Annotated in this window: 35 protein-coding genes; 23 read left to right on the forward strand and 12 right to left on the reverse strand. The window is 67.8% G+C overall.

Going from position 1 to position 50,347, the window contains the following annotated elements:
• The 4 genes from NBV68_RS01715 to NBV68_RS01730 all read left to right on the forward strand — a co-directional run.
• Positions 1-2,088: insulinase family protein (locus NBV68_RS01715; RefSeq protein WP_296306689.1), on the forward strand; the 2,088-nt coding region annotated here is incomplete at its 5' end.
• A gap of 136 nt (positions 2,089-2,224) precedes the next feature.
• Entirely contained in the window at positions 2,225-2,524 is a 300-nt protein-coding gene (locus NBV68_RS01720) for a hypothetical protein (RefSeq protein WP_296306690.1), read from the forward strand.
• Between the two features lie 206 nt (positions 2,525-2,730).
• Complete coding sequence (locus NBV68_RS01725; protein WP_296306691.1) at positions 2,731-4,401, forward strand: MFS transporter; 1,671 nt, start codon at positions 2,731-2,733, stop codon at positions 4,399-4,401.
• Between the two features lie 107 nt (positions 4,402-4,508).
• On the forward strand, positions 4,509-7,883 hold the full coding sequence (locus tag NBV68_RS01730; RefSeq protein ID WP_296306692.1) for a PAS-domain containing protein: 3,375 nt from the start codon (positions 4,509-4,511) through the stop codon (positions 7,881-7,883).
• Here NBV68_RS01730 and NBV68_RS01735 read toward each other — a convergent pair.
• Entirely contained in the window at positions 7,853-8,491 is a 639-nt protein-coding gene (locus NBV68_RS01735; protein WP_296306693.1) for a response regulator transcription factor, read from the reverse strand. The two genes, NBV68_RS01730 and NBV68_RS01735, sit on opposite strands and share 31 nt — an antisense overlap.
• 4 nt (positions 8,492-8,495) lie before the next feature.
• Positions 8,496-10,427: an acetate--CoA ligase gene (gene acs / locus NBV68_RS01740; protein ID WP_296306694.1), complete on the reverse strand. Its 1,932-nt coding sequence runs from the start codon at positions 10,425-10,427 to the stop codon at positions 8,496-8,498.
• 146 nt (positions 10,428-10,573) lie between these two features.
• Here acs and NBV68_RS01745 point away from each other — a divergent pair, with 146 nt between their 5' ends.
• Entirely contained in the window at positions 10,574-12,013 is a 1,440-nt protein-coding gene (locus NBV68_RS01745) for a DcaP family trimeric outer membrane transporter (RefSeq protein ID WP_296306695.1), read from the forward strand.
• A gap of 194 nt (positions 12,014-12,207) precedes the next feature.
• Here the strand turns inward: NBV68_RS01745 and NBV68_RS01750 are convergent, their stop codons facing one another.
• Positions 12,208-12,891: an OmpW family outer membrane protein gene (locus NBV68_RS01750; protein ID WP_296306696.1), complete on the reverse strand. Its 684-nt coding sequence runs from the start codon at positions 12,889-12,891 to the stop codon at positions 12,208-12,210.
• 147 nt (positions 12,892-13,038) lie between these two features.
• On the opposite strand from NBV68_RS01750, the gene NBV68_RS01755 reads away from it, so the two are divergent.
• The 12 genes from NBV68_RS01755 (at position 13,039) to gdhA (ending at position 24,792) form a co-directional block, all read left to right on the forward strand.
• On the forward strand, positions 13,039-13,776 hold the full coding sequence (locus tag NBV68_RS01755; RefSeq protein WP_296306697.1) for a helix-turn-helix domain-containing protein: 738 nt from the start codon (positions 13,039-13,041) through the stop codon (positions 13,774-13,776).
• 77 nt (positions 13,777-13,853) lie between these two features.
• The gene (ccoN, locus tag NBV68_RS01760) at positions 13,854-15,521 is read left to right on the forward strand and encodes a cytochrome-c oxidase, cbb3-type subunit I (RefSeq protein WP_296306698.1); all 1,668 of its coding nucleotides are present in this window, start codon (positions 13,854-13,856) and stop codon (positions 15,519-15,521) included.
• A 25-nt stretch (positions 15,522-15,546) separates the two neighbouring features.
• On the forward strand, positions 15,547-16,314 hold the full coding sequence (gene ccoO / locus NBV68_RS01765) for a cytochrome-c oxidase, cbb3-type subunit II (protein WP_296306699.1): 768 nt from the start codon (positions 15,547-15,549) through the stop codon (positions 16,312-16,314).
• Positions 16,311-16,478 (forward strand): cbb3-type cytochrome c oxidase subunit 3, encoded by a 168-nt coding sequence (locus tag NBV68_RS01770; RefSeq protein WP_296306700.1) that lies wholly within the window; start codon positions 16,311-16,313, stop codon positions 16,476-16,478. Before ccoO ends, NBV68_RS01770 begins: the two co-directional genes overlap by 4 nt.
• Entirely contained in the window at positions 16,465-17,373 is a 909-nt protein-coding gene (ccoP, locus tag NBV68_RS01775) for a cytochrome-c oxidase, cbb3-type subunit III (RefSeq protein WP_296306701.1), read from the forward strand. The genes NBV68_RS01770 and ccoP overlap by 14 nt, the downstream gene beginning before the upstream one ends.
• Positions 17,374-17,537: 164 nt before the next feature.
• Positions 17,538-18,965, forward strand: a complete 1,428-nt coding sequence (gene ccoG / locus NBV68_RS01780) for a cytochrome c oxidase accessory protein CcoG (protein WP_296306703.1) — start codon at positions 17,538-17,540, stop codon at positions 18,963-18,965.
• On the forward strand, positions 18,962-19,420 hold the full coding sequence (locus NBV68_RS01785; protein WP_366067298.1) for a FixH family protein: 459 nt from the start codon (positions 18,962-18,964) through the stop codon (positions 19,418-19,420). Before ccoG ends, NBV68_RS01785 begins: the two co-directional genes overlap by 4 nt.
• Positions 19,417-21,549 (forward strand): heavy metal translocating P-type ATPase, encoded by a 2,133-nt coding sequence (locus NBV68_RS01790; RefSeq protein ID WP_296306705.1) that lies wholly within the window; start codon positions 19,417-19,419, stop codon positions 21,547-21,549. The genes NBV68_RS01785 and NBV68_RS01790 overlap by 4 nt, the downstream gene beginning before the upstream one ends.
• The gene (gene ccoS, locus NBV68_RS01795; RefSeq protein WP_296306707.1) at positions 21,546-21,707 is read left to right on the forward strand and encodes a cbb3-type cytochrome oxidase assembly protein CcoS; all 162 of its coding nucleotides are present in this window, start codon (positions 21,546-21,548) and stop codon (positions 21,705-21,707) included. The genes NBV68_RS01790 and ccoS overlap by 4 nt, the downstream gene beginning before the upstream one ends.
• Complete coding sequence (locus NBV68_RS01800) at positions 21,704-21,934, forward strand: hypothetical protein (protein WP_296306709.1); 231 nt, start codon at positions 21,704-21,706, stop codon at positions 21,932-21,934. Before ccoS ends, NBV68_RS01800 begins: the two co-directional genes overlap by 4 nt.
• A gap of 44 nt (positions 21,935-21,978) precedes the next feature.
• Positions 21,979-23,289 (forward strand): radical SAM protein, encoded by a 1,311-nt coding sequence (locus NBV68_RS01805; RefSeq protein WP_296306711.1) that lies wholly within the window; start codon positions 21,979-21,981, stop codon positions 23,287-23,289.
• Positions 23,290-23,436: 147 nt separating this feature from the next.
• Positions 23,437-24,792 (forward strand): NADP-specific glutamate dehydrogenase, encoded by a 1,356-nt coding sequence (gene gdhA, locus NBV68_RS01810; RefSeq protein ID WP_296306713.1) that lies wholly within the window; start codon positions 23,437-23,439, stop codon positions 24,790-24,792.
• Between the two features lie 52 nt (positions 24,793-24,844).
• Here the strand turns inward: gdhA and NBV68_RS01815 are convergent, their stop codons facing one another.
• The gene (locus NBV68_RS01815) at positions 24,845-26,071 is read right to left on the reverse strand and encodes a TetR family transcriptional regulator (RefSeq protein WP_296306715.1); all 1,227 of its coding nucleotides are present in this window, start codon (positions 26,069-26,071) and stop codon (positions 24,845-24,847) included.
• A 119-nt stretch (positions 26,072-26,190) separates the two neighbouring features.
• On the opposite strand from NBV68_RS01815, the gene NBV68_RS01820 reads away from it, so the two are divergent.
• Together NBV68_RS01820 and NBV68_RS01825 are read left to right on the forward strand one after the other, a co-directional pair.
• On the forward strand, positions 26,191-28,779 hold the full coding sequence (locus NBV68_RS01820) for a TonB-dependent receptor (RefSeq protein WP_296306717.1): 2,589 nt from the start codon (positions 26,191-26,193) through the stop codon (positions 28,777-28,779).
• A gap of 20 nt (positions 28,780-28,799) precedes the next feature.
• Positions 28,800-29,828: a 5'/3'-nucleotidase SurE gene (locus tag NBV68_RS01825; RefSeq protein WP_296306719.1), complete on the forward strand. Its 1,029-nt coding sequence runs from the start codon at positions 28,800-28,802 to the stop codon at positions 29,826-29,828.
• Positions 29,829-29,891: 63 nt separating this feature from the next.
• Here the strand turns inward: NBV68_RS01825 and NBV68_RS01830 are convergent, their stop codons facing one another.
• Positions 29,892-30,467, reverse strand: a complete 576-nt coding sequence (locus tag NBV68_RS01830; protein WP_296306721.1) for a hypothetical protein — start codon at positions 30,465-30,467, stop codon at positions 29,892-29,894.
• Between the two features lie 99 nt (positions 30,468-30,566).
• The gene (locus NBV68_RS01835) at positions 30,567-31,514 is read right to left on the reverse strand and encodes a tetratricopeptide repeat protein (RefSeq protein ID WP_296306723.1); all 948 of its coding nucleotides are present in this window, start codon (positions 31,512-31,514) and stop codon (positions 30,567-30,569) included.
• Positions 31,515-31,623: 109 nt separating this feature from the next.
• Between NBV68_RS01835 and NBV68_RS01840 the strand changes: the two genes are divergently transcribed.
• From NBV68_RS01840 to NBV68_RS01855, 4 genes are read left to right on the forward strand one after another with little or no spacing between them, the layout of a single operon-like run.
• Positions 31,624-34,161 (forward strand): cyclic nucleotide-binding domain-containing protein, encoded by a 2,538-nt coding sequence (locus tag NBV68_RS01840; RefSeq protein WP_296306725.1) that lies wholly within the window; start codon positions 31,624-31,626, stop codon positions 34,159-34,161.
• Entirely contained in the window at positions 34,161-35,051 is an 891-nt protein-coding gene (locus tag NBV68_RS01845; protein ID WP_296306727.1) for a hypothetical protein, read from the forward strand. Before NBV68_RS01840 ends, NBV68_RS01845 begins: the two co-directional genes overlap by 1 nt.
• Before the next feature lie 13 nt (positions 35,052-35,064).
• The gene (locus NBV68_RS01850) at positions 35,065-36,858 is read left to right on the forward strand and encodes a cytochrome c3 family protein (protein ID WP_296306728.1); all 1,794 of its coding nucleotides are present in this window, start codon (positions 35,065-35,067) and stop codon (positions 36,856-36,858) included.
• A 2-nt stretch (positions 36,859-36,860) separates the two neighbouring features.
• Positions 36,861-37,748 carry a phosphodiesterase gene (locus tag NBV68_RS01855; RefSeq protein ID WP_296306730.1) on the forward strand — a complete coding sequence of 296 codons (888 nt, stop codon included), beginning with the start codon at positions 36,861-36,863 and terminating at the stop codon, positions 37,746-37,748.
• 159 nt (positions 37,749-37,907) lie between these two features.
• Here the strand turns inward: NBV68_RS01855 and NBV68_RS01860 are convergent, their stop codons facing one another.
• From NBV68_RS01860 to NBV68_RS01885, 6 genes are all read right to left on the reverse strand, one after another.
• Positions 37,908-42,017, reverse strand: a complete 4,110-nt coding sequence (locus tag NBV68_RS01860) for a hypothetical protein (RefSeq protein ID WP_296306732.1) — start codon at positions 42,015-42,017, stop codon at positions 37,908-37,910.
• Complete coding sequence (locus tag NBV68_RS01865; protein WP_296306735.1) at positions 42,017-43,870, reverse strand: hypothetical protein; 1,854 nt, start codon at positions 43,868-43,870, stop codon at positions 42,017-42,019. The genes NBV68_RS01860 and NBV68_RS01865 overlap by 1 nt, the downstream gene beginning before the upstream one ends.
• Positions 43,871-45,826: a heme-binding protein gene (locus NBV68_RS01870; protein ID WP_296306737.1), complete on the reverse strand. Its 1,956-nt coding sequence runs from the start codon at positions 45,824-45,826 to the stop codon at positions 43,871-43,873. It abuts the gene before it with no gap.
• A 2-nt stretch (positions 45,827-45,828) separates the two neighbouring features.
• Entirely contained in the window at positions 45,829-47,226 is a 1,398-nt protein-coding gene (locus NBV68_RS01875) for a multiheme c-type cytochrome (RefSeq protein ID WP_296306738.1), read from the reverse strand.
• Between the two features lie 203 nt (positions 47,227-47,429).
• Positions 47,430-48,176: a hypothetical protein gene (locus NBV68_RS01880; protein ID WP_296306739.1), complete on the reverse strand. Its 747-nt coding sequence runs from the start codon at positions 48,174-48,176 to the stop codon at positions 47,430-47,432.
• Entirely contained in the window at positions 48,163-50,220 is a 2,058-nt protein-coding gene (locus tag NBV68_RS01885) for a CHASE2 domain-containing protein (protein ID WP_296306742.1), read from the reverse strand. Before NBV68_RS01885 ends, NBV68_RS01880 begins: the two co-directional genes overlap by 14 nt.
• Positions 50,221-50,347: the final 127 nt, after the last annotated feature.

A 50,347-nucleotide genomic window follows, 5' to 3' on the forward strand; every position in this document is an offset into this window, starting at 1 on the left:
ATCCCGCGCGGGCCCGAGGTGGTCAGCACCAAGGCCGAGCCGGTGACGCTGGCGACGGACAAGCGCGACACCATCACCGATCAGGTGCCGGTCACCCGCATCATGCGCAGCTGGACGGGGCCCGCGATCAACCACCCTGACGCGGTGCCGCTTGCGGCCGGGCTGTCGGTGCTGGGCGGGCTCGCTTCCTCGCGGCTCGACAATGCGCTGGTGCGCGGCGATCAAGTCGCGGTCTCGGTCAGCGCCAATGCCCAGCAGCACGAACAATTGAGCTTCCTCCAGGCGCAGATGGACGTGAAGCCGGGGGTCGACCCGGCGGTGGCCGAGGCCAAGTTCAATGCGATCATCGACGAACTGGTCGCGCGCGGGCCGACGCAGGACGAGCTTGCCCGCGCCGCGACCCAGATCGTTTCCGGGCAGATCGACGCACTGGAACAGGTCGGCGGCTTCGGCGGCAAGGGCATCACTCTCGCCGAGGGGCTGCTCTACACCGGCGATCCGGCGTACTACAAGAAGGCGCTGGAAGGCTTCGCCCGGCTCACCCCCGAACAGGTGCAGGGCGCCATGCAGCGCTGGCTCGGCCGGCCGTCCTACACGCTCACCATCCAGCCGGGCGAGCGCACGCTCGACGGCGGCAAGATGGGCGGCTGGGGTGACGAGGACACCGCCGCGGCGATCACTCCCGATCCCAAGACCCCGCTCACCGTCTCCCGCACCGCGCCCCCGCGCGAAGCCCCTGCGGTCGCGCCGGTCGGGGCGCTGACCTTCCCCGCGGTCGAAACCGCGCGGCTGACGAATGGCATGGAGGTTTCGCTGGCGCGGCGCACCGCGATCCCCAAGGTCAGCGTCGCGATCACCTTCGATGCCGGCAACGCCGCCGACGGCCCGGCGCGCGCGGGCACGCAGTCGCTGATGATGGGCTTGCTCGAAGAGGGCACGCTGACCCTCACCGCAGAGCAGATCGCGATCGAGAAAGAACGCCTCGGCGCCTCGATCTCGGCCGGGGCGGGCACTGATACGAGCATCGTGCAGATGAACGCGCTGACCGTGAACCTCGCCCCCTCGCTGGCGCTGATGTCCGAGATCGTCCGCAATCCGGCCTTCAACGAGGCGGATGTCGCGCGGGTGAAGGCCCAGCGGCTGGCGGCAATCGCGCAGGAGCGCGCCAATCCCATCGGCCTTGCGCAGCGCGCCATCGGCCCGATCCTCTACGGCCCCGACCACCCCTATGGCAGCGTCGGCGCACGCGGCCTGCCCGAGGTCATCACCGCGCTCGATCCGGCGGCATTGCGCGCCGAACACGGCCGCTGGCTGCGTCCTGACAATGCCCGCATCACCGTGGTTGGCGACATCACCATGCCCGAACTGGTCGCTGCGCTCGAGAAGTCCTTCGGCGACTGGAAGGCGCCGGCCGGATCGAAGCCGCTCAAGAACCTCGACGCCGCGGTGCCGCCTGCGGTCTCGCGGCTGGTGGTGATCGACCGCCCCAACAGCCCGCAGAGCGTGCTGCTGCTCGGCCGGGTGCTGCCGCTGCGCGGGACTGACGGCGGGCGCGAGGCGCTCGACCTTGCCAACGAGGTGATCGGCGACGGCTTCCTGTCGCGCCTCAACATGGATCTGCGCGAGGAGAAGAGCTGGACCTATGGCATCCGCAGCGGCATCAGCGCCGGGGCGGGGCCGCGCGCCTTCAGCGTCTTCACCCCGGTGCAGTCCGACCGCACGGCGGATTCGATCCGCGCGATCCTCGGCAACCTCGAAGCCTTCCCGGCCAGCAAGGGGGTCGACCAGACCGAGCTCCAGCGGGTGACCGAGGGCAATATCCGCGGCCTGCCCAACCGCTTCGAGACGAATGGCCAGGTGCTCTCGGCGGTGCTCGGCAACCAGTTGCTCGGGCGGCCGGCCGATTACCAGACGCAGCTGCCGGACATCTACCGCGCCATCGACGCCGCCAAGATCAACGCGGCGGCCGACCAGTATCTCGGCAAGGACGATCTGGTGATCGTGGTGGTCGGCGATCGCAAGCAGATCGACAGCCAGCTCGAGACGCTCGGCATGCCGGTCGAATATCTGGAAGCCGACAAGCTCTGAGGAGCGCGGCGGAAAAAGGGAATGCGGTCAGCGCGCGACAGCCGGAAACCGGTTGAAGCGCGCTGACATCAGTGTAAATAACGCGAGCAACCGAGCCGGGTCACCCATGGTCCGGACCACAAGGAGGAGATGGATCATGTCCGTTGCAGGTACCTACAAGACCACCGTCAAGAGCCCGATGGGCGACCAGTCCGGCACCCTCACCGTGGTGCCCGATGGCGACACCTTCTCGGGCTCGCTGATCGGCAGCCTCGGCTCGATGGACATTGCCGGCGGCACGGTCGAGGGCAACACCATCAAGTGGAAGATGAACATGGTCGTGCCGATGCCGATGACGCTCGATTGCGAAGCGACCATCGACGGCGACACCCTGACCGGCTCGGTCAACGCCGGCGCCTTCGGCGCGATGCCGCTGTCGGGCACCCGCGAGGGCTGATTGCCCGCACCGTGACGGCTTCAAGAGGCCGCCGGGGTTCGCGCCCCGGCGGCCTTTTCGTGTCGGGGGCGTGGCCCTGCGCAATCCCGCCCCCATCCGACCAAGGTCTAGCTATCCCCGCAGGCCCGAACGCGCGAGTTTGCAAGGCCTCGGCAGGTGCGGCAGGATCGCCGCGCAGGACCGGGCGCACAAGCGGGAGAGCGATTATGGCAACGGCATATGACGGCGCGCTGCCCAAGCACCACGAGGCCACGGGGACCGAAAAGCGCGTCATCCTCGCCTCGTCGCTGGGGACGGTGTTCGAGTGGTACGACTTCTACCTCTATGGCCTCCTGGCCACGATCATCTCGGCACAATTCTTTTCGGGGGTGAACGAGACCACCGGCTTCATCTTCGCCCTCGCGGCCTTTGCCGCCGGCTTTGCGGTCCGGCCCTTCGGCGCACTGGTGTTCGGGCGGCTGGGCGATCTGGTCGGGCGCAAATACACCTTCCTCGTGACCATGGGCCTGATGGGCGCATCGACCTTCACGGTCGGCGTGCTGCCTTCCTATGTCAGCATCGGAGTCGCGGCACCGATCATGCTGGTGCTGCTGCGGCTGCTGCAGGGCCTCGCGCTGGGCGGCGAATACGGCGGCGCTGCCACCTATGTCGCCGAGCACGCGCCCAACAACAAGCGCGGGCTCTATACCAGCTTCATCCAGACCACCGCGACGCTCGGCCTGTTCGCCGCGCTGCTGGTGGTGATCGGCACCCGCACTCTCATCGGCGAGGAGGCCTTCAAGGACTGGGGCTGGCGCGTGCCGTTCCTCGTTTCGGCGGTGCTGCTCGGCGTGTCACTGTGGATCCGCATGCAGCTGCAGGAAAGCCCGGTCTTCCAGAAGATGAAGGACGAAGGCACCAATTCCAAGGCGCCGATCTCGGAGGCCTTCGGCAACTGGAAGAACGGCCGCTGGGCGCTCATCGCGCTGCTTGGCGCGGTCGCGGGGCAGGCGGTGGTGTGGTACACTGGCCAGTTCTACGCCTTGTTCTTCCTCGAGAAGATGCTGCTGGTTGACGGTGCTACCACCAACATCCTGATCGCGGTGGCGCTGGCCATCGGCACACCGTTTTTCGTCTTCTTCGGCTGGCTGTCGGACAAGATCGGGCGCAAAAAGATCATCCTGACCGGCTGCGCGCTGGCCGCGGTCACCTACTTCCCCGCCTTCCACATGCTGGCCGAGGCCGCCAACCCGGCGCTCGCCCAGGCGCAGGCAGCGGCGCCGGTCAGCGTGATCGTCAACAATAACGAGTGCTCAGTGCAGTTCGACCCGATTGGCAAGAACAAGTTCGATGCCAAGAGCTGCGACATCGCCAAGTCGTTCCTCGCCAAGAGCGCGGTAAGCTACAGCAACACGCAAGCGGCTGCAGGTGCCATCGCGCAGGTCAAGGTGGGGGCCCAGACCTTCACCGCGCCCGATCCGGCCAAGGTGACGGGCGAGGAGCGCAAGGCGGCCATCGATGCCTTCCAGAAGGAGGTGAAGGCGGCGCTCGCCCAGGCGGGATACCCCGCCAAGGCGGACCCGGACGCGATGAACACCGTCATGGTGGTCGCGGTGCTGACCTACCTCGTGCTGCTGGTGACGATGGTCTATGGGCCGATCGCCGCGCTGCTGGTGGAGCTGTTCCCCACCCGCATCCGTTACACCGCGATGAGCCTGCCCTACCACATCGGCAACGGCTGGTTCGGCGGCTTCCTGCCCACCACCGCCTTCGCGATGGTCGCGGCGACGGGGGATATCTACTACGGGCTGTGGTATCCGATCATCATCTGCGCGCTCACCGTGGTGGCGGGGCTGCTGTTCCTCCCCGAAACCTTCAAGCGCAACATCGACGACTGAGCCAGCCCGCAAGGGTCGCAAGGGAGGGGCGGCGTCCGCGAGGGCGCCGCCCCTTTGCTTGTGGGCGCGGTTGCGGTAGCTTCCTGCATGAGGGAGAGGATGGGGTCATGATGCTGGGCGCGGCTCTCGCGGCCGCCACACTTTATCTGGGCGCGCTGTTCTGGCTGGCCGCGTGGCGCGACCGGCAGGGCGCAGCCACTGGCTGGCTCCAGAGGCGCTCGGGCACGATCTACGGCCTCAGCCTTGCGGTCTATTGTTCGAGCTGGACCTTTTTCGGCGGGGTGGGAACCGCCGCCACCGCGGGGCTCGACTATCTGGCGATCTACCTCGGCCCGATCCTCGTCTTCACCCTGGGCTTCGGGCTCGTCAAAAAGATCCTCGCGCAGGCCAAGGCGCAGCATTCGACCTCGATCGCCGACTTCCTGTCCGCCCGCTACGGCAAGAGCGCCAGCCTCGCCGCGCTGGTCACGGTCATCGCCAGCGCGGGGACGCTGCCCTACATGGCTCTCCAGCTGCAATCGGTCGGCACGACCCTGCTGCTGATGGCCCCCGACCTGCGCGCGCAGGTGGCGGCGGACGAGCTGGTGCTGATCGTGGCCGCGCTGATGGGGCTGTTCGCGATCCTGTTCGGCTCGCGCCGCGCCGACCGGCCGGGGAACAATGCAGGGCTGGTGCTGACCATCGCGCTGGAGGCGGTGGTCAAGCTCGCCGCGCTACTTGCGGTGGCTGCGCTGGCGCTGTGGTGGCTGGTCAGCAGCGGCGGCGCGCCGCTTCCGGCCAGCCCGGTGCTGCTTGCCCCCGGCCAGCTCGACGCGCGCTTTGCGGTCCTCACGCTTATCGCCGGCACCGCGATCCTGTGCCTGCCGCGCCAGTTCCATATGAGCTTCATCGAGGCCCCGGGCGAACGTGCTTCGCCCGCGATGCGCTGGGTGCTGCCGGCCTATCTCGCCGTGACCGCCGCGGTGATCGTGCCGATCGTGCTGGCGGGCCTCGCGCTGCTCCCGGCGGGGACCGATCCCGACACCATCGTGCTCGCCCTCCCCCTCGCCCGCGACGCTCCGTGGCTGGCAGTGCTGGTGTTCCTCGGCGGCTTTTCGGCGGCGACCGGCATGATCGTGGTCGCCTGCGTGGCGCTGTCGATCATGATCACCAACGACCTTGTCGCCCCGCTGCTGCTGCGCCGCGCGCTGGCCGGGCGCGGCGACCGCAGCCGCATCGCGGGCCGCCTGTTGCTGATCCGCCGCGTGGTAATCGCCGCGCTGCTCGCCGCGGCCTATGCCTTCTACCGCGGCTTTGCCGGGGTGACCGACCTTGCCGGCATGGGCACCCTCGCCTTTGCCGCCGCCGCGCAGTTCGCGCCGGGGCTGGTGCTGGGCATGGTGAGCCAGCACGGCAACCGCGCAGGCATGCTGACGGGCCTCGCGACCGGCTTTGCGCTGTGGCTCGCGCTGCTTATCTGGCCCGCAGCGAGCGACACCGTGCCGCTGGTCAGTATCCACCCCGATCCGCTGGTTTCGGGCGTGGTCCTGAGCCTCGGGATCAACATCGCGCTCTACTGGCTGGTCTCGGCGCTGGTGCGCCCTTCGCTGCTCGACCAGGCGCAGGCCGCCGCGTTCGTGGGCACGCCGATGCCCGGAGAGCTCCCCCGCCACGCCACCGCCAAGCGGCTGGGCGACGTGCGCGCGCTGCTCGCCCAGTTCGTCGGGCGCGAGCGGGCCGATGCCGCACTCGCCCCCTTGCAGATGCGCAACGGCGATCCGGCGGGCGCGGCGGTGCTGGAGCTGGCGGAGCGGGTTATCTCGGGCGTGATCGGCACGTCCTCGGCGCGGATGCTGGTGGGTTCATGGGCAGGAGGCGATCCGATCCCGCTGCCCGAGGTCGTCGCGATGTTCGACGAGACCCAGCGCCGCCTGTCCTTTTCCGCCGAGCTGCTCCAGACCGCGATCGAATCGATCGACCAGGGCGTAGCGCTGGTCGACGGCGAGATGCGGCTGGTGGCATGGAACAGCCGCTACCAGCAGCTGTTCGACCTGCCCGACAAGCTCGTCACCGTCGGCACCCCGATTGCCGACCTCATCCGCTTCAACCTTGCGCGCGGGGCGCTCAGCGAGGCCGAGATCGGCGCGCAGGTCGAGCGCCGGCTCGCCTATATGCGCGCCGGGACCGAGCACCGGATCGAGCGGGTGCAGCATGACGGACGTGTGCTCCGGATCGTCGGCGCGCCCACGCCCGGCGGCGGCTACACCACCTCCTACACCGACATCACGCTGGACCGCCGGGCCGAGCAGGCGCTGGAGGACAAGGTCGCCGAGCGTACCCGCCAGCTCAGCGAAGCCAATGCGCTGCTGGCGCAGGCGACCCAGTCCAAGACCCGCTTCCTTGCCGCAGCGAGCCACGATCTGATCCAGCCGCTCAACGCCGCGCGCCTGTTCGCCTCCGCGCTCGGCGAGGAGGTGAACGGGAAAGCGGCCTTGGAGCGGCTGGTCGCCGATCTCGATGGCTCGATTGTTGCGGCCGACCGGCTGATCCGCGTGCTGCTGGAGATTTCCAAGCTCGACAGCGGCGGGGTGGTGCCTGCGCCTGAGCCCATCGCGCTCGACCAGCTATTCGAGGACGTCGCGCGCGAGTTCACCCTGCAAGCGCAGGCCAAGGGGCTCAAGCTAAGGCGCGTGCGGACAAGCGTATGGGTGATGGCCGACCGCGCGCTGCTGACCGCCGTGCTGCGCAACCTCATCGGCAATGCGGTGCGCTACACCTCCAAGGGCGGCGTGCTGATCGGGGTGCGGCGGCGCGGCGCGGCGGCGGTGATCTGCGTTCACGACACCGGAAGGGGGATCGCGCCCGAGGACATCGAGCGCATCTTCGGCGAGTTCGAGCGCGGTGCCTCGACCGACCGCGAGGGGTTGGGCCTTGGCCTCGCCATCGTCCGGCGCGCGGCGCGGCTGCTTGCGGTGGAGGTGGAAACGACCTCGCGCCCCGGCCGCGGCAGCCGCTTTGCGCTGGCCATGCCGGTGCTGCGGCGCGAGGCGGCTCCGGCAGTCAGGCTTGTGCCCGCGCGCAGCACGGCAGGGTTGGGCGCGGCGCGGGTGCTGGTGGTCGACAACGACCCCGCCGCCCTCGCCGCGACTGCCGCGCTGCTGACCCGCTGGGGGCTGCAGGTGACGACCGCCGCCAGCCTTGCCGAGGCGCGAGCAGCGGCACCGCTCGCTCCCGAGCTTGCGATCATGGATTACCGGCTCGACGATGAGGAACGCGGCGATGCGGCCTTCGCGGCGCTGTGCGAGGATTGGGGCAGCCGCTGCCCCGCGATCCTGCTCACCGCGGAGGGCTCCGAGGAGACCGAGTGGGCCGCCGCGCGCATGCTTGCCAACCGCCTGCTCAAGCCCGCCCCGCCCGCCGCGCTGCGCGCGCTGATCGCTACCGCGCTGGCGCAGGGCCGCGATAACGCGGCTCAGGCCCTCGCCGGATCTGCCACCGGCTGATCGACATCGAGCTTTGCGGCGAGCAGCACCGCCTGCGTCCGGCTGCCGACCCCGAGCTTGCGCAGGATCGCGGTGATATGCGCCTTCACCGTCGCCTCGGAGATCGCGAGTTCATAGGCGATCTGCTTGTTGAGCAGGCCTTGTCTGATGCCCGCCAGAATGCGCCGCTGGGCGGGCGTCAGGCTTGCGATCCGGGCGAGATCATCGTCCGTGCCCGCGGCGGTTTCGGGGAACCACGCATCGCCATCGCGCACCGCGGCGAGGCCCTCGCGCATCGCCTCGAGGCTCGCCGACTTGGGGATGAACCCCGCCGCGCCCAGTTGCGCCGCCGCCGCCGCGACCCGCGGCTCCTCGGAGGCCGATACGATGACGACGGGCAGCGCGGGGTAATCCTGACGCAGGTCCATCAGCACCGACAACCCTGAGGAATCCGCCATATGCAGGTCGAGCAGCAGCGCCTCCGCGCCGCCATCGGCCAGCGCGGTGCGCGCCTCGGCTGCGCTCGAGGCCTCGATGATCGCGCCTCCCTCCCACACCTTGCCGACCGCATGGGCCAGCGCGCTGCGGAACAGCGGATGATCATCGGCAATGATGATGCGCCCCCCCATCGAACTAGCGGTTCTGCCGACCTTCGATCAGCCGCTCGACCAGCGAGGGGTCGGCGAGGGTCGAGGTGTCGCCGAGCGCGCCGAACTCGTTCTCGGCGATCTTGCGCAGGATGCGGCGCATGATCTTGCCCGAGCGGGTCTTGGGCAGGCCGTCGGTGAAGTGGATGATATCGGGCGTGGCGATCGGGCCGATTTCCTTGCGGACGTGCGCCTTGAGTTCCGCCAGCAGCGCGTCCGACCCTTCCTCGCCCACGTTGAGGGTGACGTAGCAATAGATGCCCTGCCCCTTGATGTCGTGCGGGTAGCCGACCACTGCGGCCTCGGCGACCTTGGGGTGGAGCACCAGCGCGCTCTCGACTTCCGCCGTGCCCATGCGGTGACCCGAGACGTTGATGACATCGTCGACCCGGCCGGTGATCCAGTAGTATCCGTCCGCGTCGCGCTTGCAGCCGTCGCCGGTGAAATACTTGGCCTTGTAGGTGCTGAAATAGGTCTGCCCGAAGCGCTCGTGATCGCCATAGATGCTGCGCGCCTGCCCCGGCCATGAGTGCGTGATGCACAGGTTCCCCTCGGCCGCGCCGTCCATCACCCCGCCCTCGCTGTCGACCAATTGCGGACGGATGCCGAAGAACGGCAGGCCCGCGCTCCCCGGCTTCATGTCATGCGCGCCGGGGAGCGTGGTGATCATGCAGCCGCCGGTTTCGGTCTGCCACCAGGTGTCGATCACCGGGCAGCGGCCCTCGCCCACCACGTCGAAATACCAGCGCCAGGCTTCCGGGTTGATCGGCTCGCCGACGCTGCCGAGCAGGCGCAAGGACGCGCGGCTGCGGCTGGTCACGTGGGCATCGCCCTCGCGCATCAGCGCGCGGATGGCGGTGGGGGCGGTGTAGATGATGTTGACCTGGTGCTTGTCGACCACGTCCCAGAACCGACCGTGATCGGGGTAGTTGGGCACGCCCTCGAACACGACGGCCGTCGCTCCGTTGAACAACGGGCCGTAGACGACATAGCTATGACCAGTCACCCAGCCGATATCGGCGGTGCACCAGAACACTTCGCCGGGCTGGTAGTCGAAGATGTAGTGGAAGGTCGTCGCGGTCCACACGCCGTAGCCGCCGGTGGTGTGGAGAACGCCCTTGGGCTTGCCGGTCGAGCCGCTTGTGTAGAGGATGAACAACGGGTCTTCCGCGCCCATGACCTCGCAGGGGCAATCCTCGTCGCTGACGAGGTCGGCAAGCCAGTGATCGCGGCCCTCCACCATCGCAATCGCGCCGCCGGTGTGCGGGATCACCAGCACGCCCGCGACATGGGTCGCATGGGCGGCCAGCGCCAGCGCGGCGTCGACATTGGCCTTCAAGGGAATGTGCTTGCCGCCGCGCAGGCCCTCGTCCGCAGTGATGACGAAGCGACTGCCGCAATCCTCGATCCTTCCGGCGAGCGCCTCGGGCGAGAAGCCGCCGAACACCACCGAATGGACCGCGCCCAGCCTTGCGCAGGCGAGCATCGCGACCACCCCTTCAAGGATCATCGGCATGTAGATCGTCACCCGCTCCCCGCGCGTGACTCCCAGCTTCTTCAAGGCATTGGCCATCCGCACCACCTCGGCATGGAGTTCGCCATAGGTGAGCTTGCGCGAGGGCGTGGCCGGATCGTCGGGCTCGAAGATCAGCGCGGTCCGGTCGGCATGTTCGGGCAGGTGCCGGTCGACCGCGTTGTGGCACAGGTTGAGCGCGCCATCCTCGAACCACGCGATGCGAACCGGATCATAGGCCCAGTCCCCGCCCACCGTCGGCGCCTTGGCCCAATCGAGCCGCTGCGCCTGCTCAAGCCAGAAGGCGTCGGGCGTCTCCACCGAGGCGCGGTACATCGCGTCATACTGCGCAGGCGTGCAATGCGTGGGCGTGTGGGCTTGGGGCCGCTCGACAGCGTGGATCATCTCGACTCTCCCTAATTCTCGGCCTTCTTTTACATCAGGCTACACGCCCCGCCCCATCAGACAAAGGTCTTACGACTATCCGCTAGCTGTCCGGCCCTCCCGGTTCGTCCCATTCTGCCAGTCATAAGAGAGGATGGGAGGAACGCATGATGAATTCGGGAGTGGCCCGGGCCTTCCGGGCGGCGCTGCTGGGGGCGAGCATGCTGTCCGCGGCGCCCGCGCTGGCGCAGGAGCAGAGCGTCGAGGCGCGGCTCGACCGGCTCGAGCGGATGGTCGAGGGGCTGATCACGCGGCTCGATGCAGAAGCAAGTGCAAAGGCCGAGCAGGCCGCGGCACTGGCAGCGGTCCGCGCCGAAACCGGGGCGATCCGGGCCGAGCAGCAGGCGATGCGCAGCGAGGTCGAAGAGACCGAAGCGACCACCCGCACCCTCGCCACGAAGCAGGCCGAGATGTCGGACAAGCTCATCGAGTTCGCGATCGCGCCAGGCGAGGGGTTCCGGATGGGCAAGACCCGCGTCACCTATGGCGGCTATGTCAAGCTCGACGCGGTCAGCCAGCGCACCAGCGGCGGGCAGATCGCGGGCAACTCGATCCTGCGCGACTTCCTTTTCCCCTCCTCGATCCCCGTTGGCGGTCGGGCGAGCGGGTTCGACACCGATTTCTCCGCCCGCCAGACCCGCTTCCTGTTCAAGACCGAGACCGATGTCGGCACCGATCACAAGCTCTCCAGCCTGATCGAGCTCGATTTCAACGTCACTGACGGCGGCAATGAACGGGTCACCAACAGCTTCACCCCGCGCATCCGCCATGCGCTGATCAATTACGACAACTGGACCTTCGGGCAGGGCTGGTCGACCTTCCAGAATGTGACCGCGCTGCCGGATTCGCTCGATTTCATCGGGGTGACGCCGGGCACGGTGTTCGATCGCCAGCCGCTGATCCGCTACACCAAGGGGGGCCTGCAGATCGCGGTCGAGCAGCCCGAGACCGTGGTCACCGCGCAGAACGGATCGATGGTCACGCCGGGCGACGACCAGATCCCCGACATCGTCGGCCGCTACAACTGGAGCGGCGACTGGGGCACCTTTACCGCTGCCGGGATCCTGCGCCAGCTGCACGTTTCCACCGACGATCTGATGGGCGTGGACGATGCCGCGTGGGGCTATGGCCTCAGCCTCTCGGGCAAGCTCAAGGTCGGCGCGAAGGACGATTTGCGGTTCATGGCGACCGCGGGCGATGGCCTCGGGCGCTATATCGGCCTCAACATCGTCAACGATGCCGCGATCAAGACGGATGGGACGCTCGACCCGATCTTCACCTGGTCAGGCTTCGCCGCCTATCGCCACGTCTGGGGGGACAGGCTGCGTTCGAACCTCGGGGGCTCGTACTTCAAGGCCGACAATCCGGTCCGCCTCACCACCAACCAGGTCACCGACGAGAGCTGGAACGCCTTTGCCAACCTGATCTGGAACCCGGTCGGGCCGCTCAATGTCGGGGTGGAAGTGATGTATGCGACCCGCACGCTCGAGGACGGGCGCAGCGGCAATCTGCAACGGGTGCAGCTTTCGACGCAGTACAATTTCTGAGCGGAATGCGGGCTAACCAGAATGGCAATGTTTCACGTGAAGCATTGCCATTCTGGCATTACCGCGTCTGCACCACCCGCGCATGACATGCACACGACCGGGCAACGGCCGCGCGCCGCCCGGCATCGGCACACAGCAAAAGCCCCGCCAGCCGCATTCCGGCCGGCGGGGCTTTTGCCGCGCCTTTTCCCGGATCAGAAGCGGTAAGCAACGCCCGCACTGATCAGCCACGGATCGAGCTTGTGCTCGGTCTCGATCGCGAGGGTATTGCCGACGAACCAGCGCGCGGTGGTGTCGATGAAGTAGCGCTTCACATCGAGGCTGAGGCCGAAGCCCTTGTCGCCGATCGGCACGTCGATCCCGGCTTGCAGCGCAAGGCCCAGCTCGTTCGAGAGGTTGGTCTCGGTCACGCCCAGCGGCAGGGTCGCCGCGCCCGGATCATCGCCGACCCACAGGAACAGCGCGGGCCCTGCGCCCACGTAGGGCTTCGCGCCGCCGAGGTCGAAGTGATACTTCGCCGTCACGGTTGCGGGGATCAGCTTGGCGTCCGAGACCAGCTCGGCCCCGGCCGGGAGCCCGGCGACGGTGTCGACATCGTGCTGGGTCATCCCGGCGATGGTCTCGATCGAGATGTTGTTGGTCACGAACCATTCGATCGCGACCGTCGGCGTGACATTGTCATTCGCCTCGGTCTGCAAACTCGCGGGGAGGCCGGGCAGATTGACGTTGATGTCGGTGATCGCCCCGTCGGGCGCAACATAGGTGCCGAGCACCTTGAACTGGATATCGCCGGCACGGTCGGCCTCGTCACCCTGTGCCACGGCAGGCGTCGCGGCGAGCGCCAGCACGGCGACGCCAAGCATCGGAAATAACTTCATTTCTTCGTCCTTAACGGCAGCAGCGGCCGCCCTCCGCGGCCCAGGATGGTTGCTGCCTGTGGGGGCCGAATAACCCGCCACGCGGCTGCGCCTCATTGATCGGAATCAAAGACCATTGCGCTTTGAGGCGCCATTGCGAAATCCATCATGGCGACACTCAGCCCCCAGCCGCCCGCCTTCGGGCTCGAGCAATTCCGCGCCGCTCTGCCGGCCGGAACGGGCGAAGGGCGCGTGGCGGACGGGCTGTGCGCGCTCGGTGAGGCGGCGCAGCTGGCGCGGGGCGAGGAGCTTGCCCCCGATCCCGAGACCGACCGGCTGGTATGGCTCGCGAGCGGCGCGGCCAAGCTGGTCGCGCGCGGCCCTGCGGCGCTGGCGGCGGGCACGCCGGGGGGGCAGGTGCTCGCCTTCCACTTCGCGGGCGATCTCGTCTCGGTGCTGCGCCAGAAGGACGGCGATTTCCGCCTCGTTGCGCTCACCGCGTGCGATCTGGTGATCTTCCCCTCGGACCGCTTTCTCGACCATGCCCAGGGCGATCCGGCGGTGCTGCGATCGGTGCTCACCCGCTCGCTCCAGGCACTGCACCGCTCGCGCACGCGGATGATGCAGCTGGGACACAAGTCGGCTGCGGCACGGATCGCCGATTTCCTCGTCTCGATGGCCGAGCGGCTGGCCGATTGCAGGGCCGGCACCTGCGCCTTCGCGCTGCCGATGAGCCGCCGGGACATCGGCGATTCTCTGGGCCTCACCATCGAGACCGTCAGCCGCCAGCTCACCGAGCTGCGCGAGGCGGGGCTGGTCGAGACCGAGGGCCGCTCGAAGGTCGCGATCACCGATGTCGGCGCGCTTGCCCGCATCGCCGGGCGCGGGGGGCCTGCGAAAAACTGAACCAATTTTGATTTCGGTCAAACACACAAGACGCTGAGGCGCGGTAGGGATCGCTCCGACGGAAGGGATAATTCAAAATGGAAACAGTCGTTAAGCGGCTGGGCATGTGGGCGCTTGTCCTCATGGCCAGTATCGCCGCCATCGCGCTCACCCCCGACAGCGGGTTCGCGATCCACATGGGGATCGTCGGCCTTGTGGCGGTGATCCTGATTGTCGCCACAGCCACCAGCTATGACCCGCTGGCAAAGGCCCAGAGCATCTTCCGGATGCCTCCGGGGGCGGGCCGCTATGATGACGACGTGATCCGCTGGGGCGTGATCGCGACGATGTTCTGGGGCATCGCGGGGCTGCTGGTGGGCGTGGTCATCGCCGCGCAGCTGGCCTTCCCGCAGCTGAACCTTGAACCCTACCTCAATTTCGGACGGCTGCGCCCGCTGCACACCAGCGCGGTGATCTTCGCCTTCGGCGGCAACGCGCTGCTCGCCACCAGCTTCTATGTCGTCCAGCGCACCTGCCGCACCACGCTGGCGCTGCCCGGCACGGCGCGCTTCGTGTTCTGGGGCTACCAGCTGTTCATCGTGCTCGCCGCGACCGGCTATCTGCTCGGCATCACCCAGTCGAAGGAATATGCCGAGCCCGAATGGTATGTCGACCTGTGGCTGACGGTCGTGTGGCTCGCCTATCTTGCCGTCTTCGTCGGCACGATCCTGAACCGGCGCGAGCCGCACATCTATGTGGCCAACTGGTTCTACCTCGCCTTCATCATCACCATCGCCATGCTGCACGTGGTCAACAACCTCGCGCTGCCGGTGAGCTTCCTGGGCGCCAAGAGCTATTCTGCCTTCTCAGGCGTGCAGGATGCGCTGACCCAGTGGTGGTACGGCCACAATGCGGTGGGCTTCTTCCTCACCGCGGGCTTCCTCGCCATGATGTACTACTTCGTGCCGAAGCAGGCGAACCGCCCGGTCTATTCCTATCGGTTGTCGATCATCCACTTCTGGTCGCTGATCTTCCTCTACATCTGGGCCGGCCCGCACCACCTTCACTACACCGCGCTGCCCGACTGGGCGCAGACGCTGGGCATGGTGTTCTCGGTGATGCTGTGGATGCCCAGCTGGGGCGGGATGATCAACGGTCTGATGACCTTGAACGGCGCGTGGGACAAGGTGCGCACCGATCCGATCATCCGCATGATGGTCCTCGCGCTCGCCTTCTACGGGATGAGCACCTTCGAGGGCCCGCTGATGAGCATCAAGGCGGTGAACTCGCTGTCGCACTACACGGACTGGACCATCGGCCATGTCCACTCCGGCGCGCTGGGGTGGAACGGGATGATCACCTTCGCCTGCGTCTACTACCTCGTGCCGCGCCTGTGGAACCGCGAGCGGCTGTACTCCTTGCGGATGATCAACTGGCACTTCTGGCTCGCGACGTTGGGGATCGTTTTCTACGCCTCCTCGATGTGGGTGGCCGGGATCACCCAGGGGCTGATGTGGCGCGAATATGGCGCGGACGGTTACCTCGTGAACAGCTTCGTCGACACCGTCGCGGCGCTCCACCCGATGTACATCCTGCGCGCCGTCGGCGGCCTGATGTACCTCAGCGGCGCCATCATCATGGCCTATAACATCGCCATGACCATCGCCGGACGCCTGCGCGAGGAAGCCCCGATGGGCGAGACCGCGCACGACGAGACCGCCGACCGGCCGCTGCCCGTCCCCGCAATCGCCCAGCCGGCCGAATGACCGCTCAGACAGGGAACCTGACACCATGAGCACACCCGCAAACACCGGTGCCTTCGAGGGCCACAAGAAGCTCGAACGCAACGTCACCTTGCTCGCCGCACTCACCCTGGGCGTAGTGGCGATCGGCGGGATCGTTGAGATCGCGCCGCTATTCTGGATCGACAACACGATCGAGAAGGTCGAGGGGATGCGCCCCTACACCCCGCTCGAACAGGCCGGGCGCGACATCTATATCCGCGAGGGCTGCTACGTCTGCCACAGCCAGATGATCCGCCCCTTCAGGGACGAGGTCGAGCGCTACGGTCACTACAGCCTCGCCGCCGAGAGCATGTACGACCACCCCTTCCAGTGGGGTTCGAAACGCACCGGGCCCGATCTGGCACGGGTCGGCGGGCGCTATTCGGATGCCTGGCACGTCCAGCACCTCAAGGCCCCGCGGGAAGTGGTGCCCGAGAGCATCATGCCGGGCTACAGCTTCCTCGCCGAGACGAAGCTGGAGGTCGCCGATCCGGCCGCCAACCTCACCGCCTTGCGGCACGTGGGCGTGCCCTATTCGGACAAGGACATCGCCGCGGCCAAGGCCGATCTCGAGGCGCAGGCCAACCCCGAGGCCGACGCGGGCGATCTCGCCACACGCTACCCCAAGGCGCAGATCCGCGACTTCGACGGGGATCCGAGCCGCGTCACCGAGATGGATGCGCTGGTCGCCTACCTCCAGATGCTCGGCACGCTGGTCGACGTGAACAGCGCCGCCGCGCAGGAGCAGCTGACCAAGGGGGATAAGGGCCGATGACCGCCTACACCGCCCTGCGCCACTTCGCCGACAGCTACGGGCTGGCGATGATCTGCGCGCTCTATCTGACCTTGTGCCTGTGGCACTTCCGCCCGGGCGCCCGCGCCCATGTGGCGGACGCCAAGCATTCGATCTTCAGGGATGACGACCATGACGAGCAATAAGCGCATCGACGAGCCCACCGGCACCGAATTCGTCGGCCATGAATGGGACGGGATCGAGGAACTCAATACCCCGCTACCGCGCTGGTGGCTCTACACCTTCTACGCGACGATCCTGTTCGCCATCGTCTATGTGGTGCTCTACCCCGCCTGGCCGCTGATCGACCGGGCCACCGCCGGCACGCTCGGCTGGTCGAGCCGGGGCGATCTTGCCGCCGAGATGCGCGCCGCCGATGCCGCGCGCGCCGGCGTGGTGGCGAAGATCGCGGCAACCCCGATCGAGGCGCTGCCTTCCGATCCGCAGCTGATGCAGGCGGCCGTGTCCGGCGGGGCGGCGGCGTTCAAGGTCAATTGCGTCCAGTGCCACGGCGCGGGCGCGGCGGGATCGCCGGGCTACCCCAACCTCAATGACGACGACTGGATCTGGGGCGGGACGCTGACCGAGATCGAATATACCCTCACCCACGGCATCCGCTGGGATGCGGCGGCCGAGACGCGGAGCAACTTCATGCCCGCTTTCGAGGGCAGCTTTGATGCGGGCCAAGTGAACGCGCTCGCGGGGCACGTTCTGTCGCTCTCCGGCAAGGCCAAGCCCAATGCCACCGGCGCGCAGATGTTCGCCGACAACTGCGCGGCCTGCCACGGGGCGGGCGGCGAAGGTCTGCCCGCAGTCGGCGGCCCGGCATTGAACGACGTGATCTGGCTCTATGGCGGCAGCGCGGCGGAGATAGGCAAGCAGATCCTTGCCCCCCGTCACGGCGTCATGCCCGCCTGGCAGGGGCGGCTCGATCCGGTGACGATCAAGATGCTCGCCGCCTATGTCCATGCCCGCGGCGGCGGTCAGGCTCCTGCACCCGCCGCACCCCAGCCCGAGGCGGCGAAAGTCGCCGCCAAGTAGGACAGCCCCTCAGGTCCCCCCCCCTGTCGCCCGCCGACGAACTCGACCGCCCCGCCCCGGGAGCGCCCAAGCCCCAGCGCGACTGGGCCGGGGCGCTGGGGAGCGAGGGGGCAACTGCTCCCGCGCCACCCCCCGCGCCTGCAAGCGACGAGGGTGCCGGGTTCATGGGCTCGGCGCTCTACGAGGCGGGGCGCACCGTCCACAACAAGCGGATCGACGGGCCCTTCCGGCGCTTCAAGTGGGCGATCATGGTGATCACCCTCACCATCTACTACGCCACCCCGTGGCTGCGCTGGGATCGCGGGCCCTATGCCCCGGATCAGGCAGTGCTGGTCGATCTGTCGAACCGCCGCTTCTACATGTTCGACATCGAGATCTGGCCGCACGAGTTCTACTTTGTCGCCGGGCTGCTGATCATGGCGGGCATCGGCCTGTTCCTGGTGACCAGCGCCGTGGGCCGCGCTTGGTGCGGCTATGCCTGCCCGCAGACGGTGTGGACCGATCTGTTCCAGCACGTCGACCGCTTCTTCGACGGCGACCGCAACGCCCGCGCGCGGCTCGACAAGGCGCCGTGGACGGCCGCCAAGACCGCGCGGCGCCTCGCCAAGTGGGCGGTCTACCTCGCCATCGCCTTCTGGACCGGCGGCGCGTGGATCATGTATTTCGCCGACGCGCCGACGCTCACCCACGACTTCTGGAGCGGCACCGCCGACCCCATCGCCTATGCGACCGTTGCGGTGCTGACCGGCACGACCTTCTGGCTCGGCGGGTTCATGCGCGAACAGGTGTGCATCTACATGTGCCCCTGGCCGCGCATCCAGACCGCCATGCTCGACGAGAAGAGCCTGATCGTCACCTACAAGGACTGGCGCGGCGAGCAGCGCGGCAGCCTCAAGAAGGCGGCGAAGAACCCCGAGAAATACGGCGACTGCATCGATTGCCAGCTGTGCGTGGCAGTTTGCCCGACCGGCATCGACATCCGTGAGGGCCAGCAGATCGGCTGCATCACCTGCGGGCTGTGCATCGACGCCTGCGACCGGGTGATGAAGGAGACCGGGCGCCCGCGCGGCCTCATCGATTACGCGACGCTCGACCAATGCGACGCGGAGCGCGCAGGCGCCCCTGCCCGGCCCGCCTGGAAAGCGCTGCTGCGGCCGCGAACCTTCATCTATTTCGGCGTCTGGGCGGGGATCGGCGCCGGGCTGCTGTTCGCGCTCGGCACCCGCACCCACACCGACCTCACCGTCGCGCCCGACCGCAATCCGCCCTTCATGCTGCTCAAAGACGGCTCGGTCAGGAACGCCTACACGCTGCGCCTGCGCAACATGGAGGCCCGCCCGCGCGACATGGAAGTGGCGCTTCAGGGCCTGCCTGCCGGAGCCGTGATGTGGACCGACAGCATCAGCCTCGAAAACGCCGCGCCAACGCAGACCGTCACCGTCCGCGCCAATGAAACGCGGGTGCTGCGCGCCTATGTGCTGCTGCCGAGCGGCGCCACCGCCAGCGCCTTCGCCTTCCGCCTTACCGCACAGGACGAACAGCACGAGAGCGACACCGCAGAAACCACCTTTGCCATGCCGGGAGCCGAATGATGGCGAGCAAATCCAGTACCTTCACCGGCAAGCACATGGCAGCCATCTTCGTCGGCGGGTTCGCGGTGGTGATCGCGGTCAACCTGTTCATGGCATCGCAGGCGGTGGGGAGCTTCCATGGCACGGTGGTCGACAATTCCTATGTCGCCAGCCAGAATTACAACGGCTGGCTCCGCCAAGCAGCGGCCTCCAAGGCGCTGGGCTGGCAGGCGGTGCCCCGCCGCCGCACCGACGGCCGCGTGGTGGTCGAGACCCTCGCCGTCCCCGCAGATTCGCGCATCACCGGAGCCGCCGCGCATCCGCTGGGCCTGCGCGCCGATACGCCGCTGACCTTCGCGCCTGAGGGCCCCGCGCAATGGGTCTCGAACGAGATCGTGGCACCCGGCCGCTGGCAGGTGCGCCTCGCCATCCGCGCGGGCGACGAAGCCTGGGCCGGGGAGGCTGAACTGAGGTGAACGCGCCCGTCCTCAACCTCGCGGCAGAAAGCCCGCTCGTCACCACCCGGCTGACCGTGCCTGGGATGAAATGCGCCGGCTGCATCGGCAAGATCGAGCGCGAGCTGGCGAAGACTCCCGGCATCGCAGCGGCGCGCGCGAACCTCTCGGCCAAGCGCGTGGCGATCAGCCATGATCCGGCACTGGACGAAGGCGCCCTTGCCGCGGCCCTGCTCGCTTTGGGGTTCGAATCCCAGCCGGTCACCGACAATCCGCTGGCCAGCGACGATGCCGACCACCAGCGCCTGACCCGCGCGCTCGGGGTCGCGGGCTTCGGGATGATGAACATCATGCTGCTCTCGGTCAGTGTCTGGTCGGGGGCGGAGGGGGCCACGAGAGGCCTGTTCCACTGGCTGTCGGCCGCCATTGCCCTGCCGGTGGTCGCCTATGCGGGCCGCCCGTTCTTCGCGAGCGCATGGATGGCGCTGAAGCACCGGCGCACCAACATGGACGTGCCGATCAGCATCGGCGTGATCCTCGCGACCTGCATGTCGCTCTACGAGACCATCACCGGCGGCGCGCATGCCTTCTTCGATTCCGCGGTGATGCTGCTGTTCTTTCTCCTCGCCGGACGCGCATTGGATGCCGAGATGCGCACCCGGACGCGGGCCGGGATCGGCGCGCTGCTGGGGCGGATGGGCAAGAGCGCCAGCGTCATTGGGCCCGATGGCGCCACGCGCCGCGTGGCGGCCAAGGACCTTGCGCCCGGAATGCTGGTGCTGGTCGCCGCAGGCGAAGCGCTGGCGGCGGATGGCGAGGTGGTCGAGGGCCGCGCTGCGCTCGATAATTCCATGCTCACCGGCGAGAGCGCACCCGAGCCTGTCGCCCCCGGATCACTGGTGCATGCGGGCGCGATCAACATGGGCGCCCCTCTCAAGATGCGCCTCACCCATGTGGCCGAGGACACAGCCCTCGCCGAGATCGCGCGGGCGATGGACGAGGCGGGGCAATCGCGCAGCACCTATGTCCGCATCGCCGACCGCGCCTCGCGGCTCTATGCGCCGGTGGTGCATACGCTGGCCTTGATGGCCTTCGCTGGGTGGCTGGCGGCGGGCGCAGGGTGGCACGCCTCGCTCACCATCGCGATTGCCGTCCTCATCATCACCTGCCCCTGCGCGATGGGCCTTGCGGTGCCCGCCGCACAGGTCGTGGCGAGCGGCGCGCTCATGCGGCGGGGCCTTCTGGTCAAGGACGGCAGCGCGCTCGAGCGCCTTGCCGAATGCGACCTGGCGGTGCTCGACAAGACCGGCACCCTGACGCTCGGCACACCGCGCGCCGACATTGCTAGCCTTGACCCGCAAGCGCGCAGCATCGCGCTCGCGCTCGCCCAGACCAGCCGCCACCCTTTGAGCCGCGGGCTTGCCGCCGCATGCCTGCGCGAGGGCGTGATCCCGGCCGTGGTCGAGGATATCCGCGAGGCGGGCGGCTCCGGGCTTGCCGGGCGCTGGCAGGGGCTGGGAGTGGCGCTGGAAAAGCCCGAAGACGCAAGCGATACCCTCGCCACCACGCTGAGGATCGGCGAGACCCGTCAGGTCATCGCCTTTGCCGATCCCCTGCGTCCCGATGCCGCCGCCGCCATCGCCGCGCTCGCTGCCGAGGGCCTGCCCGCGCGCATCCTCTCGGGCGACCGCGCCGCGCCCGTCGCCGCCATCGCCGCCGCGCTCGGTCTGCCCGCGCAGGGCGGGGCCGACCCCCGCGCCAAGCTTGCCGCATTGGAGGCGCTCAAGGCCGACGGGCACCGCCCGCTGATGGTTGGCGACGGCCTCAATGATGGCCCCGCGCTCGCCGCCGCCCACGCCTCGATCGCGCCGGGCACCGCGTCCGACGCCAGCCAGCAGGCGGCCGACGCGGTGTTCATCGGCGAAGCGCTGATGCCGGTCGCGCTCGCCGTGCGGGTCGCGAAGGCGTGCATGCGGATCGTGCGCCAGAATTTCGGCTTCTCGATTGCCTACAACGCGCTCGCGGTGCCGCTCGCGCTGACCGGGCAGGTGACGCCGCTGGTCGCCGCGATCGCCATGTCGGTGAGTTCGCTGGTGGTGATCGCCAATTCGCTGCGGCTGGCGGGGGCGGCCCCCGGAGCCCCGAAATGACCGGCCTCGTTCTCCTCATCCCCATCGCGCTCGGCATGGGCCTGCTCGGGCTGGTCGCCTTCCTGTGGTCGATGCGCGCCGGCCAATATGACGACATGGAGGGCGCCGCCCACCGCATCCTCATCGACGAGGCCGGGCCCGGGGAGGATGCGCCATGACCGGCGCCCTCGCCTTCGCGCTCGCCGTGCTGGTGCCGGTGATGATCGGCCCGCTGCCCGCCGCGCCGGGCCAGACGCTGACGATGCAGCTGTGCAACGGCGGCACGATCACAATCCCGGTGGGAGACGGCAAGCCCGCACCCGAACGCGACTGCCACCCCAAGGGCTGCCACGCGGGCACCTGCCGCGAGAGAGACCAGACAAAGCACCCCAAACGGACTATTTGATCTCGCGCAAAGACGGGGCGCGGCAGGAGCGCTTTAAGCGCCTCATGTGGACATACATTCCCGAGCTGCTCGCGACCCCCGTGCCGCGCTACACCAGCTACCCGACAGCTGCGGACTTCGGCCCGCTCGCGCCCGGCACCATCGAGCGCGCGGTCGCGGGTGCCAGCGGGGACATCTCGCTCTATCTCCACATCCCGTTCTGCGAGCAGATCTGCTTCTATTGCGGCTGCAACACCGCAGCCTCGGGCAAGCGCGCGCGCGTCGAGGCCTACCTTGCCGCGCTGCATCAGGAAATCGCGACCGTCGGCAGCCTGCTCCCACAGGACGCACGGGTGCGGCGCATCGCCTTTGGCGGGGGCAGCCCCAACGCGATCCTGACCGGCGAATTCCTCGCCCTCGTCGATGCGCTCCACGCCCACCTGCCGCTGTTCGCCCCCGAATGGTCGATCGAGCTCGATCCGCGCAGCCTGACCGCCGAATGGAGTGCGGCGCTCGGCAGCACCGGCATCACCCGGGCGAGCATGGGCGTGCAGACCTTCGCCGCACATTGCCAGAAGGCGATCGGGCGCGAGCAATCGCTCACCATGATCTGCCGCAGCACCGACTGGCTGAGAAAGGGCGGCGTCACCTCGCTGAACTTCGACCTCATGTACGGCCTCCCCCACCAGAGCGAGGCCGATCTGGAAGACAGCCTCGAGATGACCCGCAAGCTCGGCGCGGACCGGATCGCGGTGTTCGGCTATGCCCATGTGCCGCACCTCGTGCCGCGCCAGACGATGATCCGCGAAGGCGACCTGCCCGGCGCCGCAGCGCGCTTCACCATGGCGAGCGAGGCGCACCGCATCCTCACGGCGGACGGATACCGGGCGATCGGCTTCGATCACTTCGCGCTGCCCCACGATCCCATGGCGCGCGCGGCGCAGCAGGGCCGGCTGCGGCGCAATTTCCAGGGGTTCACCGATGACCCGTCCGAGGTGCTGATCGGCATGGGCGCGAGCGCGATCAGCGGCTTTCCCGGGCTCCACGCCCAGAACGAGAAGCACACCGCGACCTACCGCCAGCTGAGCGAGGCCGGGCGCCTGTCCGCCAGCTACGGCATCGCCCGCTCGCCCGAGGACCAGCGCCGCGGGGCGGTGATCGAGGCGCTGTTGTGCGAAGGCGAGGCGATCATCCCCGAGGATCTGCTTGCGCAGGTGTCCGATCGGCTGACCCCCTTCACCGACGAGGGCCTTGCGCGGCTGCACGGCCGGAAGCTTGCGATTGCCCCGGCAGGCCTGCCCTATGCCCGGGTCATCGCCGCGCTGTTCGACGCGTACCGCTCCGCCGCCCCGCGCAAGTTCTCCTCGGCGATCTGAGCAAACGCCTTCCCCTCCCACCTCCCCTGCACTCCCCGCTCCGACTGCCATGGAAGCGCCATTATTTGGGGAGATGTAACTGCCGCAAATCGACAAGCGAGGTGCATCAGGGGCGCGTATAGTCACGAGCAGGGGGGGGAATTCATCATGGCAGTTACCGATCACGTCGACCTCAATGGCTTCATGGAGGGCGTCAAGAAGCGCAATCCGTACCAGCCGGAATTCGTCCAGGCGGTCCAGGAAGTGGCCGAGGACATCTTTGAATTCATGGAGGACAAGGAGGAGTACCACTCCCAGCAGATCCTCCGCCGCATCGCCGAGCCCGACCGCGTCGTGTCGTTCCGCGTGTGCTGGGAGGACGATGCCGGCAACATCCGCGTCCAGCGCGGCTGGCGCGTCCAGAACAACAACGCGATCGGCCCCTACAAGGGGGGGATTCGCTTCCACCCCTCGGTGACCGAATCGGTCCTGAAGTTCCTCGCCTTCGAGCAGACCTTCAAGAACGCATTGACCGGTCTGCCGATGGGCGGCGGCAAGGGCGGCTCCAACTTCAATCCCAAGGGCAAGAGCGTGCGCGAGATCATGCGCTTCTGCCAGAGCTTCATGACCGAGCTTTACCGCCACATCGGCGCCGACATCGACGTTCCGGCGGGCGATATCGGCGTGGGCGGGCGCGAGATCGGCTTCATGTTCGGCCAGTACAAGCGCATCACCAACAACTTCACCGGGGTGCTGACCGGCAAGGGGCTGGAATGGGGCGGCTCGCTGATCCGCACCGAGGCGACCGGTTATGGGGCGGTCTATTTCCTCGCCAACATGCTGGCGACCAAGGACGAGGATCTGGTCGGCAAGACTGCGGTGATCTCGGGCTCGGGCAATGTCGCGACCCACGCTGCGGAGAAGATCGTCCAGCTTGGCGGCAAGGTGCTGACCCTGTCGGATTCGGGCGGGTTCATCCATGATCCCGACGGGATCACGCAGGAAAAGATCGAGTGGGTGAAGACCCACAAGACCCACCGCCGCGGCCGCATCGAGGAATATGTCGAGGCATTCCCCAACGCGACCTTCCATGAAGGCAAGACTCCGTGGGGCGTGCCCTGCGATGTCGCCCTGCCCTGCGCGACGCAGAACGAGTTGCTGGGCGAGGACGCCAAGCTGCTGGTCGCCAATGGCTGCCGCGCGGTCTCCGAGGGCGCGAACATGCCCACCGACCTCGACGGGGTACACACCTTCAAGGCGGCCAAGCTCCTCTACGCGCCGGGCAAGGCCTCGAACGCAGGCGGGGTGGCGGTCTCGGGCCTCGAGATGAGCCAGAACTCCGAACGCCGGTCGTGGAAGGAGGACGAGCTCCAGCAGATGCTCAAGGACATCATGGCGGGCATCCACAATTCCTGCATCCGCTACGGCGATCAGGGCGGCGGCTATATCGACTATGTGAAGGGCGCGAATATCGCCGGCTTCAAGAAGGTGGCCGACGCGATGCTGGCCTTCGGGGTGGTGTAAGCGCCTCGGCGGAGACAAGGGGCCCCGCGCCGTCCGGGTGCGGGGCCCCTTTTCATGCCCGTGGCAGGAACGGGCGTAGCGCGGCCTCGGCCGCAACGCGCAAGGTTTCGGGCGGATCGGCAGCATGGGCCGCGCGGTGGCCAACGCCCCTCAGGATCGCGGAGAAGGCGGCGACCAGCGAGGCGGGCGGCGCTTCCTCGCCCCCCAGCAGCTGGGTGAGCGCCCAGGTGCCGCTCGGATCCTCCATCGCCCGCACCAGCCCGCGCAACGGGGCATGGTCCGCGCCGTTGTAGATCGCGCGCTCGATCTCATCATAGGCCGCCAGCACCGGCTGGCTCCCGGCGAGCACCGCATCGAGCATGATCGCCAGCATCGCGTGGGGGGCGAAGCGCTGGGCCTGGAACTGCTCGGGATCGCCGCCCAGTGCCTCGCGCTCGTAGAGCCGGTGGAGCGCCAGCGCGAGCAATTCGCTCTTGGTGCCCACGAGGTGGACGACCTTGCCGAGCGTCACCCCGGCGCGGGCAGCGACGGCGCGGAAGGTGACCCCGGCGTGGCCCTGCGCGGCAAGCAGATCGGCCGCCGCCCCGGCGATCACGGCGCGCTCGCCCGTGGCCGATGGCGGCGGTTCGCGATAGCCGGCGCGCGCCAGCGCGCGGTGTGCGGTGCGCGCCCCCTCCTCGCCGAAGCGCCGCGCGGCGAGCCAGGTGACCAGCGCTGTCGTGGTCTCCTCGAGCAGCGCGCGGTCGATCACCGGGTTCCAGACAAGCAGGTGCCGCGCCGCCTCGCCATGCGCGTAGCAGGCGATCGTCTCGGCGTGCGCGCCGAGCCCGATCACCTCGGCGATTCCGGTCCAAAATTGGCGGTGGCTGCGCTCCCAGCCCGGCCCGGGCGCATGGCGCGCGGCCATGGCGAGGCGGCGCTGCTCCCCCGTCCAGTCGGCGATGGTGGCGTTGATGAGCGCAGCCTGCATGGCGGGCGGGATCCGCACCGTCGCGAGCGGGGCGAGCGCGGCGAGGCGGCCTGCCATCCACCGCTCCGCCTGCGTCAGGGCCGCTGCCGAGGCGGCTACATACAAACGTTCCATATCACCAAAGTGATAATGGATCGCCGCCTGCGCCGAATGCGCCTCGTGCACCAGCGCGCGGACCGAGATCTGATCGATCGGCATTTCGGCCCACATCCGGAGCAATGCGTCAATCAGGCGTAATTCCGTCGTTTTCGTGTCGCTTCCACGGCCACTCCCTGACCGCTCAATGACAATTTCGCGCGCCTTGCCCATCGAATTGCCACACCTTCGCCTGTTCCGACTGGCACGCAGGCCCTATCGGCTATTTGTCACATCGCTTACTTACAGGCGTTCTAACTGCACCGCGAATCCGATCAAGGGGGCGCTTGCAGATGTTCACTGACACCACCAGCTTTTCGCGCAATTTCTGGCTCGCCGGCACGGGCCTCGCCGCCCTGGCAATGACCGCTCCGGCCCACGCGCAGGACACCGCTGCCGGAGAACCCGCCGAGGACGCCAACGAAATCATCGTCACCGGCTCGATCCGCGGTTCGCTCGAGAACGCGACCGAGACCAAGCGTCAGGCGGTGAACCTTGTCGATGTCGCCACCGCCGACTCGGTCGGGCGCTTCCCCGACGAGAACGTCGCCGCCGCCCTCGCCCGCCTGCCGGGCGTCGCGGTGCAGCTCGACCAGGGCCAGGCGCGCTACATCCAGGTGCGCGGCGCGCCCAACCGCTGGACTTCGGTGAGCATCGACGGCCTGCCCCAGACCGGCACCGACGAAGGCGGCGGCGAGCGTGCCTTCCGCTTCGACGCAGTGCCTGCGGTGCTGCTCCAGCAGCTGGTGGTCAACAAGACACTCACCCCCGACATCACCGCCGAGGCGATCACCGCGCTGGTCGACCTCCAGACCTTCTCCCCGATCGACGACGGCAAGGCCGGCTTCGGCATCACCGGCGATGCGGGCTACGGCCTGATGAGCCTTGGCGAGGGACAGCAGCGCTCGGGCTCGCTGCGCGTCTCGTGGACCAACGACCGCGTCGGCTTCGCGCTCGGCGGCTCGCACTATCTGCGCGATCAGGTCACCGACAACCGCGAGGCGGGCTATGACGCGGCCGGCGTGCCGATCGACATCGACATCCGCAACTACGAGCTGACCCGCGAGAACAACGGCCTTTTCGGCGCCTTCGAGTTCCGCCCCAGCAACGACCTGAAGTTCTTCGTGACCGGCATCTTCACCGAGTTCCGCGACCGCGAGGAACGCCACGCCTACGAGATCGAGATCGGCGAGGCCGCCGCGCGCGGCACCCGCGGGCTCTTGAGCGGCAGCCTCGACAACGTGTCGATCACCACCAACTACAATGACGGGATCTACATCAACCAGAACTACATCGGCTCGGCCGGGTTCGACTGGCAGACCGATGAAGGCGGTCTCAAGGGTATCGTCGGTTACACCCGCACCGAGAACACCACCGATCTGCCGCTGATCCAGTCCTCGATCCGCTCGATCAGCGTCGATTATGATCGCAGCAACGATGCACGCTTCCCGGTCGTGCGCCTGTTTCGCACAGTCAACACCGCCGGGGTGTTCTCGCGCGGGGCCGAGTTGACCGCGATCCCGATCACCGAACAGAACCTGCAGCGCACCGTGCTGATCCCGATCGTTCAGGGCGTGACCTCGGACGCCTATTCGGCGCGGCTCGACGGGTGGAAGCAGCTCGGCGACCTCAAGGTCAGCGGCGGACTTTATGTGACCCAGCGCGACATCACCGGCAACAATATCGGCATCGGCGGCGTGGTGCCGCTCGCCGCGACCGGATTCAACCCCAACAGCTTTGCCACCGACCGGCCATGGGACACGCAGTTCCCGCTCGGGGTGAGCATCAACTATGTCGACACCCGGGCGATGAACCGCGCGCTGCAGGAAGCCCTTGCTCGCAACAACATCAACCCGGCCAATTTCGTGCTGCCGACCTCGTTCTACGATCAGGAAGAGCGGATCTATGCCGGCTACGTGATGGCGCAGTGGAATTCGGGCCCGCTGCAGGTTGTCGCCGGCGTGCGCGCCGAGCAATACGAGATCGACAATGCCGGCACCGTGCTGATCGGCGCCGCGCCCGCCTCGCTCGCGGTTGCGCAGGACTTCTTCGACCTCTTCCCCAGCCTCAACATCCGCTACGAGGCGACCGAGAACCTCGTGCTGCGCCTCGGCGGCCAGCGCGGCGTGTCGCGCCCGGCCTATGCCGCGATCCGCGTCGGCGCCTCGATCAGCGACACCGCCGCCACGATCAGCGGCGGCAACCCCTTCCTCACCCCCGAATACACCTGGGGCCTCGATGTTGCGGCCGAATACTACTTCGCCAGCAACGGCATCGCGTCTGTCACCGGCTTCCATCGCTGGGTCGAGGACGTGCTCTACCAGAGCCAGCAGCGGGTCGGATCGGACCTTTACAACAGCGGCGGAATCGACCGTTCGAACTACCTGCTCGGCTCGACCTTCAACGGCGAGAGCGGCAGCCTCTACGGGGTTGAGTTCAACATCGAGACCCAGTTCGACTTTCTGCCGGGGGCGCTCGCAGGGCTCGGGGTGCAGGGCAACCTGACGCTACTGGGCGGCGATTTCGACGCGCGAAACGCCGCCGGCGCGCTGCAGACCTTTGCCTTCCAGGGCCTCTCCGACACGGTGCTCAACGCCTCGGTGTTCTACGAATATGCCGGGCTCAGCTTGCGGGTTGCCTACCAGAAGCGCACCGACTTCCTCGACACCATCGGCGGTCTTGGCGCGGGCGAGTTCCGGCAGGGCTTCGAGAACCTCGATGTCACCGCACGCTATGCGCTGACGCCGAACATCACGCTGTTCGCCGATCTCGCCAACCTCACCGACGAGACCTATGTCGCCTATGAGGGCTCGCCCGCGACCCCTTCCGAAGTCGAACGGATTGGCGAGCGCTATCTGTTCGGCGTGCGCTTCAACTTCTGATCTTGCCCGAGGAACCGGCCATGGCCCTGAAAAGCACGAAATTGCGATCCACCCTTCTCACCGCCGCTGCCGCCGCCAGCCTCGCGCTCGCCGCGGGCCCGGCCGAGGCGCGCAACATCGTGCTCACCAATGATGACGGCCTCACCAACAATGTCGTCGCGCTTTACGAGGCGCTGAAGGCGGCGGGGCACGATGTGGTGGTGTCGGTGCCGTGCACCAACCAGTCGGGCCAGGGTGCGGCGCTCGGGATCGCGCGGCCGATCGCGCCGCTCAAGGCCCCCTGCCTCAACGATGCCGCCGAGGCGGGGGCACCGGGCGCCGGGCCGATGACCCGCAAGGGCCTGCCCGGCGAAGGCGCCCGCGACTTCTACTATGTCGACGGCACGCCGGTCGCATCGCTGCTCCACGGGATCGAGGTGGTCGCCATGGCGCGCTGGGGCAAGGCGCCCGATCTGGTGCTGTCGGGCCCCAATGAAGGCCAGAACGTGGGCGCGATCATCCTGTCTTCGGGCACGGTCAGCGCGGCGCAGGTGGCCGCGGTGCTCGGCATTCCGGCGATTGCGCTGAGCGCCGGGGCGGGGACGGAAAGCGCGAGCCTCGACAATCCGCAGTCAGATGAAGTCGCCCGCCGGTCGGTCGAACTCGTCGCCCATCTCGAAGGGCTGGCCAAGGGTGCTGCGCTGCTGCCCAAGGGCCTCGCGCTCAATGTCAACTTCCCCGACCGGCTGGAGGGCGCGCGCTGGCGGCTCGCCGAAATCGGCACCTACAACGCCTACAAGGTCGGCTTCACCATCAACATGGCCGCCAGTGCTTCGCCGATGATGCAGGCAATGGCGAAGTCGCGCGGGGGCGAGATCCCGGCGCTGCCGGGCGTGAGCTTCGATATCAACACCGCCGCTCCGGCTGCGGAGCAGATGGACGATGAAAGCGTGGTCTATCGCAAGGCCATCGCGGTGAGCCCGATGCAGGCGGGCTATGCCTATCCGGCAGGGGCGAGCATGCTGACCCGCGAACAGCTCGCCGCGCTTGTCCCGGCGCAGACCAAGTAGGCGAGGCGCGGCCGGGAGCCGTGTCAGATCATTCGGGTTGCACGGACTCGCTCTGGAGCGGCGCTAGGGGCAGCCCACTCCGACCCTTTCAGCCGGGGTCAGTTCGGACGCACGCTTTGCTCCGTATTCGATGAAAAGATCGCGATAACTCTTGAGGAATCGCTCACGGCTTGTGCCTTTTGATGTGATCAGCTCGCGCTCGATGTAGTCGAGCGGGGTTTCTCCGGTGCAGTCCATGTCGTTCGGCGAGAGTTGCCAATCGATCAGCGCGGTTTCCAGAAAATCCTGGCTGTTGCGCTCGACACCAAGTTTCCAGATGCTCCCGTTGGTTACGCTGAAACCGAGCTGCGTGCATCGTAGCGAAGTACGCTTATCGCGCCACATCTTACCGATCTGCGCGACATCTTTATCTGAAAGCTGATCATGGTGTCCGATGCCAGACCAAATTCTGACGATTCTTTCCCATGCGAATCTCACGCCTCCCTTCGGGGAGTTCACTTTATCGCTGACGGCAACGCAAAGCTCAGCTGATCCGGCACTGTTATGAACCTCATCATTCGAATTTTCCGTGTGTGCCATTGAAGGGCTTGAAGCCGTCAACATCGCGACGGCAAGCGCGCCCGAAACAAATTCTCTCACGCGCACAATTCTCTCCAAGTGCAAAAGACACCACGTATGCAGTGAACGCAGGCCGAAAGACTTGGCGGCACAAAGGCTAGTATCCCAAATCCGCTGACCCTAAGTCACCCCCAGCCCCGCCGCCGCCTCGCGCAGCTGCGCCGCGCTTCCCGGGTTCGCCTTCACCGCCGCATCGAGCGCCGCCTTGGCCTTGGCAGGCTCGCCCAGCGTCATGCGGCTGCGGATCAGCATCACCCAGCCATCGAGGTTCTTGGGTTCTTTGGCCAGCCGCGTCTCGAGCTGTTCGACCATGCCTTCGGCCATGGTCCGCTGCTCGCTCGGTTTCATCGCGCCCGCCGCCGCGACGTCGGCTGCCGTCGGCCCGCGCAGGTTTGCCGAGGCCTGATCGCCCGCCACCGCGCCCGATCCGGGTGCGATCAACGGGGCCTTGCGCTCGCCTTGCGCCTTGGCGATGCGGGCCGCGACGTCGATCTTGTTGATCTGCCCGACCTGCTCGATGGTGCGCACCAGATCGGCCTCCCACGGCGCGCCCTGGGGCGAATCCGCAAGGAGATCGAGCCACGCGGCAATCGCGCCCTCGTGGTCCTTGTCGAGGTCCTTCTTGGCCGCGAGGAAATAGCGCCCGCGCGGGTCCTCGGGATCCAGTGCCAGCGCCTTTTCGAAGGCCTGCAAGGCCTCGGGCGGGAGCGGGTCGCGCTTGCTCGCCAGCACCAGCGTTTCGCCGAGCGCCGACCACAGCACCGCTTCGTCCGGCGCGATGGCGACCGCGCGGCGGTAGGCGGCGGCGGCGTCATCATATTGCCCCTGGTTGAAATAGGCGAAGGCAAGGTCGCCCCATGGGCCGGCGTCATCGGTCGAGGCCTCGGCTGCGGCGCGCAGCGCGTCGATTCCGCCTTCGCCGCCGGTCGCTGCCGGCTCCGTGGCCCCGCCCGCGCCCTGATAGATGTTGAACCCGATCGAGCCGGCCGCCAGCAGCAATGCCGCGCCCAGCAAGACCCAGCCCGCCTTCGATGATCCGCCCTGAGGCAGCGTTTCGCCCTGTCCCATGCCCGCATCGCTAGCACCGCCGGGGTGACGGGGCAATTCGCTCTGGCATCGGGGCCGGTTTTGGTTATGGTGCTGACGGGGTGCGATCTATCCGCGAGGGGGAGGATAGGTGGGCGAAATTTTCAAAGTCGCGATTATCGGTTCGGGGCCGGCCGGGCTCAGCGCTGCCGCGCGTGCTGCGGCGCTGGGGCTCAGCCATGTGCTGCTCGAGAAAACCGATCACCTGTCCGACACGATCTACAAGTACCAGAAGGGCAAGCACGTCATGGCGACGCCCAGCAATCTGGTGCTGCGATCCGATATCGATTTCGAGGCGGGCAAGCGCGAGACGATTCTCGGCATCTGGGACGAGCAGATCGGCGGCCACAAGGTCAACGTGAAGTACATGGCCGAGGCCAAGGCGATCCGCGGCACCGGCGAGGCGATTCCCGGCTCGGTGCAGCAGATCGTCACCCGCGCGCGCGACGGGACGAAGAACGTCACCGAGCTCCAGCGCCACGCCCCGCCCTACGCGATCGAGCTGACCAGCGGCGAGACCGTGATGGCCGAGAACGTCGTCCTCGCCATCGGTACGCAGGGCAATCCCAACCTGATGCGCTGCCCGGGCGCCGATCTGCCGCATGTGCAGTACCAGCTCGACGATCCCACCGAATATGTCGACGAGCATATAATCATTGTCGGCACGGGGGACGCAGGCATCGAGAACGCGCGCGGGCTTGCCGAGGACCCGGCGCAGCGCAACACCGTCTCGATCCTCAACCGCGGCACCGAATTCCCGACCGCCAAGGCGGCCAATGTCAGCGCGCTGATGGCCGATCACGAGGCGGGCAAGCTCACCGTCAGGAACGAAAGCGAGACCAAGGCGATCGAGCCGGGCTTCATCACGCTCACCACCCGCGACGGGGAAATCCGCATCCCCTGTGACAGGATCATCGCCCGCATCGGCTCGGCCCCGCCGCGCGCTTTCGTGGAAGGCTGCGGGATCGAATTCACCAGTGAGGATCGCGGTGCCTTCCCGCGCCTCTCGCCGGTGTTCGAATCGACCGCGCCCGGCATCTTCGTGATCGGCGCGCTGGCGGGCTATCCGCTGATCAAGCACTGCATGAACCAGGGCCACGACGTCATCGAGTTCATCAACGGCAACACCGCGCTGAAGCCAGCGGACGAGCCGATCATCGCCGCCAAGTTCGCGAGCCTTCCCGGCAACCGCTCGACCGAGGAATGGCTGGAATTCCTGCGCGCGGGCGTCTCGATCCTCAATGGCATGAACCCGCTCCAGATGCGCGAATTCATGCTCGACTCCGAGGCCAAATTCTACGCGCCGGGCGAGGTGATCTTCGAACGCAACGCGCCCGGATCGTCGCTGTTCGGCATCGCCAGCGGCTCGGTGGCGGTGGAGGTGAACCCGGCCGATCCGTCGATCACCATTCCCATCGAGGCCGGATCGATCTTCGGCGAGGTCGGTCTGATCTCGGGCCGCCGCCGCGGCGCGACGATCCGCGCGGCGGAAGACACCATCGTGGTCGAGATCTCGCGCCTTGCCGCATTGAAGCTGCAATCGCAGGTGCCCTCGGCCAAGACCGCGATCCAGCGCATCTCGATCGAGCGGCAATTGCTGCAGATGTTCGGCTCCGGCCTCACCCGCGAAGATGTCGCGCCCCTGGTCGAGGCCGCCCGGGTCGAGGAAAAGCGCGCGGGCGAGATCGTCGTCACGGAAGGGGCGGACGACAAGGACATCTTCATCATCCGCCGCGGCTCGATGATCGTCGAGAAACAGGTCGGCGAAAAGCCGGTGTTCCTCTCCTACCTCCCCGCTGGCAGCTATTTCGGCGAGATGGCGGTGATCGACGGCTCGGCGCGCACCGCGACGGTCAAGGCGGCGATCAAGTCCGAGGTGATCCGCCTGCCCGGCGAGGGCTTCCTCGCGCTGCTCGACAAACGCCCCGCCCTGCGCGAGCGGGCGATGAAGGACATGGCCGGCCGCCGTGCCACCAATGCCTTCATCGAGAGCCGCAAGGACGAATTCTCGGGCGCGGTCGATCTCTATTCGCAGACCGCGCAGTTCCTAGTCGACAACGGCATCGGCGAGGCGACCGACGTGCTGCTGATCGACGAGAAGCTGTGCATCGGCTGCGACAATTGCGAGAAGGCCTGCGCCGACAGCCATGACGGCCTATCGCGCTTGGACCGCGAGGCGGGCAAGACCTACGCGCATCTTCACGTGCCGACGTCATGCCGCCACTGCGAACACCCGCATTGCATGGCCGATTGCCCGCCCAACGCGATCAAGCGCGGCCCCGATGGCGAGGTGTTCATTGACGAGACTTGCATCGGCTGCGGCAATTGCCAGCGCAACTGCCCCTACGGCGTGATCCGCATGGACGCCAAGCCCCCCAAGAAGCCGAGCCTTCTCCAGTGGATGCTGTTCGGCACGGGCCCCGGCCCGGGCGAGGCCTCCTATTCGTGGCGCAAGAAAGCGGCCGAGAAGGAGGGCGGGCAGAAGGCCAAGCAGGCTATCAAGTGCGACATGTGCTCCGGCATCGATGGCGGCCCGGCCTGCGTGCGCGCCTGCCCCACCGGCGCAGCGATCCGCGTCAGCCCCGACAAGTTCCTGACCTTCGCCAAGCTCACCGAGGATATCGAGTGATGGCGACCAAGGCAGTGGGCAAAGCAGGGGCAAAGACCGGGGGCACGGGCCGCTTCTCGCAGGACGAGCGGCGGCGCGACAGCGACCATGTCAGCTTCCTCAAGCACAGGGGCTTCCGCTGGCTGTGGATCGCGCTGCTGCTCTCGGGCGCGAGCATTGCGGGCTATCTGCTGATCGATCAGGAACCGCGGTCCAATGGCGGGACCTGGTATGGCTATACGCTCGGCACGATCGGCTTCGGGCTGATCCTGTGGCTCTCGCTGCTCGGGGTGAGGAAGCGGCGCATCAATCCGGGCGCTTGGAGCCTCAAGGCGTGGACATCGGCGCACGTCTATCTCGGCCTTGCGCTGGCCGTGGTCGGCACGCTCCATACCGGCTTCCAGATCGGCTGGAACGTCCACACGCTCGCCTATGTGCTGATGCTGCTGGTGATCATCACCGGCATCTACGGGGTGATCGTCTACGCCACCCTGCCCGCCAGCCTCTCGGCCAACCGCAAGGAGATGACCCGCGCGCAGATGCTCGATGCGCTCACCGCGCTCGACCGCCAGCTGGAGAGCGCCGCGCAGCCGCTGGCGCGCGGGGAGGCCGATCTGGTCATCGCCGCCTTGAAGCAAGACGTGTTCCATGGCGGCGTCTTGGCTCGACTGACGGGCCGCTATCCGCGCTGCGCTACAGCAATCGCCATGGTTTGCTTGGACGGCGGTTCAGAGGCCGAGAAGCGCGTTGAGGCCCTGCTCGTTAAGCGCCACGCCCAACTCCAGCAGATCCGCGGCGCGCTGCGCATCCGCGCGATGCTGGAGATCTGGCTGTTCGTCCACATTCCGCTCACCGTCGCCCTGATCGCCGCGCTCACCGCGCATGTGATCAGCGTGTTCTATTACTGGTGAGGGCGCGCGACGCATGTTCCTGATCCGCACCATCGACTTCACCGCAGCCGGGCGCGAGATCGTCCGCGACCGGGTGCTGGGTCAGACCCGCCTCACGGTGGGCCGCGCTGCCGAGAACGACATCCACCTACCCGACCTTGCGGTGGAGCAGCACCATGTCGGGATCGACTTGGCGGCTGACGGCACGCTGGCGGTCAAGTCGCTCGGCACATTGGGCTTCGGGCTCGATGGCCGGATCGTCACCGAAGGCGTGATCGACCCGCGCACCGGCGGCGAGGTGGCGCTCGGCGCGGCGCGCCTCGCGGTGACGCGCGAGGCGGATGGCAACATCGCCATCACCATCCGCCAGGTGGTCGCCGACGAGGGCAAGATCGACGCGCTGCGCGGCTTCGCGCTCGCCTCCAAGCTGCCGGGCAAGCGCGCGATGAGCTGGGTGTTCGCGAGCGCGATCATCCTCCTGCTGCTCGCCCTGCCGGTCGCCTCGCACCTGCTGCGCACCCCTGCCAAGCCCGATCCCACCGGCAAGACCCCGGGCACGGTGCTGATGGACAGCGCGTGGACGAGCGGCGAATTGTCGCTCAAGCACCATACCCTCGCCGACAACTGCGAGAGCTGCCACGTCGCCGCTTTCGAAAGCGTGCAGGACGAGACCTGCCTGTCGTGCCACAAGGACATCGGCGATCACGCGCAAAAGCCGCGCCTTGCCAAGGGGATGGCGCCGCTCTCGCAAGGCGACGCGCTGCAATGGATGATCGCGGAAGGCTTCGGCAAGGAAGGCCCCTTGGGCTGCGTCGCCTGCCATTCCGAGCACGAAGGCCCGGTGCGCACGCAAGCCGGGAGCGAGGCCTTCTGCGGCGATTGCCACAAGGATCTGGACGCCCGCCTCACCGACACGGCCCTCGGCAACGCGCATGATTTCGGCAAGACCCACCCGCAGTTCCGCCCGCTCTACTTCGCCAGCTTCGGCGCGGCCAAGCCGGTGCGCGCCAGCGTGGGGAGCGTGCCGGTCGAGCGGTCGGGGCTGGTCTTCCCGCATGACGTCCACATGAACCCGCGCGGCGGCGCGGCGCGGATGGCGGTGAGCCTCGCGCAATATCGCGCACCCCTCGAATGCAAGGACTGCCACGTGGCCACGCCGGACAAGGTCACCTTCAAGCCGGTCGAGATGGAGGAGGCCTGCGAGGCATGCCACAGCCTCGTCTCGGGCCGCACGGCGGGCGGGGGCTTGAGCAAGCTGCGCCACGGCAGCGTGAAGAACCTTGCCGAGGACCTTGCGCGGATCACCTCGGGGCCGCGCCCCGCGCTCGTGCCCGGTCGCCAGCGCCCGGGGCAGATCGGCAGCGCCTCGCCCGCCTATCGCGCCGATTTCGGCCGCCCGGTGCGCTCCTATATCGGGTTCTCCAACGCGCTCACGGCAGGCGGGGTGTGCACCGAGTGCCACCTCCCCACGCGCGGGCCGACGGGGCAGGCCGACCTGATGCCGGTCAACTTCCCTGACCGGTTCCTGACCGGCGGCTATTTCAGCCATGCCGCGCACGCCAAGCAGAGGTGCTCCGATTGCCACGCGGCGGACACCTCCAAGGCGGCAAGCGACCTCTTGATGCCCGACCTCAAGAGCTGCCGCGACTGCCACCTCGGCGCGGCGGCCGTGAAGACCGCCAAGATCGTGCCCAGCGACTGCGCGATGTGCCACGCCTATCACTTGCCTTCGGGGCAGTGGTCGCCCAAGGGCCCGACGCCGCACTACAAGCCGCCGCCCCCTGACAAATCAAGGGTTGCAGCCAAGCTCGCACAGGCTAGACCATAGCGATGGGTGGGGGCGCTTCTTCGACAGGCCGTGCGGTGCTGATCGCGCAGATGACCGACATTCACGTCGGCTTCGCCCCCGATGAAAAGCCCGAGGAGCTGAACCTCACCCGCTTCCGCGCCACCTTGCAGCGGCTGATCGAGGGGCCCAACCGCCCCGATTTCCTCGTTCTGACCGGCGACATCACCGATCACGGCGATGCGGCAAGCTTCGCCAAGACCATCGAGATCCTGCACGCCTGCCCGATCCCGATCCTGCCGATGGTGGGCAATCACGACAGCCGCGAGGGGCTGCTGGGCGCCTTTCCGGGGGTTGAGCCGGCCGAGGGCGGCTTCCTCCACTATGTCGTCGAAGCGGGTCTCGGGCTCAGGATCATCTGCCTCGACACGCTCGAGGAGGGCCGCCACGGCGGAGCCTTCTGCGAAGCGCGCGCGCGCTGGCTGGCGGAGCGGCTGGCCGAGGCGCCCGATACGCCGACGCTGATCTTCATGCACCACCCCCCGGTCGTCGCCGGGATCGACTGGATGGATCCGGCGCCAAGCGAGGACTGGATCATCCGCCTGCGCGATGTGCTGGAAGGGCAGAGCCAGGTGCAGGCGATCCATTGCGGGCATCTCCACCGCCAGATCACCACCAGCTTTGCCGGGATACCGCTGGGGGTGACGCCCTCGGTCGCGCCGCTGGTAGCGATGGATCTCAATCCGATCGACAAGGACGTGCCAGACGCGCGCGAGCTCATCACCACCGAGCCGCCCACCTACGCGCTCCACCGCTGGGACGGGGAGAACCTCGTCTCGCACTACGAACGCGTCGGCGACTGGCAGGTGCTGGCGCGCTTCCACGCGGGCCTGCAGCCGATGATCGAGGGCATGTTCGCGGAGAGGGAGTAGTAGGTCCGAGGCCCCCGGTCACATCACGAGAACACGCAAGAAATCGGCCCGCCAACGGACGGGCCGCGAGCGCACGCGCGCGAGCCGCAGGCGCCCGGAGCGTAGCGGAGGAACAGCGCCGAGGACGTGCCCGCGGAGGCGGGCACGCAAACGAGAAAGTTACTTCCGCGCAGCCCGTTGCGCCCCCACCGGGGCCAGACCGACCCAGCGCTGCATGTCGACATCGTCGGTGACCTTCCACGGGATGCCGCTACGGGTCATGAACATCCGCTCCATCTCCGGCCTCGTGAACGGGCGCGAGCCGAGGCGGCCGAACACCGCCATCTGCCCGCCGGTCTCGTCCACCGCGCGGTCGCGGTCGAGGCCCTTGGACATGGCAATCGCGGGCGTCGGCGTCTTGGCCCAGGCGATCAGCTCGGGGATCGGCGCAGGGCTGAAGCCGTAGAAGCCCCGCTGGCTTTCGGGGCTGGTGAGTTGCAGCACCTTCACCCCGTTCCGCCCGTCCGCCACGTAAGCGAACAGCGAGGCATTGGTGGTGCCGACGATCACGTCCTCGGCATCGTTCAGCGTCCCGTCCAGCGTCACCCGCTGGTACACCCTGGGGCTGCGCGGGTTCGTCACATTGAGGATCACCAGCCCGTCGCCTTTCGCGGCGACATAGGCATAGGTGCGCGCGATATACATGCGCCGCGCGTCGGCGAGCGGCACCGTTCCCTCGGGCACTGCGACCGGATCGTGCAGGCGCGTGATGTCGAACAGCTTCACCCCTTCGGCATCGGTCACCCACAGGTAGCGGAACTGCACCGCGCTCGCCCGCGCATCGCGAAGCTCGCGCACCGCGGCGAGTTTGGGCGTGGCGGGATCGGCAAGGTCGACCACAACCAGACCCTTGTCCGCAGTGATGTAGGCGATCTCTCCGGCAAGCACGATGTGCCGCGCGCCATCCAGCACCCCGCCCGGGTTCCACGCCGTCGAGCCATCGGCATAGACCTTGCGGGTGAGCTTGTTGTTGCGGAATTCGCCGTCCGCCAGCGTGTTGACGTTGACGAGGATCAGGCCCTCGACCGCGTCGGTGACGGCGGCATAGTTGTAGATCGGCTTGAAGGCCTGCTCCTGATTGGCAGCGCGCATCGCCTCGGTGTTGCGGGTCGGCGCGATCGGCTGGTTGGTGGCGAGCGCCATGCAGGTCGCGTTGGTGGTCTTGACCTGCGTGTCGTGGCCCAGCGCGGAGAACGGCCCCTTCAGAATCCGCTCCGAGGTGCCCTTGTTGGCGATGCTGGCGACGTCATAGGCGACAAACCCGCCCTTGCCTTCGGCCACGAACATGTATTCGCCGCGCAGTTGCAGACAGCCGACGCGGCCCGGGGTGCCTTCGTGGACATTGGCGAATTCCTCGAAGGGCTGGGTCTCGCCGCTGAGCTTGGCATCGAAGGTCTTGCCGCGGGTCCAGTTCTTCAGCTCGCGCCCGTTCTGCTCGACATGGAGCTTCCAGTAATCGGGATAGGCATAGCGCTGGAGATAGGAGCCGATCACCGCCTGGGGTTCGTCATACTCGGTCACGCGGGTCGCCTGGAACCCGCCCTCCAGACCGCTCCACGCATTGAGGCCGACGAAGTTGACGTAGTTCGTGCCGAGCAGGAAGAGCTGCGCCATGATCGCATTGTTGTCCTCCTTGGCGGAGAGGTGGCAATCGGTGCAGGTCTTGGTCTCGGTCAGGCGGACGGTGTGCGGGAAGTGCGGCGCGAAGGCTTGGCTGGAAAAGCCGATGGCCGAGATCGGCGGCTGCTGCACATAGATCCGCTCGCGGTTGATGTTGGTCGAGGACAAGATCAGCGCCGAGGACGAGCGGACCGGCGTCACCTGATTGCCCTTGGTGGTCATGCCTTTGCCGAGCTGGAACATCTCGTCGCGCGCGACCTGCGGGTTGTAGGTCGCGAAATTGCGCGTCTCGCCGCCTTCGTAGCGGTGGACGGGGGTCTTCCAGTTGGCCTCGATCGGCAGGTGGCACCCGCCGCACGACGTCGTCCATGACAGGTGGCAGGTGAAGCAGGCCATCTCCGGCTCGCGGTGCGCGCGGTCGGGTTCGGAGATGCCGGTGCCGAATTCGAAATTGCCGGTCTCCGCGCCATATCGGCTGACGAGTTTCGCACGCGCCGCCTTGGCGTTGAAGGCAGGCGTGGCAGGATCGACCGAGTCCCTGACGAGGCTCATCTCCCATTCGAGGCTGGGATCGACGATCGAGCGCTGGACCAGCCTTTGCCTGCCGTCGGGCCCCTCGAGCCACTCAAAGCGGCGCTTGCCGTCCGGGTTGCGCAGCAGGGCAAGGTTGTGGCCCTCGGGCGGCGCGGCCGGGCCGCTGGTGCGCAAGGTGGGATAGGCATCGGCGGTGCCGTGGCAGTCCTTGCAGGTGATCTCGATCGCGTTGGCAACCTCGCCATAGATGAGGCCATTGCCGTGGCTGTCCTGCTCGAAGTGGCAATCGGCGCATTGCATGCCCTTTTCGGCATGGATGTCCATCAGGTGGACCGCCTTGCCGGGATTGGTGCCGGGGGGCACGAACTTGCCCTCGCCCTCGCGCCGCCATTTCTCCGGATCGTCGGGGTCGACAATCGCGCCGCCCGCATCGAGCAGATTGCCCTCGCGGTCGCGCTTGAAGATCGCGCGGAAGTTCCAGCCGTGGCCGTGATAGTCGGCGAACTGGGTGTCCTTCAATTGCGGGTTCAGGTCATAGACGTTGCGCAGGAAATCGAGGTCCGCCCAGTTGCCCTTGGGCGCGGCGCCTTCGGGATTGCGGTCGGTGACGGCGCGGACTTCTGCTGCCGTCGGGTATTTCTGCTCCTTGGGCCACATGAAGGGCGCGTCGCTCTCATAGTCCCACATGGTGTAGCCGAGGAAGCTGTTCAGGAAGATGTTGGGCTGGTGCATGTGGCAGTTCATGCACTGGCTGGTCGGGATCGCGCGGGTGAAGACGTGCTGGAGCGGGTGGCCGCTTTCCTTCACTTCGCCCGACGCCGTGCGCAGCGCGCCATCATCGGCGTGATCTTCATGCCCCGGCTCTTTGACCGCGCCGTGGCCGCCCGGCTTCGTCCCGCCATGCCCGTCGTCATAGCCCGCTGCATGGGCGATCTTGCCGGCGATAGTGGGGTCGGCGGTGATGCTCTGCCCGTCACGCCCATATTGCGCATAGGTGAGCGAATGGCGCGGCTCGCGGTCATTGGCGTAGACCACGTGGCAGGACGCGCAGCCCGAGTGGCGGTAATCGCCCGGCTGGTCGTTGGTGCCCATGAACCAGGTGAAGGGATCGTTGAGGCGCGTCTTGTGGATGTTGAGCGCCGGGATCGCCACCCGCAGCCCCGTACCCGGCCCACGGTTCGATTGCTTGAGATCGGGCCGCCCGGGCTCTTCAAGCCGCTGGATCGAGCCCGAGGGGTTGGGCAGGCCGATCTCCGGGAACTGCGAGTTGATCGTGCGCCCTCCGCGCTCGAACACGCGGAACACGTCGCCCGGCGGGATCACGTGCCAGGTGGGGAGCGGATACATTTCGGCGAGCACCCCGCGCGCAACCTGGTCCTCCGAGAGCTTGCCCCCCGGCCCTGCGCCCGGCGAGGTGATCTTCGCCGCATCGCCTTCGCGCGTATAGGCCTCGCCCAGGAGGTAGTTCTTGAACGGCAGGATCCCGTTATTGTAGCTCGCCCCGCCCCACAGCATCGCGCCGGTCGCCATGATCGAGCGCTCGGCGCTCTCGATCGCCTGAATGTGGCACGCCCCGCAGGCATCGCGCGCGACGCGGTAGTCCGAAGGGTTGATGAACTTCACGAACTCCGGCGATTCCTGATTGAGCAGCGCATAGGAGCGCTCGGGGTTCGCCGAGGAGGGGAAGTGCCAGGACTTGGGGTATTTGGGCAGCACATGCGCGGCATCGCGGGCGGCGACGTAGTCGGGGTGATCGTGCGGCAGTTCGCTGTTGCCGCGCACGCTGACATTGCCGCCGTGGCAATCGGTGCAGCCCAATCGCACCGCAGGGCTCACATGCATCGTCGGCGCGTCGGTCTTGACGTGGCAGGTGAGGCAGCCTTCGGACTTGCCTTCCATCTCCGCCACCGATTGCCGCTGCGGCGCGGGCGGCGCGATCACCAGGCTGTAGTCGCGCTTGACCGGCTTCTCCTTGTCGGACGCCATAGGTTGCCCCGCAAACAGGGACACGGCCAGCACCAGCGCTGCGGCGATCAGCGCAAGGTGGCGAGCGAAAGGATGGGTGAGCGCGCGCATCAGTAGGTCAGCACCACGTTGGCGAGGATCGAGACGAATTCCTTTCCACCCCCGCGGGAAGTGAACAGGTCGCGGAAACCGTCGCCTGCCAGCAGCGTCGCGGCGGACAGGCGGAAGACGAGGTTCTGGTTGGCCTTGGGCCGCCAGATTGCCGAGGCCGAGAGGTCGAAGCCGATCTCGCGCGGGATCGAGCCTTCGTTGCGCAGCACCTGAAGCACCGAGGTGTTCTCGAACCACAGGTGGTTGGCATTGGCGGTGAGACGGAACTCCGGCGTCAGATCGAAATCCGCGCCCGCGCCCAGCAGCATCAGGCCGGGGTTGTTGAAATTGCTCTGCCCCTGCTCCTTGGAGGAGCGCAGCGAATTGAGCAGGCCGTTCCTGCCGTTGACGCTGATGACGCGCCCGCCGCCGGCGAAGGGAATGGTCTGGCGGATCCAGTAGGAGGTGTCCGCGCCCGCAAACACCGGGTTCTCGAAGATCGCGTCGAACCCGCCTTCGGTGTCGTCATAGGGATCAGAGTCGCCGCTGGCATAGGCTGCCGAGAGCCGGAAGCGCATCCAGTCCTTGTCGTAGCTCGCTTCCACCGCCGCGAACTGCGCGTTGATGTCCGCGGGGCGATCGGTGAGGAAGGAATTGCGGTCCTCGCCCAGCGCCCAGTAGAAGCTTCCCGTCAGGTTCACCCGGCCCACGCGGCCATCGAGATTGTAGCCGAGATAGACCACGTCATATTCGCGGCCCCTGAGGGTGCCCAGCAAGGCCGGACGCACCGGGAAGCCGTTGTCGTCGATCTGGATATCGTCGCTCTCGCGATTGCGGTTGTAGACCACCGTGATCTGGCTGGTCAGCGCAGGGATCAGGAAATCCTGCCGGTAGGCGTTGGCAACGAAGACGAAATCGTCGCGCGGGGCCTGGGTGACATCGTTGAGGCCGCTATTGGTGTCCTTCTCCAGCCGCCAGAAGGCGCCGAGGTTGAACTGGAAACGGTTGTTGTCGCGCGATCCGAACAGGCGCACGCCCAATTGCTGGTCGTTAAACAGGAAGCCGCGGAAGTCCGACTGGAATGGCTGGATCCCGGCGCGGATCGAGATGAAATCGAAGCGGTCATTGTCGAACTGGCTGAAGTGGTAATCGACGAAGGCTTCCTGCACTCCGAGGAAATCGTCCAAGCGGTGCGAGGAGCGCGAGGGTTCGACGAACAGCACGCGGCGTTCCGGCACGTCGACATAGTTGACGTTGTAGGCGAGCGTGACGCGGTATTCGATGGTCGGCGGCTTGAAGGTGGTCGAGCCCTTCAAGAGCGCAAAGCCGGCGATGAAGGTCTGACTGAACACCTGGCTGAAGTCGTTGCCGAACACGTCGTTGCGGTCCGGATCCTCGGTGGTCTGCACGCCGACGGGGATGGGGAAGGTGCGCGGTTCATACACGCTGTCGCTGATCAGGTTGGCGACGAAGAACCAGTCATCCTCCTTGATCGGCAGCCACGGCACCTTCGCGCGGTCGATCGGCCGGTCGCCCTTGAGCGTGTTCTGGTTGTAGGGATCGAGCAGGTTCTCTTTCACGAGGCCCAAGCTCTGGATCAGCCGCCAGCGATCGGGGATCGGCACCTGCTCGGTAGGGAAAGCCTGCGGAGGCGGGGCGCGCACTGCGCCTGCATTGTTCTGCTCGATCTTCTCGGGCAGGGGCGCGGTGTAGCCCGGGCGCTCGCGGCCCTCGATGATGCCCGGGTCGACGGGGGGCACGTCCTGCTCCCAGTCCTGCTGCGCAGGAGCCTCTCCGGGCGGCGCAACCGGGGGCGTCGCCTCTTCCGGTGGTGCGGCCTGAAGCAGCAGCAGGGCGGGCAGCAGCGCGCTCATCTACAGCCCCTGACACACGTTCTGTTCGCTGCTGCCGATGAACGGCGCGAAGGGGCAATTGACGTAGCGCAGCCGCACCTGGCGGCTTCCAACCTGCACCACGATCCGGTCGGCGCGGATCGCAGCCGGTGCATTGCCGAGGCCGCCCCCGGCGCGCGCGGCGCCATTGTGGAGGCCGAGGAAACTGATCATGTCGTCCTGATCGATCCCGTCGCCCGAAACGCCGATGCCGCCGACCAGCACATTGCCGCGATAGACCGGAACCGAGCCGGGGAAAATCTGAATGCCGTTAGCCAACCGCGGCGTGCCGCCTGCGGTATTGGGCACGCCCGTGCAGGCGCGCGGCGTGTCCTGCGCGCTCGCTCCGGTCACGAAGCCCAGATGCTGCGCGAGATTGCCGACCACCAGCGCGCTCTGCAAGCCGGTCGAGAAGGGGCTGAACTGCTGGATCGGTCGCGAGAACGGCCCATTGAGCTGGCCCACCTCGCCATCGGGGAAATAGGGCCGCGAGAGGTTGCCATTGGCGCGGTCGGAGAAGGCCGTGCCGCCCGTCAGCGCGCTCGCATCACCAAGGAAGGTCCGCAGCCGGGTGACGAACTGCGGCACCTCGCCCGCCGTGGCGGAAAGCTCGGCGGCGGCGAAATTGCCGGAGAAGAAATTGGCGGTGCGCGCCTTCTGCAGGCTCACGTCGATGCCGAAGATCGGCGCATCGGGCGAGCGCACCAGCCCGAGCACGGCCCCGCGCGTGTCGACAAGGCTAATCGTCACCTGCGCACGGCTGTCCAAGGGCTGGCGGATCTGCGCCCGCGCGCGGCTCATGACGGTGAAGGCTTCCTCGAGGATCACGCGCGCCTCGGCGGCGGTCAGCGGCGCGGCCACATCGCCCGCATCGGTGCCGCCGCGCACCGGATAGCGGTTCGCGCCCGCGCCGTTGGAGAGCACGAAGGCATCGCGATTGGCGAACTCGGCGGGCGTCGAGGCGCGCACGCCCGAGGTCTCGCTGCCGTAGGTCGCGCCGTTCAGCAGTCCTGCCCCGCTGTAATATCCGATGACCGGCACCAGCGCGCCCGCGGTCGCAGCGAAGCTGGCCCCAGCCACAGCGCTCAGCTGGGGGTATTCGATATCGGTGTAGCGCAGCGAAGTGCCGTCGGCGGTGATGCGGTCGGCGCGGATAGTGACCGGGGCCTCGAAGCCCACTGTGCCCGCGAGCGCGATCGCCTCGTCGACATCGGTGTCGCGGTCGAGAACATTGGGGTCGAAGCCGTAGGTGCCATCGGCGATCACCCCGATCCCGCCGACGACCACGCCGTTCTGATAGAGCGGGAAGCCCCCCGGGTCCGCCGCAAGGCCGAGCGGCGAGCGCTTTGGGCCGATCAGCCCGTCGCTCGCGCGCGCGGCGAGGTCGGAGCAGGGGAGCTGGCTGAACTGCACCCCGAACAGCGGGCCGCTTTCGAGCCCCGCGGTGGTTGGCGCCGGGGGAAAGTGCTCCTGGACGATAAAGCTCGCAGTGCGGCTCGAGAAGGCGTTGCCGCCGCTCGACAGATAGGCGCCGGTGATCGCCTTGGCGATTGCGGCACCGGCGCTGGGAATGGTGAGGCCCTGCGCATCGCGGCTGGTGCCGTCGGGCCCGGCCGGAATGCGCGCGGTCGCGGCAGCGCCGGGCATGGCGAAGACGGCGAGCACATTGCCCACCCGGTCGGTCACCGCGATGGTCGCCGCAACGCCCCGCCCGCGCGCCTCGGCGGCGGCCTGGGCGATGATCGTGCCGACCTCGGCGCTCGAGAGACTCTCGGCGGCGGGCACGGAGAACACCTGTCCCGACGGTGGCGGGGTGGGCGTGGGCGTCGGCCCCGTCCCGCCGGTCGCGCCGCCATTGCTCGATGGGCCCCCGCCCCCGCAGGCGGTGAGCACCAGCGCGCTTGCGGCCAGCCAGAAGGTGGTGGTCCCCCCCCGCATGCCTATTTCAGCCGCCCGATCGCGCCAGCTGCCGCCTTCAATGCGGCGCGGAAATCGGCCGGTCGGTAGGCATTGGGCTCCTCGACAGCCTTGTAGGCCCGCGCGATATCGCCGCGGATCCCGGCCGCCGCGCCCTGCGTCACCCGGCCTTCGCGCACGAGGGCATTGAGCAGCGTATCGACCGCCATCACCGCCTGCACCGATCCGGCATAGTCGGTGAAGCGCGGCGCTGTCGCCTCGCCGGCGATGATCGCGATCACCCGGAAAGCGTCGGCATCGGCATAGCCACGACCCGCCAATGAAGCAGCAAGCGCCCCTGCACGCACCGACAACGCCTGCGCGGCGGCCCGCGCTTCGGCGGGGCCGGCGCCAAACGCATTGTGGAAGTCGCGCGCGGCAGCCTGATAGGCACCCGCCTCGCCGGGCACCAGCGCGCCTGCGACGGCCGAGAGCATGATCATGTTCTCGTCGTTGAAGGGCGGGTTGCCGAAGGGGATCGGACGTCCCGGATTGGTCTCGAAGGTGAGCTTCCTTTGCGGGCCGTCGGCGATGGTGCGGTGACACGAGTGGCAATCGAGGAAATAGAACTGCGGAAACGCGCCCTCGTAACCGAACTTGGGCTGGGCAAAGAGGCTGGTCGACCGCCGCACCGCTTCGGCCTGCCCGACGGCCCAGAAGCGCACCGAGCTGGGCGAGCCCTTGCGCGCGACATAATCGCCGTCGATCTGGTGGTGCTGCTGAAGCGCGCTGAACAGGTCGAGCTCGAAGGAGACGCGCGGGTGGCCCGCGGCCATCATCGCGTGGGTGACGAACTGGCCGGGCTTGCTCGACCCGTAATGGCAATCGAGGCACACGCCTGCGCGCGCCTGAGGGTTGTCGAGCGGGGTGAGGCCCGCGGCGATGTTGGAGGCGTGGGTGGCGGGCAGCGCGTAGTGCTCGGCGAGCCAGGTGCCGCCCGAAGCGCCGTGGCAGCTCTCGCACCCGACCCCGTCGGTCAGCGTGAACTTCGCGCCGCGCTGGCCTGCGGGCGCATTGGTCGCATGGCAGCCGAGACAGGCGGGCGCGCTCTGCGCATTGCCGAGCCCGAGGCTCGCCGCGATCTGCTGGCCGCGCCGCCCGCCGAGCACGGCATAGGCGCGGGCATGCGCGCCGCTGGGCGAGGAGGGTTCCTGCCAGGTCGCGATCTCGTCTTGCCGGACCACCGCGCCATTGCCCTCGGCCCGGCCGTGGCAGGTCGATCCGGCGCAGGTCGCCACGCCCTCGAAGGTGCCCCCGCCGAGCGCGGTCGAGACTGGGTAGATCGCAGCCAGCGCCAGCACTGCGGCGATGCGCGCAAGCAGGCGACGCGAGGCCCCCCGTGCCACGCGGCCAGCGATCAGATCCGCCAGAACTTGTCTCATCCCATCCCCCCCGAGATGCCCGTCACCCGGTCCAACCAGCCCTTGCAAAACCGTCAGCCGCGCCCCCGCGCGATGACTGTCGCTTGATGCAAAGGTTCCGTGGCGCACCGCGTCCCGATTCCCCCGTCAGGCCGACCCCGCCGCCCTTGTCCCAAGCTTGGGGCCACGATGCAACAGGCAATCGGCAGGCGGTGCGCGCCTGTTCAGCCCCCGGTCGCTTCGGCGTCATCCTCGAGCCCCGCGGCGAGCAGCTCCAGTTGCACGGTGCAGCCCTTGGCAATCAAGGCCTCGCCGAGCGCGTCGGGTGCCTCGAAATCGCCTTCGAGCAGCACGAAACTGACCTGCGCGCTGGTCGCGTTGTCGGGCCCGGTGATGGTGTAGGGCGCGCCCTCGACAATCGGCAGGCGCGCCGGATCGAGCGCCGCGACCGTCACCGTCTCGTCGAAGGTGACATCGACCGAGGCGCCGTTCTCGCGGTGGAACATGCGGTAGGTGATGGTGTCGGGCGCGCCGGGCCGCCACAGGCGCACCGTGGCCAGGTCATAGAGGCACACCGTGCCCGAGCGGGTGACATCGACATACCACAGGCTGGGATTGGTGGGATTGCCCTCGGCCTCGCCGCGCACCGCCCCGGTGCGCACGCGGGTGGCGGCACGCTTGCGGGTCAGCGAGGCGAAGCGGTCGGCGGCGACCTGCGGGCGGTCGCCAATGCGGAAGGTGCCCGCGCCCTTGATGACGCGCGTGCCTTGCGCGGTCAGCACGGTGATGACATCGCCCGCCTTCAGCGTGATCGTGGCATTGTCGTCGACCTTGGAGCCGACCGGATAGCGGGTTGCAGACGGCCCGGTGGACTTGACCACCACCCCCGCCATTGCCGCCGCCGGCAAGGCCAACGCGGCCCCCGCCAGTGCCAGCGCGCCCAGGCGATGCTTGATGCTAATCGAGAACATAGGTTCCTCCCTCGTCAATTGCTGCCATGCGCCGGGCAAGATTGCCTAACGCTGAATCCTCCGGATGGCGAGCCGCGACCGCCTCGGCCAGCGCGCGCGCGGCGGCCGGATCGGTTGCCGCGAGCGTGCTCGCCTCGGCGAGATGCGCGCGGTCATCCGCCGGAAAATCGGGTGCCGGTTCAAACAGGTCGACCGGCCGCGCCCGGCCGCGCAGCCGCACCCGGCCCATCGGTCGCCACCAGTCGAGCCCCGAGGCCTCGGCAAATTCGCGGCTCGCCATGACGCTCGATTCGAGCGCCTTGTTGGCCGCCTCCAATCGCGCGGCGGTGTTCATCGAATCGCCGAGCGCAGTATACTGGATGCGCGTCGCCCCGCCGAAATTGCCGATCACCGCCTCGCCATAGTGAAGGCCCACGCGGGTCTTGCCGATCTTCGGCAGATCGGGGTCCATCGCGGCGACCTCGGCGCGGAACGCCTCGCCCGCCTGCCACATCGCATAGCCCGCGCGCGCGGCGCGGTTGCCATCGTCGGGGCGGCTGATCGGCGCGCCCCAGAAGGCGACCACCGCATCGCCCACGAACTTGTCGATCACGCCCCCGTGGTCGAGCACCACCTGACTGAGCATGTCGAGATAGCGGTTGAGGAGCTTGGCGACCATTTCCGGCGGGATCGCGTGGCTCATCTTGGTGAAGCCCTCCAGATCGCTGAACAGCACGAAGATCTCGCGCTTCTCGCCCCCGAGGCTGAGCAGTTCGGGCCGGTCGATGATCGCCTGGGCAATGTCGCGCGGGATATATTTGCCGAGCGCGCCGGTGGCGAAGTTGCGCTGCACCGCGCCCGAGGCGCGGGCTGCGGCAGTGACCGCGGTGAAGGCCATGATCCAGCCGATCAGCCAGCCGAAGGCAGGCAGGCCATAGGTGTCGACATTCTGGAACTGGAGCCACACCGGAATGCCGGTGAAGGCGGCAAGCAGCACCATCAGCACCGGCGCCAAGCGACGCGCGGGCCATTCGAGCAGCGCGGTCAGGCCTGCGGTAAGCACCACCAGCACCGCCATCGCCCACATTATCCACACCGGGATCGGCGCCAATGCGCGGCCATCGAGCATCTGGGCGATGATCTCGGCATGGACCGCTATCCCCGCCGGGGTCTCGCCATTGATCGAGGTGAAGGTCGTCTCAACCCGGTCATAGTCGACGATATCGCCGCCGATCAGGACGTATTTGCCGCGGATCTGCTCGGCGAGGAAGGGCAGCACATCGGGGTCGGGATCGGCGAGCAGGTCGATCTGCAGCGAGGCGAACAGCGGCTCGTCGACGAACTTGGCGCGGCGGTAATCGATCGCGCCCTGATAAGGCGCAAAGGCGGGCGGCAACTGGCCCGCCTCGGCGAGCATCGCGCGCCCGAGCAGCGGGGGCAGGCCGGGCACGATCGTCGGCCACACACGGGTCGCGCCGAAGGTGTTGTCGAGCCGGATGCTGGCCGGGCCCGACTTGCTGCCTTCAAGCTGCGCCTGGAACGCCTCGAGATATTGCTGCTGCTCGTAGACGATGTCTTCCTGATTGGTGGCAAGGTTGGCATAGGCGACGCCGACCGGGGTCTGCATGCCACGTAGCGCATCGACGAGGTCCGCGTCCTCGTCCTGCGGCTGGTCGAACAGGATGTCGATGCCGATCGCCCGCGCGCCCATCTGGTCGAGATTGCGCAAGGTGCGCGCCAGCATCCCGCGATCGAGCGGCGAGCGCTTGCGGGCGTTGATCAGGGTCTGGTCGGTATAGACCACCAGCACGATGCGATTGTCCTGGGGTGCAAGGTCGGCCGAGTAATAGGCGCGCAGGTCATAGAAGGCGCGCTCGGCTTCGCTGGTCAGCGGGGTCGGCTCGCCGCCGGGGAGCACCCAGCTGAAGCGGGCGATGAACAGCGCAAGGCCAAGCACCACGAGCGTCGCGACCAGTTGCACCCCGCCCGCCTCGCGGACATTGCGCCAGCCGCGCGCGAGCCAGCCGAAGCGGGCGCCGAAGCGGGCCTCTGCTGTCTCGTTCATCCCCCTGCCCCCTGAACCCGTGCCGGCCTGCGCTCAGCGCGCCAGCCGCGCCGCGCCGTCGCCGACCACCGCGAAGGCCGACCAGTAGAACGGATGCGAGGTCTCGGCATCGTCCATCAGCGCGACC

The sequence above is a fragment of the Erythrobacter sp. genome, from assembly GCF_023653175.1.
Lineage (GTDB): Bacteria > Pseudomonadota > Alphaproteobacteria > Sphingomonadales > Sphingomonadaceae > Erythrobacter.

Bases quoted from the DNA above. Each gene is read 5' to 3' on its own strand.
- NBV68_RS01720 (WP_296306690.1), top strand. From the start codon at position 2,225: ATGTCCGTTGCAGGTACCTACAAGACCACCGTCAAGAGCCCGATGGGC.
- NBV68_RS01725 (WP_296306691.1), top strand. From the start codon at position 2,731: ATGGCAACGGCATATGACGGCGCGCTGCCCAAGCACCACGAGGCCACG.
- NBV68_RS01730 (WP_296306692.1), top strand. From the start codon at position 4,509: ATGATGCTGGGCGCGGCTCTCGCGGCCGCCACACTTTATCTGGGCGCG.
- NBV68_RS01735 (WP_296306693.1), bottom strand. From the start codon at position 8,491: ATGGGGGGGCGCATCATCATTGCCGATGATCATCCGCTGTTCCGCAGC.
- acs (WP_296306694.1), bottom strand. From the start codon at position 10,427: ATGATCCACGCTGTCGAGCGGCCCCAAGCCCACACGCCCACGCATTGC.
- NBV68_RS01745 (WP_296306695.1), top strand. From the start codon at position 10,574: ATGATGAATTCGGGAGTGGCCCGGGCCTTCCGGGCGGCGCTGCTGGGG.
- NBV68_RS01750 (WP_296306696.1), bottom strand. From the start codon at position 12,891: ATGAAGTTATTTCCGATGCTTGGCGTCGCCGTGCTGGCGCTCGCCGCG.
- NBV68_RS01755 (WP_296306697.1), top strand. From the start codon at position 13,039: ATGGCGACACTCAGCCCCCAGCCGCCCGCCTTCGGGCTCGAGCAATTC.
- ccoN (WP_296306698.1), top strand. From the start codon at position 13,854: ATGGAAACAGTCGTTAAGCGGCTGGGCATGTGGGCGCTTGTCCTCATG.
- ccoO (WP_296306699.1), top strand. From the start codon at position 15,547: ATGAGCACACCCGCAAACACCGGTGCCTTCGAGGGCCACAAGAAGCTC.
- NBV68_RS01770 (WP_296306700.1), top strand. From the start codon at position 16,311: ATGACCGCCTACACCGCCCTGCGCCACTTCGCCGACAGCTACGGGCTG.
- ccoP (WP_296306701.1), top strand. From the start codon at position 16,465: ATGACGAGCAATAAGCGCATCGACGAGCCCACCGGCACCGAATTCGTC.
- ccoG (WP_296306703.1), top strand. From the start codon at position 17,538: ATGGGCTCGGCGCTCTACGAGGCGGGGCGCACCGTCCACAACAAGCGG.
- NBV68_RS01785 (WP_366067298.1), top strand. From the start codon at position 18,962: ATGATGGCGAGCAAATCCAGTACCTTCACCGGCAAGCACATGGCAGCC.
- ccoS (WP_296306707.1), top strand. From the start codon at position 21,546: ATGACCGGCCTCGTTCTCCTCATCCCCATCGCGCTCGGCATGGGCCTG.
- NBV68_RS01800 (WP_296306709.1), top strand. From the start codon at position 21,704: ATGACCGGCGCCCTCGCCTTCGCGCTCGCCGTGCTGGTGCCGGTGATG.
- NBV68_RS01805 (WP_296306711.1), top strand. From the start codon at position 21,979: ATGTGGACATACATTCCCGAGCTGCTCGCGACCCCCGTGCCGCGCTAC.
- gdhA (WP_296306713.1), top strand. From the start codon at position 23,437: ATGGCAGTTACCGATCACGTCGACCTCAATGGCTTCATGGAGGGCGTC.
- NBV68_RS01815 (WP_296306715.1), bottom strand. From the start codon at position 26,071: ATGGGCAAGGCGCGCGAAATTGTCATTGAGCGGTCAGGGAGTGGCCGT.
- NBV68_RS01820 (WP_296306717.1), top strand. From the start codon at position 26,191: ATGTTCACTGACACCACCAGCTTTTCGCGCAATTTCTGGCTCGCCGGC.
- NBV68_RS01825 (WP_296306719.1), top strand. From the start codon at position 28,800: ATGGCCCTGAAAAGCACGAAATTGCGATCCACCCTTCTCACCGCCGCT.
- NBV68_RS01835 (WP_296306723.1), bottom strand. From the start codon at position 31,514: ATGGGACAGGGCGAAACGCTGCCTCAGGGCGGATCATCGAAGGCGGGC.
- NBV68_RS01845 (WP_296306727.1), top strand. From the start codon at position 34,161: ATGGCGACCAAGGCAGTGGGCAAAGCAGGGGCAAAGACCGGGGGCACG.
- NBV68_RS01850 (WP_296306728.1), top strand. From the start codon at position 35,065: ATGTTCCTGATCCGCACCATCGACTTCACCGCAGCCGGGCGCGAGATC.
- NBV68_RS01855 (WP_296306730.1), top strand. From the start codon at position 36,861: ATGGGTGGGGGCGCTTCTTCGACAGGCCGTGCGGTGCTGATCGCGCAG.
- NBV68_RS01860 (WP_296306732.1), bottom strand. From the start codon at position 42,017: ATGCGCGCGCTCACCCATCCTTTCGCTCGCCACCTTGCGCTGATCGCC.
- NBV68_RS01865 (WP_296306735.1), bottom strand. From the start codon at position 43,870: ATGAGCGCGCTGCTGCCCGCCCTGCTGCTGCTTCAGGCCGCACCACCG.
- NBV68_RS01870 (WP_296306737.1), bottom strand. From the start codon at position 45,826: ATGCGGGGGGGGACCACCACCTTCTGGCTGGCCGCAAGCGCGCTGGTG.
- NBV68_RS01875 (WP_296306738.1), bottom strand. From the start codon at position 47,226: ATGAGACAAGTTCTGGCGGATCTGATCGCTGGCCGCGTGGCACGGGGG.
- NBV68_RS01880 (WP_296306739.1), bottom strand. From the start codon at position 48,176: ATGTTCTCGATTAGCATCAAGCATCGCCTGGGCGCGCTGGCACTGGCG.
- NBV68_RS01885 (WP_296306742.1), bottom strand. From the start codon at position 50,220: ATGAACGAGACAGCAGAGGCCCGCTTCGGCGCCCGCTTCGGCTGGCTC.